The sequence below is a fragment of the Skermania sp. ID1734 genome, assembly GCF_007489285.1.
In the GTDB taxonomy this organism is placed as follows: domain Bacteria; phylum Actinomycetota; class Actinomycetes; order Mycobacteriales; family Mycobacteriaceae; genus ID1734.
This window is the reverse complement of the sequence record NZ_VLIY01000009.1, coordinates 172,535-214,772: the sequence shown is the minus strand read 5'-3', so window position 1 is coordinate 214,772 and position 42,238 is coordinate 172,535. Positions and strand designations below refer to the sequence as shown.

The following is a 42,238-nucleotide window of genomic DNA, read 5'->3' as shown; positions in this document are numbered from 1 at the left end:
GCCGCCGCCCGCACCCTGTCGCCGGGGCCGTTGGGCAGCGAGATCGACGCCATCTTGATGCGCACCGCCCCCGACGAATACGCCGAACTGCGCGCCGACACGAAGATGTTCCGCAAGATCAGCAAACGCGCCCTCGGTGACATGGCCCGGTTGCAGGTGGATCTGGAACCCGACGAAGCCGAAGCCGCCTGGCAGCGGGTGTGCGAGGTCGCCGACACCGTGTGCCGGTATGACCGCCGCGCCCGCCAATACCGCCTCGCCGACGCGTTCACCGCCATCATGCACGGCGAAACCGCCCTGGCCTGTACCTGCGGGCGCGACGATTGCGCGGTGGCCGGCCAACCCGTGCCGAGCCTGCGACGTAAACCCCTGGTGCAGATCAGCATCGACGTGGCCACCCTGCTCGGGCTGCTGTCCAACCCCGCCTACCTACACGGGCACGGACCCATCGACGCCGAGTTGGCCCGCCAACTCGCCAGCGACGGCACCTGGCAGGCCATGCTCACCCAGGCCTACGACCTGGCCACCCAACTCGGCCTCATCAGCACCGACACCGCCGACACCGACGACGAGCGCGACCAGGACGACACCGACACCGACGACACCGCGGGTGTCGAGAACGGTCGCGCTGATTCCGACTATCTTGTCGAACACGCCGATTCCGGTGAGCAGCAGCAGTCTGCGGGTGCCGACGAATCAGCGGCGAACCTCGACGCCGTGCTGGTAGATCCCGAGATCACCGGCCACGACGGTGCGGTCGTCAACCTCGGTGAGGGTGGTGACAACGCTGACGGCGATTCCGGCGCAGGTGACGAGCCGGCAGATTCGGGTGACGAGCCCGAAACGCCGGACACCGACGACCCGCCCGCCGAAGCCCGCCTCGAGGACGCGGTCACCGACTCGGCGCCGCCCGACTCCGCCGCCGCCGACCTGCCCGATCACCCACCGACACCGTCGACGCAGTTGGCCGCGGCGATCAACCGGTTGGCCGGCAGCATCTTCCACGCCCGCGGCACCCGCCACCGCGCCGGCTGGCTGCCCGACCCCGGCACCGTCACCGCGTTCACCACCCCCGCCGCGCCGGTGCTGGGCACCGCCGGGCTCACCGAGCTGATCACCCGCGCCCTGGCCGACAACCCCCACCTGCTCACCACCGCACCCGGCACCGGCGGCGGGCCACCACCCCCACGCGCGTTGATCTACCGGCCCGACGCCGACACCGCCGCCATCGTGCGCGCCCGCGACCGGCACTGCCGCTTCCCCGGCTGCCGCCGCCCCGCCGCGGCCTGTCAACTCGACCACGTCGAGCCCTTCCGCCACGACAACCCCCTAGCCGGTGGGCTGACCACCGTGACCAACCTGCAAGCACTATGCCTGCAGCACCACATGCTCAAAACCATGAAACTCTGGCACGCCCGCATGCTGCCCGGCGCCGTCATCGCCTGGACCAACAGCTACGGCGACACCTACCTCACCCTGCCCGCCGGAGCCGGAATCACCGCTCCACCACAACAACTCACCCCCACCATCGGCAACGGACCACTCAAACAAAAACCCCCACCCGAACCCGACGACGAACCACCACCGTTCTGATTCACGAGCTATAACCCGGGGGCATCAGCACCGACTTCTGCTCACAGAAGGCGTCGAGCCCCTCGGGCCCACTCTCGCGGCCAATGCCGGAATTCTTGTATCCGCCGAACGGCGAACCCGGGTCGAAGGCGTACCAGTTGATCGCCAGAGTCCCGGTACGTACCCGTGCGGCCACGTCCAGGCCGCGCTCGATGTCGGTCGTATACACCGAACCCGCCAGCCCGTAGTCGGAGTCGTTGGCGATCTTGATCGCCTCGTCGACGGAGTCGTAGGGAATGACGCAGATAACCGGCCCAAAGATCTCTTCGCGAGCGATGGTCATCGAATTGTCCACGTCGGCAAAGATTGTCGGCTCCACGAACCAGCCCGTGTCGAGACCCGCCGGCCTGCCACCGCCGAGCACCACCCGAGCTCCCTCCTCGCGGCCCTTTGCGATGTAGCCCTCGACCCGGTCGCGCTGCTTCTCGCTGATCAACGGCCCTAGTTGAGCGGCCGGGTCATCAGGCATGCCCATCGGCATAAAGCCTGCGAACTGCACCATCGCATCCAGAATTTCTTGGTACCGGGACCGCGGCGCGAGCACCCTCGTCTGACCAACGCATGCCTGCCCCGAGTTCATCAGCCCGGACATGATCAGCATCGGCATGGTGGCGGCAACGTCCATGTCCTCCAAGAGAATCGCCGCAGACTTGCCGCCCAACTCGAGCGAGCAACGCTTCAGCTGGCGTCCCGCAATCTCGCCGATCCGCCGGCCCACGGCGGTGCTGCCGGTAAAGGTCACCTTGTCGACACCGGAGTGCGACACCAGGTACTCCCCGGTCTCACTGCCACCGGGCAGTACCGACAGCACGCCCTCCGGCAAACCGGCCTCGGCAAAGATGTCTGCCACCAGATTGGTGATCAGCGGCGTTTCCGGCGCCGGCTTGAGCAACACGGAACACCCGGCCAACAGAGCAGGCGCGAGCTTGTTGACGGCCAGGAACAGCGGCACATTCCAGGCGATGACAGCCGCAACCACCCCGACGGGCTCGCGCGTGACCTTCGACTGCCCGAACGCACCGTGGCGCGTTTCCTCCCACGGGAATCGATCCGCGAGGCCGGCGAAATAGTTCAGCGTTGCCACCGATGGAATCTGCTGCATCATGTTGATTCCCGCTGGCGGGGCACCCATTTCGGCGGACAACACCTGCTGAATCTCGGCGCTGCGCTGCTCCAGCAGACCCGCCACCCGCGTCAGCACCGCGGCCCGATCCGCCACTGCCGTGCGTGGCCACGAACCGGAATCGAATGCATCCCGGGCTATGCGCACGGCCTTATCAATGTCTGCCCGACCGGCGACAGGCACGCTCCCGACCCGCTCCAGTGTGGCGGGTGAAAAGACGTCCAACCGTTCATCACTGGATGGATCGGTCCACTGGCCGCCGATGAAAAGCTTGTCGTAATCGGTCATTTCTCACTTACTCCCTTGGCCGTATCGGTGAAGCTGGTAAATCCGTATCTGTCGTGTGGGCCGATGACACCGACCTCGAAAAGCCCCGTGCCATAAGAAATCCGCCCATCCTCGCGCCACTCGAAATCGGCGAGATGGTCGACCGGGCAAAACAGGCGCAGGCCCGGGTCGATCGACGACACCCGCTTGCGTCGACTCTGCACCACCAGATCGCCCTGCCACATGCCGTGGCGCCAGTCCGGTTCCAGCCCGTATCCGGTGTCTATCCCGATGTAGTTCGCCAACCGCAGACTGCAGCGGACCTCCACATCACCGGAGGGCTTGCGGAAGCACAGGGTCGCGGCGGTCACGTCACGAGTGCCGGGCGCGAATTCGAGCCGATGCTCGGACCGGCCCAGCCATTCCGGTTCCCGGTCTGCGTCCGGCCAAATCCGCACTGCCTCCTCGACAATCCGTCTGCCCCGCTCGTCCTCCTGCATGATCGTGAACACCGAGAAGTCGTCGAACTGCATCACCGCGTAGATCCAGAAGAAGTTCTGCAGGCCCGCGGCTGCCCGTCGCCCCGGCGGTTCGGCCTCACCCACCGGGCGGATACCCCACGATCGGTCGCGGTTGCCACGCCAGCCCGCCACCGCACGCGATTCGCCGTCGATCTCCACAGTGCCCGTCCAGGTTCCGGTCTGGACGAAACGCGTCGTGTCGATGACGACGCGCTCGAGATGACGGCGGTGGTGCCGTGCTTCCTCGTGCGCGGGCATGTTCCCGGTGAAGGTGAGATCAAAAGCCACATCACCATTTCCGGGTTCGAGCACGACCCGCAGCACCCGCAATCCTTCGACCACCTCCACCCGCAGTGGACCAACCGCCGTATCGGCACGGTCGGCGCCGAGCGCCTTGGAGACCCGCACCACGATGTGGTCGTCACCGCGCCGAGCCACCGCAAACCCGTCTGCCACACCCAGATTCGGGTACTGCCCGAGTCCGACTATCAGAAAGAGGTCCGCCTCGGGTGAATAGCAGTTGAAGTAGTACCGGTCATAAAAGTTGCGGTCCGACGTGGCGACCTGTCGGATCGGTTGGGCCACTTGATGGATCGGGTAGTCGTCGAATTGGGACAGCATCTCAGTCCAGCCCGTCCCAGTACTCGCCGGCCAGCATCGATTCCAACGTCGCTCGATGCATGATCATGTCGTCCGGATTATCGGGCGCGCTCGCCTGGCCGAAATGTATTGCCCGGCTTTGCACACGGAACATTACGATCGCGTGGCGCAGCGCCGCATACATCGTGTACCAGTCGAGGTCGCGCACTGCCGCACCGGTGAGCGACTCGTAGGTATCCGCCACCCTCTCGCGACGCAGGAACCCGGGCAATCCCGGCAAGCCCGCCGCGGCGGCAATATCTTCGAAGAACCTGTGCAGGAAGATCATCCAGCCAAGATCCATCTCCCGCGGCGCCTGCGCGGCCATCTCCCAGTCGAGAACCGCCACCGGCGTGAACTCCCGGTAGATGACGTTACCGATCCGCGCGTCGCCCCACGACACCACACAGGGCCGCGCATCGGCGGGTAGGGCTTGTGCCAATGCGTCGAAGCAACGCTCGATAAGCGGGGAACGCGGCGAGGCGGCGACGGTCCACTCGTAGTATGCGCGCTGCTCCGCCACATGGTCCCGCAACGCTTCCTGCGCCGTTCGCGTCGCGTCACCCAGAAACCCGAACCGACTCGTCGGGGCAGCATGCAACTGGGTTAAGACCCGAACGGTGGCGGACTCGAGTACGGCGCGCTCGGCATCGCTGGCCTCGGTCACCCAGGAACCGAAGTTGTACGGCATGACATCGGGCGGGATCTGCCCGTCGACGCGCCGCATGACAAAGAACTCGCCACCCAGTGCAGCCGGGTCGGGTTCGTGCCAATACACCTCGGGCACCGGAACTCTGGTGCACTCAGCCACCGTCCGCATCATGTCGAATTGGGTTCGCATGTTGTAGAACGGAAAGATCGGCATGGCGGCGGAATCCGGTGCCACCCGCACGACCAGCGGATGCGAACTGCGCTGCGCGTCCGTGCACCATGACGCATCGAGCAGAATTGTCTCGCTGGACATCCCGTTTCCGGTCGGCGGATGCACCTCCTCGACCAGCGGTTCGGCGGCGGGATCCAGTCTGGTCTCGAGCCACGCCTGCAGACGGTCGCGCAGCAACTCCGGGTCACGAATCGACTCGCTTGGCCGCGCGACCTGCGCGAGGTGTCGGTCCGGGTCATCGACCGGTGCGGTGCTCAAGCGAACTCCCAACGGATGCGGTTAGCCGTTAGAGTCAACTAAAACACGTTACAGAAATCTAGTCCAGAACTAGTTTTTCCGTGCATCGAGACGATGTAGAACCTGTGTCAATCCCCGCGAGGTCCGGCGTCACAACTCCAAGAATCGCGGTTCGCCAAAATACCCCCACTAAACCCGCGCGTAAAGCGGTAACGTTAATCCATGAAAAAGCCCACAATGACGCAGCGGCTCGCGTACTATGCCGGCCGCACGCTTCCGCCGGATTTGAATGAGTGGGTGCAGTACGACCTTGTTGGCCACGGCGCCAACGAACGGTACCTGGCCCGCTTCGTGTTGCCGATCATTCCGTTCTTCTGCTTGGTCCTGCTCTTTCCTGGGCCGATGATCCTCAAGATCGGCATGATCGTGATGATGATCGTCCCGTTGGTCGTCTTCACGGTGGCGCTCAGCTACGTCTGGCGCCGTTATCGCCTAGCCAGGCACGGCCTAGACCCGCACCTGGCCGACAAACCGAAGTTCTCCTCCCGTGAGCGGGACCTCTACCAATTCAGGTACGGACACCAATAGCGCTCACCGAGTCGGCGATGCGACGACCACGAGGTTGCTGACCAGCAACTCCCGCAGCCCCGGCACGCGTACCAACCACCACGCCCAGCGCGGGTGGTAGCGCGGAAACGTGCCCAGCACGACCGCCCGTTCCGACTCGGAAACACCTCGCGCCCAACGCATTCCGTCCGCCGCACGAACGGCGAACAACGACGTCCCAAACCGGTTCTTCGGCTCGCGACCGTGTTTGCGCCGGTATCGACGGGCAGCCCGCTCACCGCCCAGGTAATGCCACGGCCCGGTTTCATGCCCGCCGAACGGGCCCAGCCACACGGTGTAGGACAAGACCATCAACCCACCCGGGCGGGTGACCCGCAACATCTCCGCGGCCATCAGCCATGGATCGCAGATGTGCTCGGCAACGTTCGACGAGAAACAGACGTCCACCGCGCCGTCCCGAAAAGGTAACGCCATCCCGGAACCCCGTACCGCACCATGGACCTGTAGTCCGGCCGCGTGCATTTCCGACGGATCCGGCTCCACCGGGACATAGCGCGCGCCGCGGTCGGCAAACTCGCGCGCGAAGTAGCCCGGGCCCCCACCCACGTCGAGGACGAGCGCACCGTCCAGGTCCGCCCCGGTGGTACCCGCATACAGATCCGCGACCATTTCCGCGGTGTCGGCGGCGAGACGCCCGTAAAACAGTGCGGGGTTGGACTGCTCGTGGGAGAAGTCCGTCAGCAGTCGCAGCGCACGCCGCAGCGTCGCACGCTTGGCGAAACGGGCAGTCGCGACGGGCACGGATTGCCACCTTAACGGCAGCGTTGCGCAGCGCCGCGGACCGGAGCCGTTAGGGTGGGCACTCAGTTGTGGAGGGAGGTGACGCGTGCGCGAGGTGCTGCTGCTGTGCTGGCGCGACACCGGCCATCCGCAAGGCGGCGGCAGCGAGCGCTACCTCGAGCAGGTGGGCGCGCACCTCGCGGCGCGGGGAGTGCGGGTCACGCTCCGCACGGCCCGCTACGCCGGGGCACCGAAGCGGGAACACTCGGCAGGCGTCGAGATCAGTCGCGGCGGTGGCCGCTACACCGTCTACCCGCGCGCGCTCGCGGCCATCGCGCTCGGCCGGCTCGGGATCGGTCCCCTCGGGCACCTGCGCCCAGATGCGGTCATCGACACGCAGAACGGCATTCCATTCTTCGCGCGCGCCGTCGCGGGCGCACCGGTGACCGTGCTCGTCCATCACGGCCACCGAGAGCAATGGCCGGTCGCGGGCAAGCTGGTGGGACGGATCGGCTGGTGGGTCGAGTCGCGGTTGTCGCCACGGGCACACCGCCGCAACCAATACCTGACGGTGTCGCTGCCGTCGGCCGAGGAACTTGCCGGGCTCGGCGTCGATCGCCATCGAGTCGCAGTGGTTCGCAATGGCGCCCAACCGATTCCGGCCGAAGTAGGCAGTGGTTCGGCGGCCACGCGCACTGCGCATCCGAGCATCGTCGTGCTGTCCCGGCTGGTCCCGCACAAGCAGATCGAGGATGCGCTGGAGGTCCTTGCGGTACTGCGCCGGCGTATTCCGGAGGTCCGCCTCGACGTCGTCGGCGATGGCTGGTGGGCGGAGAATCTTGCCAAACACGCTGCGACCCTGGGCATTGCCGACGCCGTGACCTTCCACGGGCATGTGAGCGAACAGCGTAAGCACGAGTTGCTGGCGCAGTCCTGGGTGCATGTGCTGCCGTCCCGCAAGGAAGGCTGGGGACTCGCCGTCATCGAGGCCGCCCAGCACGGCGTGCCGACGGTCGGCTACCGCAGTTCGCGCGGTCTTACCGATTCGATCATCGACGGAGTCACCGGCGTCCTGGTGGAAGACGTCGACGGACTTGCGGACGCCGTCGAAACGCTGCTGCTCGACCACGAAACGCGGACCGTGCTGGGCGAGAAGGCGCGGGTGCGTTCCAACGAATTCTCCTGGGCGCAATGCGCCGACGGCGTTTACGAGGTTCTCGCGTCGTCAGTCGCGGGCACCTACCGGTCGGGGCTGATCGCGCCGGAGCCCAGCGCTGCCGAGACCGCCGATGACGAGGGCCACCGCGCCGCCAGCTAGCACCGCCACCCAGACCGCGTGCGCGGCGAACCCGAGCCACCGCGGTTTGCCCGGCAAGGCGACCGGATTCGGAACCCGGTACAGCGCAAGGTGATCGTCGGAGTACACGGTCGTGAGTCCGCTCAGGGTCTGCTGGCTGTCGCCGCGCGGGCCGGGGGAGTCACGCTCGACCAGCACCCAACCGACCCCTCGCTGCGCCAGATCGTTCGCCGGACGCCCTTGCAGCAGAGCCGTTTCCACCTGTTCGGCCCGCTCGTTCTCGCCGGCCACGGTGTGCCCGCCGACCGTCAGCGCACCGGTTTGCAAAACGTCGCGGGGCAAGATGCGCGGCGCCGGGTCGAGGACCGCCGCGCCGCCGCTGTACGGAAAGCGGCGGAACATCCCGCCCGGTAGCACCGCGATATCGCCGGGGCCATCGATATCCGCGGCGACAAGCTGCCACGACGCCGGGTAATGCACCGGGCGCAGCGCTCCCGCGACGCCCCAACCAAGATCCGGCAACGCGGCGAACAACACGACTATCGGCACCGCCACACCGACGCGGCCGAGGATGCCCGACAGCCACCTCGCCCCGGCCGCGGCTGCCAACGCGTAGAACGGGACGGCCAGCGCGACCCACTTCTGGGTGTCGCGCAACAGCCCGAAACCCGGCACGTGCGCAACCCCCCACCGCATCACCGCGAGCCCCGGCCCGGTCGCGGCCAATGCCGGCACCACGATCGCCACCGCGGCGAGCACGGCAAGCGCGGAGCCGTTGGGAGCTCTTAGGGCAGCCCGCGCGCCCAGCGCAATCACGGCGAGGAGCAGCACCGTGGAGACGAGCGCGAAGAGACTGGTCCGGGAACTCGGCACCGCGTCGCCGTCCCAGATTCCGCCCAGCCCGGCCAGACTGCCCAGCGTTCCCAACCCCGGTTCGGCGCGCGCGGCAAACGCCCGCACCCCGGCCGGGTCGGAGTAGGAGCCAGCGCCCGACACAGCCGTTGCGACCAACCAGGGCGCGGCGGCGAGGACCGCCAACGCGAGGGCGCCGGCCACAGATTTCGGCGTGCGAAGCGTCACCACCGCAACGATCACCGCCAGCAGCAGACCGGTCGGCGTCAAACCCGCGACGGACAGACACAGCGCGAGCCCGCCCCAGCCAGTCCAGGCGGATCCGTCCCGAATCTGCATTGCGGCGCAAACCGTCCACGGCAGCGCGGCGTACCCAAGCAATAGGCTCCAATGCCCTTGCAGCAGCCGCTCGGCGACGTACGGGTTCCACACGGCCACGGTCGCAGCCACCAACTGCGCGCCCGTACCGGCATTGAGCAGCGCCCGGGCCAGCATGGCCGCACCCCAACCCGCCAACCACAGCGCGCCGAAAAGCAGCACCTTCACCACGAGCCCGCCGTCGACGACCGCGGACAACACGGCCAGCACCGCGTCCTGCGGAACCGCACGCGGGGCGGCATCGGACAGGCCGAGCGCGGCGTCGGTCAGATACGAGCGTGGAGTGCTCACTGCGTCGCGCAGCAGCAGGTAGCCGGGCCCGAACAGCGGTCCCATGATCACCGCGGCCAGCAGCGCGCTGTAGGCGGCCGGTATGGCGGCGGTGAGGCGGGAACGCACGTGGGCACAGTACGCGGGCACCGGGCATCATGGGCGAATGGCCGTATCCGCGGATTCCCGTTCCGCCGTCACCGGGATGACTTGGGTGACGGTCGGGGCGATTACCGCGAATGCGGGCGGCTACCTGCTCTACGTGCTGGCCAGCCGCTGGCTCGGCGTCTCCGGGTACAGCGAATTCGCGAGCCTGCTGGCCGCGCAGCTGGTGCTTTGTGTGCCCGCGCTGGCTTTGCAGACCGTCGTCGCCAGGGAGGTTGTGCGTGGGCAGCAGCTCGAGGCGCTGCGCCGGTTGACGCTGCGGTGTGCGGGACTGGTCGCGGTACTGGCCGCGCTGCTGGTGCCCGTACTGTCGGTGATCCTGCATGCGGGTGTGCTGGCCACCGCCGGCGCGCTGCTGGCCGCGCCGGTTTTGGTGGTGCTCAGCGGCGAGCAGGGCCTGTTGCAGGGCAGCGGACGCTTCCGGGAGCTCGCGGTACTCCTCGCGCTGGCGGGCGTCGGCCGGATCGCACCGGCGGTGGTGGCGCTCGGTCTCGGCGCGGGCTCCGCCGTCGCGCTGATCGCCAGCGCGGTGGGCAGCTTTGCCGTCACCGTCGGCGCCCGCCGCTATGTGGGTTCGCCGGATGCGGTGACGGTCGCAATCACCACGACGGTGCGTTCGGTGCTGATGGCGTCGCAAGTTCAGCTCGCGTTGATCGCCCTGTCCTCGGTAGACGTGATGATCGCGCGGATCGTGCTCGAAGGGGAAAGCGCCAGCCGCTACGCCGCCGGGGCGGTGGTGACCAAAGTCGCGTTCTGGCTGCCCCAAGCGGTAGGCGTGGTGCTGTATCCGCGGATGGCGCATCCGCAGGAATCGGCGCGGGCGTTGAGATCCGCTTTGGCGATTCTGGGTGGCCTCGGCGCGGTGACGGTGGCCGCGGCAGCCGTCGGCGCACCCCTGCTGCCGTTCATCGTCGGTGATGCCTACGCGCCGGTGCAGGGCCTGCTGTGGGCCTTCGCCGCCAACGGTGCGCTGTTGACCATCCTGCAAGGTGCGCTGTTGGCCGCGATCGCGGGGGAGCGGACTCGATTGGCTCTCGTTGCATGGCTGGGGCTCGCGGTGGAGATAGCTGTGATGCTGGCCGTCGCCCGCACCGTGGGCGAGCTGATTGCGACGGCCGTGAGCACCGCGCTGGTCACGACGACGGTTGTCTGTGCGCTCGCGTTGGCCGGTACTCGTAGCGGTGTCGCGCCATCCGGGTCCCGCGGTATCGCCGCGCTGCGTCGAACTTGATGCTTTCGGCGTTCACAGCATCGTCGCGAGAGTCTGGCCCAACAGTGCCGCGGCGACGCCGAGGATGACGCTGCACACGATGTTGGCCGCGGACAGGCCAAGTTGCCGCTCCTCGGCAAGGCGGTGCGATTCCAGCATCCAGGTGGAAAAAGTGGTGTAGGAACCGACGGCCGCGGTGCCGGCGATCAGCGCCGCATTGTGACCCAGCGACAACCCGCTCACGAATCCGAGAATGACGGCGCCGGAGATGTTGACCACGAACGTGCCATACGGGAACGGACGGGCAAAGTATCCGGTCACGGCGCGGTCGACCAGAAAGCGCGCGACTGCTCCCACCCCACCCGCTATGACGACGCCGAGCCATACCAGGGCCGTTGTGATCATGTGCGCACTCGGACGCGTCGCACCATGGCCGGCAGCTCCCGTCGATCGTGCCTGAACACTTGATGTCCCTCCGCCTCGGGTGCGCCAACGAGTCACCCTAACCAGGTTTCGCATGTGTGTATATGCGTGTGGATAGTCGGCGGAGGCCACAGACTACTCCCTGTGTGTACATATGTGTGTATACCCGGTAAGCCGACCGACCTTTCGGTGTGTGTATGCATGTGTGTATGGCCAGATTGAATGTCTATCTCCCGGATGACTTAGCTGCGGACGCGCGCGCTGAAGGACTCAATATCTCGGCGCTCACGCAGCAGGCAATCATCAACTCCCTTGCGCGCCACGCTATGTCGAGATGGCTTGAGCAACTGCCGGACCCGAGCAAGCGCGTCGCTCAAGCGGATCTACTCGCCGCACTCGACGCCGTTCGCGGAGAGCGCTGATCATGGAGAACCGATGATCATGGAGAACATTGTCGTGGTCGACGCGTCCGTAGTGCTCCAGTTGCTCGTAGGAACAGACATCGACTGGGAGACTCTCGATAGGCTGCGCAACGCCCAGCTACACGCACCGGCACACCTCGACGCCGAGGTATTCGCGGCGCTCACCCATCTGAACCGGACGGGTCACCTCAGCACCGACGACGTTGCAGCCGCACTGGTGGCCGCGGCACGATTGCCGATGACCCGTCATGCGATACCCGAGTTGCTGTCCAGCGCATGGGAACAGCAACCAACGGTGCGCGTCAGCGAAGCCTTGTACACAGCGCTCGCCGACCGCCTCGGCGCACCGATAATCAGCGCCTACTGAGGCGGTTCCTCGCGGTGGACCGGGATCTCCTCGGTCTTGTCGGTGGTCCAATCCCGGCTAGTCTGGGGCCGCTCCGCCTGCGGTGCCGCCGGTGCCGGCCGCGGCGGAGTAGCGGTGGACTGCGGAGTTCCGGACGGGGCCGGGCGGCGCCGAGCGGCGGGCCGGTCAGTACTACCACCGCGGAAGCCGAGCAGCACGCCGACGATCAGCAGAATCGCACCGATGATGCCGACCACGATCGGGATGATGCGGCCATACAGCGACAGCTTGTCGATGCCGTCTTTGGCCTTGCTGATCTGCGCTTCGATCGTGTTCTCGTCGTAGGACAGGTTGGCCTTGAACAACGTCACTTCCGGCTTGTCCGCGGTGCGCGCGAAGTACTGATTCTCGTTGTCCGTCTCCTTGACGATGGTGCCGGTCTTCGGCTCCACCCAGAGGTCGCGGTCGTTGGCGTACCAGCGCGTCATCGTCACGATCTGCGGACCGCCCGCGACGCCCCACTTCTCGGCGGGGAGCGCCAGCTTGCCGCCGACGACACCCGGCACCGTGGACATGTCCACCGGGGCGATCTTCTGGGCGAAGTGATAGACGGGCAGACCGTTGATTTCGGCCTTCTCGACAAAGTTGATCGGGAACGACTGGCGGGCATCGACATCGAAGAACGGGTAGCTCTTCTCCTCGGTGCCGAACGGGAAGCGGTACTGCAGCCCGGTGTGCTGCACCTCGGCGCCGGGGGCGTTGCCCTCGGTCTGAATAGTCCCGACCGGGTCGTCGACCGGCATCCCGGTCTTACGGTCAATGGTCACCCGGTCGACCGTGGCGTCGAGCAGGCCGGTGTCACCCTGCTTGTCGGTCCGGCGCGTCGTGGTTCCCGCCTGCAGGGTCATCTTGTTCGCATCGGAGGGGTCTTCGACCGTGATGAACGTCTGCACCACGACGGGGACGTTGTGGTCGACCTGCGCGGCGCCGGTGGGCGAGGTAATCGACTCGGGCACAATCGTGTCCGCCGACTTCGTGGTCGAAACGGTGGTGACTTCCAAGGACAGCGGCGTCTTTTCGAGCCGGGGCTTCATGAAGAAGGCAATCATCAGCGCGGCGGCGATGAGCAATGCGCCGAGCGCAACCAGAACCAAGGCCAGCACCCGTTTGGACCCGGTCTGGGCCAGTGTCCGCTGGGACCCAGAACGCCCGGAGCGCGCTGCCATGAGTTCTCCTTTACTCCCAAGCTCGACCACACATACCGCGTCTGGCAGACAGTAACAGTCTGTCGGGATACCTCTGGTGTACGTGCCCGCGAGGCGCGCGTCGTTGCGGTGCTAGGCACACTGGTTGAGATGGTCAGCACCGCACCGCACGCCGCACCCCCACCTTCTGGTCACTCCGCGGGCTCCGCTCCCGCACCTTCTGGTCACTCCGCAGGCTCCGCTCCCGCCACGCCCACATCACGCGGCTTCGTTCCCGCGCTCGAGGGCATGCGCGGGTTCGCCGCGCTGGGCGTGCTGCTGACGCACGTCGCCTTTCAGACCGGCGCGACCGCGACCCCGGTCATCGGACGCGTCTGGGAACGCTTCGACATGGCTGTCGCCGTCTTCTTCGCCCTGTCGGGATTCCTGCTGTGGCGGGGACACGCACTTGCCGCGCGGCGGCTCAGCGCGCCGCCGTCGCTGTCGCGGTACTGGATCAACCGCGCGGCCCGCATCCTGCCCGCGTACTGGGTGGTCGTGTGCATCGTGCTGGCGCTGCTGCCCGGCGCCGGTTCCGGCTGGCGGGTGTGGGCAGCAAACCTGTCGCTTGTGCAGGTGTTCGTGCCGCTCACCCTCACCAACGGGTTGACGCAGATGTGGAGCCTGTCCGTCGAGGTCGCGTTCTACATAGCGCTGCCGGTGCTTGCGGTGGCGCTGCTGTATCTACGCGACGGACGGGCCCGCTGGCGCATCCCCGCACTCATGGGCCTGGCTGCGGCCAGCCTCGGCTGGGCGTTCATTCCGATCCCCACCCCCGACGCCATCCACTCCGACAACTGGCTGCCCGGCTATCTGCCCTGGTTCATCGCTGGAATGCTGTTGGCCGAATTGGCCGCCACCGACGCGCGCCGCATCAGCCGGATCGCCGGCAACCGGCGATACATGGCAGCGACCGCCGTTGTCGCGTTTCTGCTGTCCGCCACCGACCTGGCCGGCCCGGCCGGGTTGACGCATCCGGAGCCGTGGCAGTTTTCGGTCAAGATCTTGTTGGGCGCAATCCTCGGGTTCGCGCTGCTAGCGCCACTGATTCTCAACGACACTGAAACCCGCCGCACGCATCGCATTCTCGAATCTCCGCTGTGCCTGGCGATCGGCCGGTGGTCCTACGGCATCTTCATTTGGCACCTTGCGGTGCTGGCCGCCGTCTTTCCGGTTTTCGGGATCATCCCGTTCAACGGCTCGTTCGTTTTCGTGCTGGTCGCGACCGTCGCGCTGTCCATCCCGGTGGCTTCGGCCAGCTACGCGTTGGTCGAAGAACCGGTGCGCCGAGCCGTCAAGCGGTGGGAGAGCAACCGACGGATCGGTGGACCCAACCTCGGCAGCACCGACGCTCCCGGAAGTGCGGCGACACCCACCGCCACCACGGCAATCAACGCTGGCAGCTGAGCCCACAGCGAGTGCCCGAGGTAGCCGTCGGGCGCGCGCCAGGGCCCCTTCGACAGCACGGCCGCCGACACCACGACCCCCGCGCCCGCGACCACCGGCAACACCCCCGGGCGCCGCCATACCGCAGCGATAGCGGCAATGAGCACCGCGACAACGAGACCCGCCACCCCGGAAATGATGGTGGCGACACCGCAGATGCCGATCAGGCCGAGCACGCGGCTGCGCCACGGACGCGGACCGGAATCCGCATCAGCACCGCCGGTTGCCCGGACCAGCGCCAGCAGCGCCAACGGCAACAACAGAACGAGACCGCCGAAGATCCCCGCCCGGTACCAGCGATCGAGTGGGTACGTCAGCGTCACCGTGCCCGCCGTCCCGGCTGGCAGCAGCCAGCCCTGCTGCCAGCCGTTGACGACGACAGCTTTCAGCGAACGACCATCCGGACCCACAGCATGCCAGCCCGGGTTCGTGCTCTGCGGCACGGTCAACAGCCGCTCGGTATCGCTGCCGGCAACCGTGAGTTCGCGATGGTCTTCCGACCAGACGCCAACGCCCGGAAAGGTTTTCACCGGTGGCGCCGGGCCGGACTCAGCGCCGAGCCGCAGCGTATCCACGGTGAACAACGGGCCGGGCAGCACCGTTGCATCGACCTGCCCAGCCGGCATCGGGACCGGGGGGGTCTCACAGGCCCGCGCCGGAAGGGGTGCACCGGAACGAAATTGACTGACAGTTCCCGTGACACTTGTGTGCACCTGACGACCGCCGAGCTGCACGACCGGGCCGTGCGCGCAGTCGATGGTCACCGTCCGGTTCGGGTCCGACTGTGTCCCAATTGCTTTCCCGCCCGGTCCGAGCACCTGGACTTCCGCGAGACCGGGCGGGTCGACCTGGGTGAAGCCGAGCAGTGTCTGATCGAGCACGGGCTTCCAACTGACCAGGCTCAACTCGATACGGTCAGTGCGGTGCGGGTGCAGCGTGATTCGTCCAGCGTCGACCTTGCGCAGCTGGGGTCCGTCCCCGAGGTTCACCGAAATTTCGGTCGGGTGCGCCGGCAGCATGCCCTTGCTCGGTGTCACGCGCAGGCCGGTGACGGTGACTGGTTCGGGCAGCTCGATGGTTAGCGTGGGCAGCGCCGCGCCCGGCTTCGTCACCACAGATTGTGGTGCAGTCCAAGAAGTTCGGGGGTCACCGTCGGTGGCGGCCAGCGCCGACCCGCGCGGGTCGCCCACATCCGCCTGCCCGCGGGCGACGGGTTGCCGCGGCTGGGTGAGCAACGCCTCCAGGTCCGGCCCTTGCCGGGGTCGCACCGTCAACTGCGGGGTCACCGATGTCGACGCGGGAACTGACAACGTGCGCTGAAAGGTTCCGATGTCCTCCGGCGCCAACGCCAACCCGTTGTTGCAGCGCACTCGATCAGGGGAGTCGTAACACGCTGGGCGACCGGGCAATTCCTGTGCGAGCAGCCATCCGGCGACGGTGGCGCCCGGCGGGGTCGGCGGCAGCACGGTTCGGAACCGGATCGGGACGGGTGCTGGGTGGTCGCGATGTGAGAAGTCGGTGACTGCTACCTCGCTGATGCCGAATTGGCTGCCTGCAGAGCCGTCTTCGGTTGCCATTGCCACGATGCGCACCCAGCCGGTGCGGCCGCCCGGCAACGCAATCGTGACCGGCTTGCCCGGCTTCGTAATTCGCGCCGCGGCCGAGCCGTTGGCGGTTTCGATCTCCAGCCATTTGACCGGCGTTCCGATCGCTGCCGCGCTCGTGGTCACGGTGACCGTACCGGCGCTGATCGGATGATCGAGATCTATCCGCAGCCATTGCCCCACAGCGCTTTCCAGGCCGTTGCTGAGCCACGCCGTCGCCGGATCACCGTCCACCGCGGCGGCGGCGCTGGCGCCGGGCGCAGTGCCACCGAGCTGCGTCGCGTCGGCCGCCGAACTCGACACGCTGACCCGGCCGCCGCTCCACTGGCCTTCCACGAGGTGCTCGCCGTACACCGGATAGTCGGCCACTAAGTTGTGCGTCCGCCGCGGGTCGCCGGGCGCGCGCAGGGCGGAATTGTGATCGTCGACCTTGCCGAAGTCGGTCTCGCGGTCCATCGGGGTATCGGTGACAGTCAGGTCATGCAGCGGCAAACCCGCATTCGAGGCGTCACCGGAAAGAATCACTGGCCCTTGGGGATCCACCTGAATGAGCGACTCAGGACCGCCCTGAACCACCGGAACGCTCGTCAGCGGCACGGTGTAGGGGTTCGACGGTCGGGCATCTGGGGGACCGACCCGGTAGATCTGAATCGCCGGATACGCGGGGCGCAAATCACTGTCGTAGACGAGCCCGTCACCGCGGCGCGGCCGAATGGGATCACCGAAGGTGGCTACCTGCGCCAAACCTGGTGAGTAGTCCAGTGTTTGATGCACCAGCATCGGTCTAGCGGAGCGGGAAGTCTCGGGGTCCAGGTCGTTGCGCACCACGAGATAACCGATGCCCTGCTGCAGCAGCGTCGAAGCCAGCGCGGCGGACGGACGCCCATCGGCGAACAACCGCTGCACCGAGTCCATCGCCCGGATCGTGCCGGGCGGGTTGAGCGGAATGGCATCACGCACGGCCCACGGCGTCGAAGCCAGCGCCTGCAACGGCTCGTCGCGAGTCAGGCCCCACACCTGGCTGCCGAACGGCGCGCCGGGGACGACCAGCGCGCGTTGCCCGTTGGCGTGCTCGTGCAGCCAGTTCGCCGCGTCCTGCCAGTACTGGGGCACCTGCTTGTACGCGCCGCGGGGTGCGAGCGCCCCGGTCCAGGCCAGCGCGCTCGCCATGGCAAGCGCCACCAGGATGAGGCCGGTGACTGCCACCATCGGGTTGCGCTCCGGATGGGCGAAGGCGCGCCGCCAGGTTCGAAACGGCACCGACGCCGGCAACGGCACCCGCGCGAGAAGGTGCGCCAGACCGAGCACCAACGGCAACCGGATCAAGGGTTCGAGCTTGTGCACGTTGCGCAGCGGGGCCCCGCCCGAGTCGAGGAACAGCCGCACCGAGTCCGCGATCGGGGAGCCCAGTTCGCCGACATACCCGGCGGTGAGCCCGGCCAGACCGATGAACAGGATTGTGGCCAGTCGCCCCTTCGCCGGCATCGCCCGCATGGCCAGTCCCGCGATTCCCGCCCCTGCAAGCACCCCCGTCGCCAGCACGGCCGCCGGTTGAGTGACCAGCACCGCCCCGGCGATGCGTTCCGGGGACACGAACGGCGTCCAACTATCGGTGCCGCGCAACACCTCGATCAGTGACGCCCATTGGGTGGTCACGCCCGAAGATTCGATGTAGTCCAGAAACGGCGGACTGACCTTGCCGAGCAGTAACAGCGGCACCAACCACCACGCGGTCGCGAGCAGAACGCAGGGCGCCCACCAGGCGGTGAACCGCAGCCACCGACGGTTCGGGCGATGCGCCGCCCACCAGATCACCGCCGGCAGGCAGCCCGCCAGGGTGGCGACGGCATTGACGGCGCCCATCAATCCGACCGCAACGGCGCTGCGCGCTGCGTAGACCCGTAGTGGACGCTCCGGCTCCGCGAACGCCCGGATTACCGGCAGCAGCACCCACGGCGCCAGCATCATCGGCAGCGTTTCCGACGAGATCGAGCCCAGCGTCGTCAGCACCCGCGGGGACAGCACAAAGACAACGGCCGCGAGAATCCGCGAACCTCGGCTGCCGATGCTCAGCGCCTCCGCCAGTCGGATGATTCCCCAGAATCCAGCGAACAGCAGCAGCGCCCACCACACTCGCTGGGTGATCCAGGACGGCACTCCCAGCACCTGCCCGAGCGCGAAGAACGCGCCGTGTGGAAAGAAGTAGCCGTAAGCCTGGTTCTGAACCTGGCCAAAGGTCGCCTGGCTGGTCCACAGGTGCGCGGCGCGAGCGAGGAAACCGATCGGGTTTTGGGACAGGTCGTATTTCGTGTCAGCGACGATCAGTCCGGGCGACTGCCCGAAGGCCAGCAGAAAACACGCAGCAAGGCTCGCGTAAAACCAACGTCGACCGAGAGGCGCAGTCGCGAGGACAGGCGCGGGTGCAGCTACCGAAACGACAGGCGCCGGACGATCAGCGACTGCCGTACTCAACCTGCCCCAACAGCGACGACGGCGCGTTGCCGCTGCGGTCGATCTGCGGCCGAGTGTTGTCTTGCAGCGCCGCGGTCACTCCGATGACGATGCCCACTCCCACAATCGCGCCGACGACAGCACTCGCAATACCGGGGGCAAGAAACTTCATCTACGGCTCCAATAGGTCGAGACGGCTGCGGTTCAACGTACCACCGGCGGAAGCGGGGTTCCCCGACTGCACGTCAACGCTAGTAGAGGTCCCCTGCTTCCACGGGGGAGGCGCGCGGCGCTACGCGTGCAGGCCGAATGCGCCGAGCAGTGTTGCGAACTTGGCGGTGGTCTCGTCAAGTTCGCCGACCGGGTCGGATGCGGCCACGATGCCGCCGCCCGCATACGCGGTGGCCGAGCGCCCGCCCGCGGCGATCGTCGCGCAGCGGATGGCGACTATCCAATCGCCGTCGCCCGCGCGATCACACCAGCCGACCGCCCCGCCGTAGAACCCACGGTCGCCCTCGGTGTCGCGAATGGTCTGCAGTGCCAACTCGGTCGGCGTGCCGCAGACAGCGGGGGTGGGTTGCAGCAGGACCGCCAACTCGAGGGCAGTCAGCGCGGGAGCGTCCAAAACGCCGTGAATGGGCGTGGCCAGATGCCACACCTCGGCGGTGCCGGTGAGTTCGGGACGATCCGGCACCGACAGCTCCCGGCACACCGGTGCAAGACGCTCTCGGATCCAGTCGACAACGAAGGCGTGCTCGGCGAGGTTCTTCGACGAGGCGAGCAGTTCTTCGGCCTCGGCGCGGTCGTCCGCCGGGTCCGCGTGGCGCGGCGCGGTGCCCGCCAGCGGACACAGTTGCACCGTGTCGCCCCGACGGCTGACCAGCACCTCCGGACTCGCGCCGACGAGCGTCCCTCCGTCGACCGTCACGGCGAATGTGTTGGCCCGCTGGTGCCGGGCGTTGAGCGCGGCGGCTAACTGCAGCGGTCGGATCGGCTCCGTCGCGGTCACCTGTACAGCTCGCGCGGCCACCACCTTCTGCAGTTTGCCCTCCCCGATCAGCTTGATCAGCTTGGTGACGCGGTCGACGTGTTCGGCTGGCGAAGGGATTTCCGCACCCAGCGTGACCGGGGGAAGCGTGGCCGGCTCGGGACGCCACGGTCCCGCGTGCTGCTGCCAGCGCTCAGGGACGAACAAGGCGGCCGGTGCGGCGGGGTCGAACGGCAGCGCGCCCACGATGACGTCGGCATCCGTTTTCAGCGCGTCGGCCGGGTGGTGAAACTGCGCGCGACGGCCTTGTGCGCGCACCACGCTGTGCGGCCGCGCCAGCAGAAAACCGTCCATATTCTCGAGACTAACGGTCTTCGGACCCGCTAGGCGTTCGCCGCCTCTTTCACCGGCGGCACCAGAAACACCGGCCGGTGGCAGTGCTTGAGCACGTGATCAGCGACGCTGCTGTGTAGCAGCGCACGAATACCGGTGGCGCCACGGGTGCCCGCGACAATGATGTCGACGTTGAGTTCGTCGGCGATGTCGACGATGGTGTTCCAGATTGTGGTGGTGCATTCCTCGCAGCGGCCTTCGACGTTCAGTCCGGCCGCCCGCGCCAACTCGACACCCTCGGCATTGGTCACCTTCGCATCGGACAACGCGACATCTTCGATGTCTTCATCGGGAACCCAATCCGGTTGCATCACACCCGAAAGTCCCGACATCCGGGCGGCCTGGCGGATCATCGGTTCCCAGGCGGTCAGCACGATTGCCCGATCGGCGGCGAGGAACCGCCCGGCGTAGGAGATCGCTCGCTTAGCGCGCTCGGACCCGTCGTAGGCGATCAGCATCAGATCGCACGGCATCTGCAGACCTCCTCGCCAGAATCACCACCGAGGTTACCCGGCGGGTACCGTCGTGCGAAGGTTCGCCGGAAAAGGGAGTGTCACATGCGCAAGCCGTCCGCCCTGCTAGTGCTGCTCAGTGTTGCGGTGGTCGCCGGTTGTTCTTCCACCACCGATCGCTCCGACGAGCGCACCTCCGCGGCGGCACCGGCACCGGTCTCGAATTCGACTGCGCTGCACACCACTCCGGCCGCCGAGTCGTGTGAGGATCATTATCTGAACGCCTTGCAGCCGCGAGACAAGTTGGCGCAGTTGCTGACTGTGGGGGTGACCGGCACCGACGACGCGGTCAACGTGGTGTCGAAGTACCACGTTGGGGGCATTTTCATCGGCGGCTGGACCGATCAGTCCCTAGTCACCGCAGGTGGTTTGGAGAAGGTCAACGCAGCGTTCAACATCCCGCCGATGGTGACCATCGACGAGGAGGGCGGTCGCGTGGAGCGCCTCGGCAACGTCATCGGCGCGCTGCCGGCAGCACGGACGGCCGCGGCCACCATGTCGCCCGAGCAGTACTACAACGTTGCCCTCCAGCACGGCCAAGCGATGCGCAAGCTCGGCATCACCGTCAATTTCGCACCCGATGTGGACGTGAGCGACGAGCCTGCCAACGCCGTGATCGGGGACCGGTCGTTCTCCGACGACCCGGCCAAGGTCACCACCTACGCGACGCAGTTCATCCGTGCCATGCACGACGCCGGTGTGCAGCCGGTGATCAAGCACTTCCCCGGCCACGGCCACGGCTCGGGCGACTCGCACAAGGGCCCGGTGCAGACCCCGCCGCTGGCGCAGCTGATGACCGATGACCTGGTGCCGTTCCGCAACCTCGTCGGCAGCGGCGCCGGCGTGATGGTCGGCCACCTCGACGTGCCCGGTCTCACCAGCCCCGGCGTGCCGGCCAGCATCAGCCCGGCCGCAATGGCGTTGCTGCGCAACGGAGTCGGCTACGGCGCCGCACCGTTCAACGGACCGATCTTCACCGACGACCTCGGCGGCATGGCCGCCATCACCGACCGCATGGGCATCGTGTCGGCCGTGGAAACCGCGCTCGAGGCCGGCGCCGATGTCGCACTGTGGATCACCACCAACGCCGTCCCAGCGGTGCTCGACAACCTGGTCGCGGCCATGTCCTCGGGCAAGCTCAACCCGCAACAGGTCAACCAGTCCGTACTCCGCGTCGCCCGCTTCAAAGGCACGCTGCACTGCTAGGACTCGATCTCCCGCTTGAGGTTGCGCAGCGTCGTCGCAATGTTGCGTCGCTGGAAGTCGGCGAACGATGACCCGCGGGTAGCAACCCGGTCGAACACCGCCGCAACCGCATCCGGCCAGAAGCGCCGATCGTCCGTCCACGTTTCGATGACTTTGGTGCCGCCGGGTACGGGCTCGAAGCGGTATTCCCAGGTGGCGATCGGCGTCGGCAGCCAGGGCCGCAGCACACCGATGGCATGCACGCGGAAGCCGAACCGCACGCCCGGTTCGGCGGCGGTCACCGTGCAGCGTGTGGTCCACCGCGCGGCGCCGCGTTTGTTGCGACCATCAAATGTCGCGCCGACACCGGCATCCGAATTCATGCGAGCCCCAAGGTTTTCCGGGCTCCAGCGACCCATTTGGGTGGGATCGCTGACCCGAGCGTAGATGGTAGCCGGATCGGCGGCGATCACGACGCTGTCGGAAACGGTCAGTTCACGCGTCATAGTTCTCCTCGTATGCACAGTTGCGGCCTGGACTCGCCGCGAATAATCGAGCCATGGCAGACATCGAATCAGCTCAGCGCTTCCTCGACTCCTACGCGGCCACTCCACCGTGGGACATCGGTCGTCCGCAACCCGCTCTGCAGGCGGTGTCCGACCAATTCACGGGCCGCGTCCTCGACGTCGGCTGCGGCACCGGCGAGCATGCACTCTTGGCGGCCTCGCTCGGGCTCGACGCGACGGGGATCGACGCGGCCCCCACCGCAATCGAACGCGCCAAGAAGAAAGCGGGCGAACGCGACCTCAGCGCCCGGTTCATCGTCGGAAACGCCCTAGAACTCGGTTCACTCGACGAGCAATTCGACACAATCGTCGACTCCGGGCTGTTCCACGTGTTCTCCGACGACGAGCGGGCACGCTACGTTGCCAGCCTCGCCGCTGCTCTCGCGCCCGGCGGCAGGTATTTCATGTTGTGCTTCAGCGACAGCCAACCGGGCGATTGGGGTCCACGCCGGGTGACTGAGACCGAGATTCGGGGCAGCTTCGCCGACGGGTGGCGGGTCGATGACATTACCGCGACCCAGTTGGAAATCAATGAGGACCCGGAAGTCCCGGCCGGGCCTGTCGATGCCTGGCGGGTGGCCGCGACGCGGCTATGAGGGTTCCCGCTTCGAACGGTCGAGGCGGGGCAGGAGCGTCTGCTCGGCGAGTAGCAAGAGGGCGGCCGCGATCGGAATGGCCAGCAGCGCCCCGATGATGCCGAGCAGGACGCCACCGATCAGCACCGCCACGACGGTGGCCACGGCGGGGATGTGCACCGTGCGCCCGATGATCTTGGGCACCAGCACGTAGTCCTCGACCAGGCGCATGATGATGAAGAACCCAACCGTTGCGATGCTCACCGGAATTGAAACCGTCAGCGCCACCAGCGCGATGATCAACCCGGCCACCGTCGACCCGATCACCGGAATCAGATCGAGGACGGCGACCATGACCGCCAGCAACAGTGGGTACGGCATGCCGAACGCCATCAGCCAGATGTAGGTGGCGATCGCCGTGATCAACGAAATCAACAGGTTTCCCAGCACGTAGCCGCCCACCTTGGCAAAGATTTCGTCGCCGATCAGGATTGCCCGTGGGCGCCGGGCGGCGGGGAACAGCCGGTACAGCGCCGCCCGCAGACGAGGGAAATTGGCGGAGAAATAAATGGTCAGCACGATTCCGATCACCAGATTGGCCACGTCGCTGAAGATCCGCTGACCGACGCCGATGACGCCACCTGGCAGCCCACCGCCGAATCCATGCCGGAGCTTGTCCTCCAGATGAAACCGATCGCTGAGATTCTTCAGCCAGCTGTTGTGTTGCAAAAGACTCTGCAGCCGATCGGGACCGTGTTGAATCAACTCGCTGGCCTGGTCGATGAGCGGCGGAATTGCCGCGGCCAGGAAGCCGCCGACCGCGGCCAGGAAGATCAGGTAGACCAAACAGATTGCCGCCCAGCGCGGTACGTGGTGTTTGACCAGCCAGGAGACCGCCGGCTCGATCCCCGCGGCGACGAAGAAGGAGACCAGCACCAGTATCAGTACCTGGCGGGCGCTGATGATGATCTGCACCAGCCCGTACGTGACGGCAACCCCTGCTGCGGCGGACATTCCGATGACGAACGGCGACCGGCGGTTGAATCTGGGACCGGGACGGCCTAGCGGATGCTCCGCCGAACTCAGTCGGGCGGCCTCGGCTTCGGCCGCGACGATCTCGGCTGGTTCGTCCCGCGGGTGTGGCTGGCCGACGAGGTCGCGGTGCGCTTCTGCGGCGGCGGTGTCGTCAAACCCGTCGTCGCGCTTGGGGTCCTCGGATGCGCCGCCGCGCGTGGGGTCGTAGTCGTCTCGCGCCGTCGCCATGGCACCTTAGAGGTAGCCATAGTGGCAGGTACGCAAACCGCGCGCCGAAGCGACTGCCGCAGAACTTACCGTGGAGTAAGATAGCGGCGTCCGATCGAGGAGGCGCACCGATGACCAGGGGAACCAAACGGTTACCACGCGCGGTGCGTGAGCAGCAGATGCTCGACGCCGCGGTCGAGGTCTTCTCGGCCAACGGGTTTCACGAAACCTCGATGGATGCTATCGCAACGGCCGCGCAGATCTCCAAACCGATGCTGTATTTGTACTACGGCTCCAAGGACGAGCTGTTCAGCGCGTGTATTCAGCGCGAGGGAATGCGCTTTGCCAAGGCCGTCGCCCCGGCCGGCGACCCATCGCTGACTCCCCGCGAGCAGGTGCGCGTCGCACTGCTCGAGTTTCTCAATTACGTTGACAGCCATCGACAGTCATGGACCGTGCTCTACCGCCAGGCGGTCGGGCAGCAACCGTTCGCGAAGCTGATCCAGACCAACCGCGACCGGTTGGTGGATTTGACGGCCGGCCTGCTCGAATCGAGCACGAAGACCCCCGAGCCGGGCACCAACTTCCGCATCATGGCCGTGGCGCTGATCGGCGCGGGGGAGGCAGTCGCCGACCGAATCGCCGACGGCGAGATCGACGTACACGAGGCCGCCGAGTTGCTCGAGCGGCTGGCGTGGCGCGGTCTGGCCGGCAAGAAGAAGGACTGAGCGGGTGGCCGCTGTGCGCGACTGAGCGGCTCGCCGCTGTGCGCGACTGAGCGGCTCGCCGCTGCGACCACCCGCTCGGCCGTTCAGCTCAGCGTCGCCGTCAGGTGCGGGTAGCCCTTCTTCGGGTGCCGCAGCGCCAGGTCCCAGCCGTTGGCGGTCTGGTCCGCGTACACGTTCACCGTCGACGGAATGAAGACCGGCTTGCCGAACTTCACCTTGTAGGTGACAGCGTCGGGGATCCGGCCCTCGAGCACCTGCAGCGTTGCCGCTGCCGTGTACATGCCGTGCGCAATCGTCCTAGGGAACCCGAAAGCCTTGGCACCCAACGACGAAATGTGGATCGGGTTGCGGTCACCGGACACGGCAGCGTACTTGTCGATAGTCTTCTGATCGATGCGCAGCGTCCGCATCGGCGGTGGCGGAACCTCCTCCGGCTTCTTCTCCGGCTTGGGCCCACCCGACAGCGAGGTCTTCTGCTGGTGCAGGAAGGTCGTCACCTGTCGCCACACCAACTCCCGCCCGACGCTCACCTCGCTGACGGCATCCACCAGCAGACCCTTGGGGTGCTCGCGGAGGTTCTCCGTGTGCGCGACGACGTCGAGCGGTTCGCTCACCGAAATCGGCCGCTTCTGCTCGATGACGTTCTCCGCGTGCACAGCCCCGACCGCCGCGAACGGAAAGTCCCGGGCGACCACGAGCTGCATCACGGCCGGAAACACCAACGTGAACGGATAGGTGATCGGCAGGGAGTCCGAAAACCGCAGCCCGCAGGTCTTGGTGTAGGCGGCGAGGTTGTCCGGATCCACCCGGAGACCCTTGAGTTCGACACTGCGATTGGGCAGTTCGGAGCCCCGCGACGACAATCCCGGCAGCGGGATGGCGCCGAGGGCGGCCTTGAGGTAGAGGTCGCGCGTCTTGGGTTGCCCCTCGAGCTTGATGACTTCCTTCTGTGGGCTCATCAGGCTCCGATCAAGCTCTGGCCGCACACCCGGATGACCTGACCGGTAACGGCGTTGGACGCCGGGCTAGCGAAGTAGGCGATGGTCTCGGCCACGTCGACGGTCTGACCGCCCTGCAGCAGGGAGCTCATCCGGCGGCCGGCCTCGCGGGTCGCGAACGGAATGGCCGCGGTCATTGCAGTCTCGATGAAGCCCGGCGCCACCGCGTTCACAGTGATGTTCTTCTCGGCCAGCTTCGGCGCCTCGGCCTGCACCATGCCGATGACACCGGCCTTCGAGGTGCCGTAGTTCGTCTGGCCGCGGTTACCGGCAATGCCCGCGATAGAGGAAACGTCGATGACCCGCCCACCGTCCTTGAGCGCGCCCTTTTCCACCAGGGCCTCGGTAATGCGGTGCGGGGCAAGCAGGTTCACGCCGATCACGGCATTCCAGCGTCCGGCGTCCATGTTGGCCAGCGTCTTGTCCCGGGTGATGCCGGCGTTGTGCACGATGATGTCCGCGCCGCCGTGCCGGGAGAGCAGGTGCTCGGCGAGCTTGTCGGCCGCGTCGGGCGCGGTGACGTCCAGGGCCAGCGAGGTGCCGCCGACCTTGTTCGCCGTCTCCGACAGCGCCTCACCGGCGGCCGGGATGTCGGCGCAGATCACGTGCGCGCCATCGCGGGAGAGCACCTCGGCGATCGTGGCGCCAATACCGCGCGCGGCACCGGTCACGACGGCGACCTTGCCCTCGAGCGGACGGGTCCAGTCCGGCCTGGCGGCGGCGTCGTCCGCACCCACCCGGAAAACCTGGCCGTCGACGAACGCCGACTTGGCCGACAGCAGGAATCGCAGGGTCGACTCGGCACCGGTTGCTCCGGCGGCGGCGTCGGGCGATACGTATACGAGGTTGCCGGTCGAGCCGTTCTTGATCTCCTTGGCGACGCTGCGGGTGAAGCCCTCGAGTGCGCGCTGCGCGATCTGCGCGTCGACACTGCCCGCTTCCTCCGGCGTGGTGCCGACCACGACAACGCGCGCGCTCGACGCCAGGTTGCGAATCACCGGCTGGAAGAACTCGAACAGTGCGACGAGCTCGTCGGGAGCGGCGATGCCGGTCGCGTCGAAGACGAGTGCACCGAATTTCTGGTCATTGGCGTCGGCAAAGGTGTAGTCCGACAGCATTTCCCGGATCGGTTCCACGAGCCGGCCGTTACCGCCCAGCAGTACCGGGCCGGCCAGCGGCGGCTCACCCGGGGCGTAGCGGCGCAGCTTCGCCGGCTGCGGCAAACCGATCTGCTTGGCGATGAACTGCCCCGCCGAGCTGGACAGGAACGACGAGTACGGGTCCGGAGCTCCCTTACTGGATGCCACTATGTCTACCTTCTCGATCGATGTAACGGGTCACACCCAAAACTAGTGGTGCGGTGTCGACAATGAACTTACTCCGGAGTAAGTTTGTTGTCGAGCAGACCCATCGGATCTTTGGAGACTTCAGTGACGAGCAAAACGCGTCAAACCCGCCCGGTCGCCGTACTTGGTGGCAACCGCATTCCGTTCGCGCGGTCCGACAAGGCCTACGCGCATGCCTCGAACCAGGATATGTTCACGGCCGCTCTCGAGGGCCTGATCAGCCGGTTCAGCCTGCAGGGCGAGCAAATGGGCTTGGTAGTCGGCGGCGCCGTGCTCAAGCACAGCCGCGACTTCAACCTGATCCGCGAGTGCGTGCTCGGCAGCTCGCTGAGCCCCTACACGCCGGCCTTCGACATCCAGCAGGCGTGCGGCACCGGCTTGCAGTCGATCATCGCGGTCGGTGACGCCATCGCGCAGGGCCGCATCGACGCCGGCATCGGCGGTGGCGTGGACACCACCTCGGACGCCCCGATCGGCGTCGGCGACGAGTTGCGGGAATTCCTGCTGTCGCTGAACCGGGCCAAGACGACGGGCGACCGGATCAAGCTGCTCGGTAATGTCCGGCCGTCGATGCTCGGACTCGAGATCCCGCGCAACGGCGAGCCCCGCACCGGTCTGTCCATGGGCGAACACGCCGCCATCACCACCAAGGAATTCGGCATCCGTCGCGAGGACCAGGACGAGCTCGCCGCGGCCAGCCACCGCAACATGGCCGCCGCCTATGACCGTGGCTTCTTCGACGACTTGGTCACCCCGTTCCTGGGCCTGACGCGCGACGACAACCTGCGTCCAGACTCGTCGGCGGAGAAGTTGGCCAAGCTCAAGCCGGTCTTCGGTGTGAAGCTCGGCGACGCCACCATGACGGCCGGTAACTCGACCCCGCTCACCGACGGCGCGTCCGTCGCGCTGCTGTCGACCGATGAGTGGGCACAGGAGCGCAACCTTCCGGTGCTGGCCTACCTGATCGACTCCGAGACCGCCGCGGTCGACTACGTGCACGGTCACGACGGCCTGCTCATGGCGCCGACCTACGCGGTTCCGCGACTGCTGGCCCGCAACGGACTTACGTTGGCCGACTTCGACTTCTACGAGATTCACGAGGCATTCGCCTCGGTCGTGCTGGCGACCTTGCAGGCCTGGGAGAGCGACGCCTACTGCAAGGAGCGTCTGGGTCTCGACGGCGCGCTCGGCTCGATCGACCGGTCCAAGCTGAACGTCAACGGGTCGTCGCTGGCGGCCGGTCACCCGTTCGCCGCGACCGGCGCTCGCATCATCGCTTCGGCGGCGAAGATGTTGGCCGAGAAGGGCTCCGGCCGTGCGCTGGTGTCCATCTGCGCCGCCGGCGGGCAGGGTGTGACAGCGATCCTGGAGCGGTAGTTTCGAGACGTTGAACGGGTGGTTGTCGAGGCACTCATCGAGTGCGTCTCGGAAACCACCCGTTCGCCGTTTAGGGACAGGGGACGCTACTTCTCCAGGTGTACCGTCGATATCCGTCGAACAACCGACGCCAGGCTCAGCGCATCGAACTTCCGACCGCGCGCTCTGCGCCGGCTCCAGCCAAAAGATCCCTCAGCCAGCACATGTAACGCAACCTGACGCATCCCGATGTAAGGGGTGGCCCTGTGCTGCTGCCTGACCCCCGACCCGGCAGCCGCACGGGGCCTTTCAGGTGACCAGCCCACCATTGGGATGGCTCAGCATTGTGGTTCGAGCAAACTTTGAGCCAATCTGCCGCTAATCGGGCCACGGTAGTCTAGCTTCGCTGGCGTGCGCATCAAGTTCCGGCTGCTCGCCATCGCCGCAACAGTGTTCAGCCTCGGTATCGGCGCCGGTCCTGCCGCGCATGCCGACGTGACGATGGGACCCCTGCCGGTGCAGTTCGATCTGGGTGCCGGCATCCGTGCCATGCTGTTTCCCGAGACGCCGCCACCGGGCGCCAACGACCCGACGTGCAAACTCACTCCGCAGCATCCGCGGCCCGTGGTGCTGATCAACTCGTCCCTGTTCACGCAGGCGTCGGCCTACCAGGCCGGCGCCCCGTTCCTGCGGGACAACGGATATTGCGTCTTCACGTTCAACTTCGGCAACCCGGCCTGGATCTCCGAAATACCGATCCAGGCAGTCGGCGACATTCGTCAAGCGGGCCAGGTTCTTTCGGCCGAGGTCGATAGGGTGCTAGCGCAAACGGGCGCCAAGCAGGTCGACCTTGTCGGGCACTCGCAGGGCGGCGGAATTCTGCCGGAGTACTACCTCAACGTGCTCGGCGGTGCCGCCAAGGTGCACAGCCTCGTCGGTATCTCGCCGAGCAACCACGGCACCACGCTCAGCGAAATGGTCTACGCACGCAGCCTACTGCCGCCGATCGGGCGTGCACTGTACGACTTCCTCGGCATGGCCGCCCCCGGGCTCACCCAGCAGGCCGTCGGATCGGACCTGGTTGCGCAGACGTACGGCCAGGGCGACACCCGCCCGGAAGTCACCTACACGACCATCGTTTCCAAATACGACGAGGTGGTGACCCCGTTCGACCATCAGTTCCTGAGCGGTCCGAATGTCACCAATATCCTTTTGCAGAACGGCTGCCCCATCGACTACTCGGAGCACGCGTCGACGCTTTACAGCGAGCGGGCCTGGCGCTATGTGCTCGATGCGCTCGACCCGGCCCATCCGACGCCAGTGCCGTGCATGGAAGTCGACCCGTTCTTCCCGAACGTCAGGTAATCGGACCGGCTTCCAGTACTTCCAAAGCCGCCGATATCTGCGCAGCCGCCTCGGCACCGTACTGATGACTCACCGCGGCGAGGGCACGCGCGAGGTGCGGGCCCACCTCGCCCGCGGCCAGCACCTGCTCCGCAAGCACAATCCCATGTACCACGTGCGCGGCCCGCACCCGACGGTCATCGGTCACCTCGTACCGCCAGTCGGCCAGTTGGAGCCGCTCCGGTTCAGTCCCGAGCCAGCGCCGCCGCGCGGGCGTCCGCACGGCGCCCGGCACGACGGCGAACAGACCCAAAACACCGGCCGGCCCGACTGCGCCCTGAATCGCGGAACCAATCACCGCCGCGGCATGGTCTTGATCGAAACTGTCGGCAAGCATCACTGATCGACCATCGGCAGCGTGAATTGCGGACGGATCGGCTCACCCTCGCCGATGCGGCGAATCGCGGTGCCCGCCGCGTAGAACTCCACGGTGTGGAAGCCCCACACGTAGTTCTGCAACTCGAAGCTCACACCCGTGACGCCATTGGCGCCGTCGCGCTCCGCCTCCGCTTGCATTCGCCCCATCGCCAATTCGCGGGCCTGGTAGTTGCCCTGCGTCCACTGCGGCATCTCCACGTTGTTGCCGATTTGGCGCAGTGTTTGCATGAAACCCTGTGCGGCCACGTGAAATACGCAGTTGCCCATGACGAACGCCACCGGCACATAACCGGTCCGCATGAGGGTGACCATGTCCTGACCGGACAGATGGCTGCTGAAGGCCTGCCCGTTCGGGCGGCGGTACGCACCCGGAGAGGGCGCGTACCGAACTGCCGTGCCTACCGCCATGAACTCCAGGTGTTCGGCCGAACCATGCTCGCGCCAGGCGAGTCGAACCCCGACGACCCCGTCGGCTCCGAGACTGTCGGCCTCGGCCTGCATCCGCGACATGGCGTTCCAGCGGGCCCGATAGGTGGCCTCGGTGAGCACGGTCAATTCGGTCTGCTGCCGGATGCCGCTGGTCTGGTAGCCGACGTGGTAAACGGAAACGCCCATGACCAGGTCGATCGGTTCGAAACCGGCCCCGTGTAGGAGCGCGAACTCGTTGACCGAGAGATCCGAGGTGAATATCCGCCCGGCGTGGGAAAGCCGCTCACTCGCGGTGGGATCGAGTTGACCTCCGGTATTCGGCTGCACGATCGCATCCTTTCCACGAAAGCCAACGAACCCGAACCATCCCGCAGGATAGTCCGGGTTCGTTGGAATCGGTGAATCAGAATGCTGCTTCGTCGAGCTCCATGATGTCGTTGTCGATGTTCGACAGAATGGCGCGGGTGGCGGTCAGCTCCGGCAGGACGTTACGGGCGAAGAACTGCGCGACCGCGACCTTGCCCTCGTAGAAGGCCTGGTCTTTGTCAGCACCCTGGTCCAGCGCCTCGAGCGCAACCTCGGCCTGGCGCAGCAGCTGCCAACCGATGAGCAGGTCACCGACGGCCAGCAGGAAGCGCACCGAACCCAGGCCGACCTTGTACAGCTCGCTCGGCGTCTGCTGGGCGCCCATCAGGTGGCCGGTCAGGGTGGCGGCCATGGCCTGAACGTCCTCGAGCGCGGTAGCCAACAGCGCGCGCTCGCCCTTGAGGCGACCGTTGCCCGCCTCGCTGTCCAGGAATTTCTGGATCTGGCCGGCCACGTGAGCGAGTGCCACGCCGCGGTCGCGGGCGATCTTGCGGAAGAAGAAGTCCTGCGCCTGGATGGCCGTGGTGCCCTCGTACAGCGAGTCGATCTTGGCGTCACGGATGTACTGCTCGACCGGGTAGTCCTGCAAGAAGCCGGAACCACCGAAGGTCTGCAAGGAATCAGTCAGGTACTGGTAGGCCCGTTCCGAGCCGACGCCCTTGACGATCGGCAGCAACAGGTCGTTGACGCGGAATGCCACGTCCTTGTCCGCGCCCGAGACCTTCTCCGCGATGTCCGCGTTCTGGTGCGCGGCGGTGTAGAGGTAAACCGCGCGCAGGCCCTCGGCGTACGCCTTCTGCATCATCAGGCTGCGGCGCACGTCCGGGTGGTGGGTGATGGTGACGCGCGGGGCGGCCTTGTCCGTCATCTGGGTCAGGTCAGCACCCTGCACGCGCTCCTTGGCGTAGGACAAGGCGTTGAGGTAACCGGTGGACAGGGTGGCGATGGCCTTGGTGCCGACCATCATGCGAGCGTGCTCGATGACGTCGAACATCTGCGCGATGCCGTTGTGCACCTCGCCGACCAGCCAGCCCTGCGCGGGAACGCCGTGGCCACCAAAGGTGACCTCACAGGTGGCCGAGACCTTCAGGCCCATCTTGTGCTCGACGTTGGTCACGAAAACGCCGTTGCGCTCGCCGAGCTCGCCGGTCTCTTTGTCGAAGTGGAACTTCGGCACGAAGAACAGGCTCAGGCCCTTGGTGCCCGGGCCAGCGCCCTCGGGACGGGCCAGCACCAGGTGGAAGATGTTCTCGAACATGTCGTCGGAGTCGGCCGACGTGATGAAGCGCTTGACGCCCTCGATGTGCCAGGAGCCGTCCTCCTGCTTGATGGCCTTGGTGCGGCCGGCGCCAACGTCCGAGCCGGCATCCGGCTCGGTCAGCACCATGGTGGCGCCCCAGTTGCGCTCGACGGCGATCTCGGCCCACTTCTTCTGCTCGTCGGTCGCGTTGTTGAAGAAGATGTTGGCGAAGCCCGGGCCGGCGGCGTACATGAACGCGGCGGGCTGCGCACCCAGGATCAGTTCGGCAATGGCCCAGTAGATCGGGCGGGGCATGTTCATGCCACCGAGCTCTTCGGCGATGCCCAGCTTGTCCCAGCCGCCGTCCTGCAGAGCACGGAAGGCCTTCTTGAAGGACTCGGGGATGGAGACGGTGTGCGTCTCGGGATCGAAGACGGGCGGGTTGCGGTCCGCGTCGGCGAACGGCTCGGCCAACGGGCCCTCGGCCAGCCGGCGAACTTCGTTCAGCATTTCGCGAACGGTGTCGGTGTCAAGATCGCCGTACGCGCCCGAGTCGAGGGTGTCGTTCAGTCCCAGCACCTCGAAGAGGTTGAACTCGAGGTCGCGGACGTTGCTCTTGTAGTGGCCCATCTTCATCTCTCCATTGAGTGAGTGTTGTGGTGCGGTCCGGCGATGTCCGGTCCCGCCCAGGTGTTACCGCCGGTAGAGAGGTCACCTACTACTGACGGGTAACTTAACGCCGATGTTACTAGTCGGTACAGGCGCGTCCAAGGCATGTCCGGCGAACTGTGACGTACTCCACATTCGGTCAACTGGAGTGCCCTACAATGCATTTCGCGCAGAATCATGAGGATTCCATCATGTTTGCCCAGGCTGACAGCTGTGGTGTTTCACAGCGGGGAAACGCTAGTTGAAGGTCGAAGTTCCTGCGCTGCTTGTTGATTCGTCGGGCATCGAGAGGGGTGGTCTGTGCAGCCGGGACGGCCAACCACGCGCGACCTTGTCATCGCCACATCTGCCGGCGATGCCGAAGTCGCCTATGACGCGCGCACGCACACCCGTTTCTTGCTGATCTTGACCCATGGCGCCGGTGGCGGCGTCGACGCGCCGGACCTGTTGGCAGCCCGCCGCGTGGCGCTCGAGCTGGGCGGGTCAGTGGCGCGAGTGCTGCAGCCCTACCGGGTCGCCGGTGGCCGCGCGCCCGGGTCGGCGACCAGGCAAGACGCCGCCTGGGTGGAGATTGTCACTGCGCTGCGCCGTCGGGCCCGCGGCGTGCCGATCATTCAGGGCGGCCGCAGCAACGGCGCTCGAGTGGCGTGTCGCACCGCCCTCGACGTGCGCGCAACAGGCGTCGTCGCGTTGGCGTTTCCGTTGCATCCACCCGGAAAACCCCAGCTGAACAGGGCCGACGAGCTGCGCGCGACAGGGGTGGAGGTGGTCGTCCTCAACGGCGACCGAGACCCGTTCGGCATTCCCGAGGCCGCCGACGCCGCCGAGGTTCATGTTCTGCGCGGCCAGACGCATGCACTCAAGTCAGCAGCCGCAGAGATTGCGGCCGTGCTTACGCCGTGGCTACTGCGCTGGAGCGGTCAAGCCTGATTCGGCAGCAGGGCTCGGATCAGCGCAGGCTCGTGCGCATCAACACCACGTTGTACTCGGAGTGAATCGTCGTGACGAAGTACAGGTCCGACCCGGTCTGGTACGGGAAGATCGATGGCGCATATGCCGTCGGCAACTCGCGAGTGTCGATCAACGTGCGTGGCGGGCTCCACGGTCCCTGCGGGGCAGGCGACGTCCGCATCACCACCGAGTTGAACGGGTCCGTGGTGAGCATCACGTACTGCCCCAGGAAGTCGTTGTACTGCACCGACAACTCGCCGACCCCGCCGACGATCGGCGCCGCCGCGTTGACGTCGCCCTTCTTCCACTGCTTGCCGTCCCAATACTCGTACGCGTCCTTGTTCGCGATCTGCGCCTGCGGAACCCGCGCGACGAAACCCGGATTGTTGCGTCCGGACGGCGTGCCGTATTCGTAGACGTAATTAGCGTCCTTGACAAAGGCGTTCATCTGGAAGTTGTGGTCGCCCGCCACGTTCGCGCGACGGGTCTGGGGCAACTCGGCCCAGTTTTCGCCGTTGTCCCCCGAGGCGACAAGACTGGAGAAGTTCGTGGTCCAGTGCCCATCGCTGTCCCAACTCTTCACCGACATCATGCTCATGAACTGGACGCCGCCGACCGAGACGCCGGCCGTGGGAATGCGGCTGATCTCGATGAACGGGATCTTCGGGCTCGGCACAAGCTCCTTCGCTTGACCGAACGGATCACGCACCACACTGTCGTACACGATCCCGTCAGCTGGGTTGTGCGTGTGACTGCGCAGCAGAATGTTGGACTTCCAGGCCCAGATGCTGCCCGCGAGCAGGTTCGGAAAGCCGATGCCCGCAGAGTCGCCGAACGCCGTCATCAGCTCGCCGTTGCCGTTGTCCCACATGATGCCAAGGTCGGTGCCGAGAACGTTGTAGCGCTGGGTAGCGTTCGGGCTCGCCAACCCGGTCACCTGGTAGATCGCCTGCGTGGGCCCAGTGAGGTGCGGCAGGCCGTTGGTGCCGTTCAGCACGGGGAGCGGATTGATCGCGTTGGGATCTGCGCCCGCGGGAGCCGTCACCACGAGCATCGCGGCGGTCGCCCCGGCGAGGGCGGTCAGCATGAGGGATCCGAAACGTTTCACCTTCGCCTGCCCAATTCATTCACAGCTGAGCGAGCACTCAGCAATCGGCGCCAGCGGGGCGTGACAAACACCGTCACCCCGACCGGCCTCAAGCCAGCAACAAAGCTACGGCATCCTAACAAGATCGACGCGATGAGGACACGTCTTAGGGATTCCGGAGCCGCCTCGTCCAGGTCACGCTCGCTACGCGTGCGCGTGCCGGTTAGCGGGAGAATGGCTCAAGCGTCAACGCTTTCCGACGCTGATGAACGGTGAGGTAGCGAAGGCCATTTTGGCCCGCGACGAATGCCCGCTGCGACCGGCGCGGCAGCCAGACCAGTGCGCCCGGGGTCAGGTTGACTGCGCCGGACTCGGTCTCCAAGACTCCGGATCCTTCCAGCACGTGCACGAGAACGTCCAGGTCAGGCCCGTGATGCGCCTCGATCCGGGCGCCTGCGGCGAGCCGGATGATGTTGGAGTCGAGGTCGCGCTGGCGCATCGACAATGTCCACACCGCGCCGGTCGCGTCGGGGTCGGCAGGAGCGGCCGACGTGTCCGCCACGATGCGCGGCAGGGCGGTCGACGCGCTCTTGCCGATCCGGACTCGCCACACCCGCGGACCGTCCTCGACCACGTCCCACTCATAACCGCCGGGATGCTCGACGTCGAACTCGTCCTTCAGATGACGCGGGTAATGGTTGTTCACCAGGATGAACGACTCGCCCACGGCAAGCCCATCGAAACGGGCGAAGATCGCCGGGTGCTTGTCTGGCTTCCGCAGTTCTCGTACGTCGAGCTCAACCGCCGTCATCGACGAGTTCCTTCCTGTGCGCAACGCTGCGAATAAATACGACAGCTCATTGTATAAACTCGCCGCATGCACACGACTGAGCAGGTTCGATTCATGGACTCCGCGTCCGTACCGTTCGCAGCCGTGGGCTCGCTCGCGATCATTGCGGGCGGTCTGGTCGCCGCGGCCACCGCGCACGCACCGACCGAGCACGGCACGTGGGCGGCCGCCTATCTCGTGCTCGTCGTTGGCGTCTGCCAGCTGGCCATCAGCGCGGCTCTCGCGCTGCTGGTTCCCGATCTGCCGATTCGCGGCGTCGCGACGGCGGCGCTGGTGATGTTCAATGCCGCCAACGCCGGCGTGGTTGTCGGCACCACCACGTCATGGAACTGGCTGCTCGCCGCCGGTTCGGTGTTGCTGCTTGCCGCCCTTGCCGCCTTGGCGTTCAGCGTGCGCGGCGCTAATCGTGGGTGGCCACTACATGCGTACTACGCGGTGATCGTGGTACTCGCCGTGTCGGTCCCGATCGGGCTCATCCTGCAGCACTGAGGATCAGCGCAGTTGCCTCCGGAAAGCATCAGCCCCGGCAACACCGGCCAAGTGCGCGAGAAACGGTCGCTGCGGGGTCAACGCCACGCCTCGATGCACGAGCGCGCCGAGCGGGGGAGGCACGTTCAGCAAGCGGCCGGCCATGGCCGACTCGGCGACGATGCGCCGGACCCGCCGGTGCCGGGTCTTGCTGTACACGGCGAAAGCGACTGGCAGGTCGATGCAGTCCTCGACGCAGCGCGCCAGGACACAGGCGTCTTCTACCGATTGGCAGCCACCCTGGCCCAGATGCGGACGCATCGCATGTGCCGCGTCGCCGATGAGCACGACGCGGCCCTCGGCCAGGCGGCGCGGCATGCTGCGGTCGACGATGTCATGACGCATCACATCGGTGGGAGAGGTGGTCGCCAACACATCGGTGATGGGATCGTGCCAGTTCACGAAAGCCCGTCGTAGCCAAGTCAAATCGCCGTCGGCACCCGGAGCACCACCCGCCGGGGCCGCCAGCGTGGCAAACCAGTAGGTGCGTCCGTCGACCAGCGGGATGAAGCCGAATTCTGCACGGTCGCCGAGGGTTTCGTGCGCTTCGCGCCCATCGGTCGACATTTCGGACAGGCCTCGCCATGCCGTGTAGCCCGCGTATCGCTCGGTGGTTTGGGGTTGCATTCGGCGCAGCACTGCGGATCGATAACCGTCCGCGCCGACGAGCGCGGCAGCGGCGAAAGCGGTTCCGTCGCTGAGTTCTACGCTGACGCCGTCGCGACCGGCGCGATATCCGGTGACGGCTACGTCGAACTGAACAACGTCGTCGGGCACCCGTTTGGCCAGCAATTCGATCAGCCGCACACGATGCACGGTGCGTAACGGTTCACCTAACGCGTTCGCAAAGTCGTCCGGCGACACGCTGCGCAAAAAGGAGCCATCGGGTGCGCGCAGGCCACCGGCGCTGATGGCCGTGCCGAGCCCGCGGACGTCATCGCCCAATCCAAGGTAGTCGAGCGCTGCCAATGCATTTGGCCACAGGCTGATGCCGGCGCCGGTCTCGCCGTAGCCCGGCCGCTCCTCGAAGATCTTCACCTGTCGGCCTTGGCGAATAAGGGCGCCGGCCAAGAGCAAACCGGCAATACCGGCGCCCGCGATGGCGATGGTCTCCGATCGGGAATCGGTCATTGCGCGGAACCGTCGCGCCGCCGGATCGGCACCAGCATCATCAGATGTTCGCGGGCGAACCGGCGAGCCTGCTGTTCGTCATCGACGGGGATCAACCCGTCCGGGGTCAACACCAGTGAAAGGGCCAGGCGGGCAGCAATTTCCGCGGATTCGTCGGCGTTGAAATCCGCGAGCTGTCCGGTGGCCTGCAGCCGTCGATAGATCTGCGCGATGTAGGCGCGACCGACACTCAGCAGCGGTCCGGCCCCAGTGGTGAGATAGGGCAGCACCGATTCCGGCTCCGTGATGAGCAGTCGGCGGATGAGCTGATTGCCGCTGAGTTGGCCCATGGTCACCACAAATAATTCGGTGAGCTGGTCCTCGGCCGGCGCCGCAGAATCCACCCGCGCGTCCACGGCAGCAATGAGCCGCTGCGCCTCCCGCATGCCGACGGCCTGCACGACCGCGGCTTTACTGGGAAACCGGCGATACAGGGTGGCCGGGCTGAGGTTGGCCCGCTTGGCGATCTCGCCCATGCTCGCGCGCTTGATGCCGAATTCCAGGAATGCCTCGAGCGCACCGTCCAGAATCGCGGGATCGGCATCGGGAGCCTGGGCGCCGAGCAACTGCTCGACCAGGCCGGGGTCAACAGCCATCGGCAACCTCACTAGGAGACCGCATCCTTGAGCGATGCGATCCACGCATCGGGATCGTGGACGTACCAGACAGCCGAGTCGTCGCCGTCGGCCGTCAGTACCCATACTCGCAGCAACGGCCTATCCAACGCCTTGGTCGTATGCGGACTCACCAACTCCACTCGACGGATGTCGCTGAGCGGGAACCGCAGTGCCGGGCCGGCGACGGTCGGCTTGAACCACAAAACATGCTTGCTGAGCACCAAGGCGCCGTTGCCGTCGAACTTCGAATCGTCGCTCTCATCAGAGGCCAGGCCGAAGAAATAGGCCCGCGAATCCTGTTGCAGCACATCGCTGGGGTCGAACGTGAAGGAAATCGCCTCGGTTGCGGCCGCGCGGCGCCGGTGCAGTATGCGCCAGTAGGTCAGTGCCAGGAAGCTGGTCGCCACCAGCAGGAAGACGACGATCACCAGAACGGCAAGTTCCACAGACGTTAGGCTACCTGCGAATTTTGCCCTGAAGTTTGCGATTGTCCTCGCCGTGCGAGTATGGGTTGCGTGGCTGTGCATCGTCGTATGAAGCTGACCTGCCTCGCCGCCGCCGTAGCGGTCGGCACTGTCCTGGGCGCGAGCGGATGCTCAGGGGATACCAACGCGCCCGCGACATCGACCGCAAGCAGTAGCAGCGCGACTTCGTCTGCGTCCGCGTCGGTCAGTACGCCCGCGTCAGCGCTGCAGACAACCTCGGCTGCCGCCCAACCGCTGCCGGAGCAGCAAATGACTCCTGAAGCGGACTTCCTGCACGCACTGCCGGACGCCGGGATACCGGTGCGCGACAAAGAATCTGTTTTCGGCACCGGCCAGCGCATCTGCGAAGCACTGGCATCCGGCAAGTCGACCGACGAAGCCGCGGCGCTCGGTGTCTCGGAACAGCAGTGGTCGCAGGATCAGGCTCGCAAGGCGGTTTCCATTGCGGCACAAACAATGTGCCGGGATGGCGGAAACTAGTGCCGGTCCCTCTTGTGAATCCGATTCAGCCGGAGAACACTGAGTAACGGCAGGGGGAAATCTCGCCACCTTCGCTAGTCGAGGATTGCTCTCATGAGTCGGAAAATCGCCACCACACTCGCAGCGGTAGCCGTCACTTGCAGCATCGGAGCACTCGCTGCACCCACCGCGTCAGCCGCGACCACAAACGCGCCGGGTCGCACAGATGCGGTCGGCTCCGTTGCGTTGTGCCTGAACATCCCGCTGTGGCCGTCGTCGTTGTCGGTCTCGGTCTGTATCTGAGTTCAGCTATACGGTGACCCGTACGCTACGGCTCGAGCCGCAGCTGGTTGAGGCACGCTGCCCGTCCCGCCGCCGTACAGCAACTCGGTGATTATACGTTTGCCGTCTTCCACGAGTTGGCCCTCGCTAGTGCCGGCCGACGCCACGATTTGGCCGGCGCCATGATTGCGGAAGACGAAGCCGATGTTGTTTGCCGTGAAGAATTTGTATGCGGCAATGGCGCTAAACGGGATGAAAAGCAACACCGCAATGGGCGTCATGGCCACCGCCGCATACAGGGAACCGAACGCCAATAGGACATACAGTGCGCCGGAACTGAGTTTGCTGCCGGACAAGACCTTCCCCGAGTTGAACTCGCTGATCGCCGACAGCGGCGCCGTCTGTTCCACGTACCCGTGCGGGATTATGCCGAAGATCGTGTGCGGCGACCGCACAACCGCCCGCCGATCGGTGACGACGACGGCGTGTGACAAGTGCTTGAGGATGAGGTGCGGGTGAAACTCGGCCGCGAAACGCACGTTCTCTCCGGGCATGATCGCGACATTTTGCAATTCGGGCATCGAACCTCTTCTCCAGCGGTCATGTTTGCCCACGCGCAATGGGCAGCGGGGACCATCGTCTGGAAGGTCGGGTCCGAAGGTCAATCATTCACTCGAATGACTCCGCGAATCAGCCGCGCAGGAAAGGTATCCCGACCTTGCGTCGGGACCGTCGGGCCACGTCCACGGCGACTGGCCGGTCCACGATCTTGTCACGCACCCGCTGCCGCTCGACGCCTCGACGGAGCTCCTCGGCGTCGATCGCCAGCCAGCCCGCGCGATCGATCACCTCGGGCTGGCGACGCTGCACGAGCTTCTTCAGGTCGGATTGCGCCTTGGCCGGAGCCTCTAGTTCGCCGCTGTTGAAATCTGCGATGAGGTGCTCGATGGTTTCGTGCGCGCAGCTCTTGTTGGTCCCGATGAACCCGGTGGGCCCTCGTTTGATCCAACCGGCGACATATACGCCCGGACGTTGCGCTACCCGACCACCGTCGTTGGGCACCGTCCCGGACGCCTCGTCGAACGGAAGGTCGAGCACGGGAACCCCGTGATAGCCGATCGAGGTCAGCACCAGGCCGGCTTCGATGTTGTCCGTATCGGTGCCGTACTCGACCGATCCCTCGGAGGCGAAGCTGCCGCGTGCGAACTCGATCGACTCGACCCGCTCGTCGCCATGGATTGCCAGCGGTGAGCGCAGGTAGCGGAACACGATGCGGCGCCGCCCCGGCTTTGCCGCTGCGGCGTCATCGAGCTCGTCGAGAATCGCCAGCTTCTGGCTGACCGCGTGGCCACGCTCCGAACTGGCAGCCGTACGCGGGTCGAGGATTTCCTCGCTGCGATCCACCAGCACATCGAAGTCGTCGTTGGCAACCAGGCCGCTCAGCTCGGGAACCGTGAAGGCCGACTGCGCCGATCCGCGGCGACCGACAATCACCACTTCTTCGACCTTGCTGGCGCGCAGAACCGCCAGGGCTTCGTCCGAGATGTCGGTGCCGGCCAACCGTTCGGGATCGCTGACCAGGATCCGCGCGACGTCCAAGGCCACGTTGCCGTTTCCGACGATCACCACCCGCTTGTGCGACAGATCGAACTTCCGGTGTGCGTGGTCGGGGTGGCCGTTGTACCAGCCCACGAAGTCGGTAGCGGACGCCACGCCGGGCAGGTCCGCGCCCGGAATGTTCAGCCGCCGGTCCGACGCCGCACCGACCGCATAGACGACGGCGTGGTGGTGAGCCAGCAACTCGTCCAGCGAAACATCCTTGCCCACTTCGACATTGAGGAAGAACTCGAAGCCAGACTCGTGGGTGATCATGTCGTAGAGCTTGGTCACCTGCTTGGTTTTTTGGTGATCCGGCGCCACGCCCGAACGCACCAGCCCGTAGGGCACCGGAAGCCGCTCGAAGACGTTGACCTGTGCGCGCGGCTGCTTGAGCACCTCATCGGCGGCGTACATCGCCGCCGGGCCAGAGCCGACCACCGCGACCCGCAACGGTCCGCTGTCGGTGCGCGCTGCGGTGCTCTCCACCATCGGCGCCAGCAGCGGGTGCTTGCGCGGCTTCTTGTAGAAGTCGGCGTTGATGCTCAGGTACGTGAGCTGGCGTTCCTCGAGCTTGCCGTGCGGGACGATCGCCTCCACCGGGCACGCGGTGACGCAGGCGCCGCAGTCGACGCAGGTGTCCGGGTCGATGTGCAGCATTTCCGCGGTGAGAAAGTCCGGCTCGTCCGGTGTCGGGTGAATGCAGTTGACCGGACACGCATAGACGCAGGACGCGTCGCTGCAGCACGACTGAGTGACAACGTGGGGCATGGGGAAGGGCTCCTTAACGACTCTGTGCGTGATTTTTCACCGTGGGCGGTGAAAAATCACGCACAGAGGTTTTGGGGTTTGGTCAGCTCGCCAGCGCGATCGGCTCGCGCTCCGGCTCGCTACGGAAGCGCGACGGACGACCGTCGATCTTGAGCACCTTCCATACCAGCTTCGAGACGGGGTTCATCAGGCCCAGCTCCTCGGCCAGCATCCGCACGTCGCCGAAGTAGCCCGCGAGCGTCTTCTTCGAGTCCTCGGAGTCCCAGAACAGGTCCTTACGGACCGAATCGGGGATGTCGAACTCCTCGAA

The 42,238-nt window shown here is 66.3% G+C and carries 40 protein-coding genes and 1 pseudogene (1 of these 41 only partly in view); 15 read left to right on the top strand and 26 right to left on the bottom strand.

Annotated elements, in window-relative coordinates:
* Window positions 1-1,593 (top strand): hypothetical protein (locus tag FOS14_RS24750; RefSeq protein ID WP_185981762.1); only part of this gene is annotated, 1,593 nt, incomplete at its 5' end.
* A gap of 1 nt (window position 1,594) precedes the next feature.
* Here the strand turns inward: FOS14_RS24750 and FOS14_RS13485 are convergent.
* From FOS14_RS13485 to FOS14_RS13475, 3 genes are read right to left on the bottom strand one after another with little or no spacing between them, the layout of a single operon-like run.
* Entirely contained in the window at window positions 1,595-3,043 is a 1,449-nt protein-coding gene (locus FOS14_RS13485; protein WP_143771285.1) for an aldehyde dehydrogenase, read from the bottom strand.
* Window positions 3,040-4,164, bottom strand: a complete 1,125-nt coding sequence (locus tag FOS14_RS13480) for a hypothetical protein (protein ID WP_143771284.1) — start codon at window positions 4,162-4,164, stop codon at window positions 3,040-3,042. The genes FOS14_RS13485 and FOS14_RS13480 overlap by 4 nt, the downstream gene beginning before the upstream one ends.
* Window position 4,165: 1 nt before the next feature.
* Window positions 4,166-5,335, bottom strand: a complete 1,170-nt coding sequence (locus tag FOS14_RS13475) for a phosphotransferase family protein (RefSeq protein ID WP_370512229.1) — start codon at window positions 5,333-5,335, stop codon at window positions 4,166-4,168.
* 189 nt (window positions 5,336-5,524) lie between these two features.
* Between FOS14_RS13475 and FOS14_RS13470 the strand changes: the two genes are divergently transcribed.
* Window positions 5,525-5,890: a DUF5313 family protein gene (locus FOS14_RS13470; protein ID WP_143771282.1), complete on the top strand. Its 366-nt coding sequence runs from the start codon at window positions 5,525-5,527 to the stop codon at window positions 5,888-5,890.
* 3 nt (window positions 5,891-5,893) lie between these two features.
* On the opposite strand, the gene FOS14_RS13465 is transcribed toward FOS14_RS13470, so the two are convergent.
* Window positions 5,894-6,670, bottom strand: a complete 777-nt coding sequence (locus tag FOS14_RS13465) for a class I SAM-dependent methyltransferase (protein ID WP_143771281.1) — start codon at window positions 6,668-6,670, stop codon at window positions 5,894-5,896.
* Window positions 6,671-6,755: 85 nt separating this feature from the next.
* Here FOS14_RS13465 and FOS14_RS13460 point away from each other — a divergent pair, with 85 nt between their 5' ends.
* Window positions 6,756-7,967 (top strand): glycosyltransferase family 4 protein, encoded by a 1,212-nt coding sequence (locus FOS14_RS13460; RefSeq protein WP_143771280.1) that lies wholly within the window; start codon window positions 6,756-6,758, stop codon window positions 7,965-7,967.
* Here the strand turns inward: FOS14_RS13460 and FOS14_RS13455 are convergent.
* On the bottom strand, window positions 7,875-9,512 hold the full coding sequence (locus FOS14_RS13455) for a hypothetical protein (protein ID WP_255450318.1): 1,638 nt from the start codon (window positions 9,510-9,512) through the stop codon (window positions 7,875-7,877). The genes FOS14_RS13460 and FOS14_RS13455 overlap by 93 nt on opposite strands.
* 100 nt (window positions 9,513-9,612) lie before the next feature.
* On the opposite strand from FOS14_RS13455, the gene FOS14_RS13450 reads away from it, so the two are divergent.
* Window positions 9,613-10,842 (top strand): polysaccharide biosynthesis protein, encoded by a 1,230-nt coding sequence (locus FOS14_RS13450; RefSeq protein WP_185981761.1) that lies wholly within the window; start codon window positions 9,613-9,615, stop codon window positions 10,840-10,842.
* Window positions 10,843-10,854: 12 nt separating this feature from the next.
* Here FOS14_RS13450 and crcB read toward each other — a convergent pair whose 3' ends face one another.
* Window positions 10,855-11,226, bottom strand: coding sequence for a fluoride efflux transporter CrcB (crcB, locus tag FOS14_RS13445; protein WP_143771279.1), 372 nt, complete (start codon window positions 11,224-11,226; stop codon window positions 10,855-10,857).
* A 227-nt stretch (window positions 11,227-11,453) separates the two neighbouring features.
* On the opposite strand from crcB, the gene FOS14_RS13440 reads away from it, so the two are divergent.
* Together FOS14_RS13440 and FOS14_RS13435 are read left to right on the top strand one after the other, a co-directional pair.
* Complete coding sequence (locus FOS14_RS13440; protein ID WP_143771278.1) at window positions 11,454-11,666, top strand: type II toxin-antitoxin system CcdA family antitoxin; 213 nt, start codon at window positions 11,454-11,456, stop codon at window positions 11,664-11,666.
* 13 nt (window positions 11,667-11,679) lie between these two features.
* The gene (locus FOS14_RS13435; RefSeq protein WP_143771277.1) at window positions 11,680-12,033 is read left to right on the top strand and encodes a type II toxin-antitoxin system VapC family toxin; all 354 of its coding nucleotides are present in this window, start codon (window positions 11,680-11,682) and stop codon (window positions 12,031-12,033) included.
* On the opposite strand, the gene FOS14_RS13430 is transcribed toward FOS14_RS13435, so the two are convergent.
* Entirely contained in the window at window positions 12,027-13,238 is a 1,212-nt protein-coding gene (locus FOS14_RS13430; protein WP_143771276.1) for a DUF3068 domain-containing protein, read from the bottom strand. The two genes, FOS14_RS13435 and FOS14_RS13430, sit on opposite strands and share 7 nt — an antisense overlap.
* Window positions 13,239-13,367: 129 nt before the next feature.
* Between FOS14_RS13430 and FOS14_RS13425 the strand changes: the two are divergent.
* A pseudogene (locus tag FOS14_RS13425) lies at window positions 13,368-14,492 on the top strand (acyltransferase family protein); the annotation flags it as partial.
* Between the two features lie 23 nt (window positions 14,493-14,515).
* Here the strand turns inward: FOS14_RS13425 and FOS14_RS25510 are convergent.
* The 4 genes from FOS14_RS25510 to FOS14_RS13405 form a co-directional block, all read right to left on the bottom strand.
* Window positions 14,516-18,658 carry an alpha-(1->3)-arabinofuranosyltransferase gene (locus FOS14_RS25510; protein ID WP_370512232.1) on the bottom strand — a complete coding sequence of 1,381 codons (4,143 nt, stop codon included), beginning with the start codon at window positions 18,656-18,658 and terminating at the stop codon, window positions 14,516-14,518.
* Window positions 18,659-18,758: 100 nt separating this feature from the next.
* A complete protein-coding gene (locus FOS14_RS13415; protein WP_143771274.1) occupies window positions 18,759-18,929 on the bottom strand; it encodes a DUF2613 domain-containing protein in 171 nt (56 codons plus the stop codon).
* Window positions 18,930-19,049: 120 nt separating this feature from the next.
* Window positions 19,050-20,099 (bottom strand): isochorismate synthase MenF, encoded by a 1,050-nt coding sequence (locus tag FOS14_RS13410; protein WP_143771273.1) that lies wholly within the window; start codon window positions 20,097-20,099, stop codon window positions 19,050-19,052.
* 29 nt (window positions 20,100-20,128) lie between these two features.
* Entirely contained in the window at window positions 20,129-20,611 is a 483-nt protein-coding gene (locus tag FOS14_RS13405; protein WP_143771272.1) for a universal stress protein, read from the bottom strand.
* Between the two features lie 84 nt (window positions 20,612-20,695).
* On the opposite strand from FOS14_RS13405, the gene FOS14_RS13400 reads away from it, so the two are divergent.
* The gene (locus FOS14_RS13400; RefSeq protein WP_143771271.1) at window positions 20,696-21,856 is read left to right on the top strand and encodes a glycoside hydrolase family 3 N-terminal domain-containing protein; all 1,161 of its coding nucleotides are present in this window, start codon (window positions 20,696-20,698) and stop codon (window positions 21,854-21,856) included.
* On the opposite strand, the gene FOS14_RS13395 is transcribed toward FOS14_RS13400, so the two are convergent.
* Window positions 21,853-22,341, bottom strand: coding sequence for an SRPBCC family protein (locus FOS14_RS13395; RefSeq protein WP_143771270.1), 489 nt, complete (start codon window positions 22,339-22,341; stop codon window positions 21,853-21,855). The two genes, FOS14_RS13400 and FOS14_RS13395, sit on opposite strands and share 4 nt — an antisense overlap.
* Window positions 22,342-22,394: 53 nt before the next feature.
* On the opposite strand from FOS14_RS13395, the gene FOS14_RS13390 reads away from it, so the two are divergent.
* Window positions 22,395-22,997 (top strand): class I SAM-dependent methyltransferase, encoded by a 603-nt coding sequence (locus FOS14_RS13390; RefSeq protein WP_143771269.1) that lies wholly within the window; start codon window positions 22,395-22,397, stop codon window positions 22,995-22,997.
* Here the strand turns inward: FOS14_RS13390 and FOS14_RS13385 are convergent.
* Entirely contained in the window at window positions 22,992-24,239 is a 1,248-nt protein-coding gene (locus tag FOS14_RS13385; RefSeq protein WP_143771268.1) for an AI-2E family transporter, read from the bottom strand. The genes FOS14_RS13390 and FOS14_RS13385 overlap by 6 nt on opposite strands.
* Before the next feature lie 110 nt (window positions 24,240-24,349).
* Between FOS14_RS13385 and FOS14_RS13380 the strand changes: the two genes are divergently transcribed.
* The gene (locus tag FOS14_RS13380) at window positions 24,350-24,946 is read left to right on the top strand and encodes a TetR/AcrR family transcriptional regulator (RefSeq protein ID WP_143771267.1); all 597 of its coding nucleotides are present in this window, start codon (window positions 24,350-24,352) and stop codon (window positions 24,944-24,946) included.
* Between the two features lie 83 nt (window positions 24,947-25,029).
* Here FOS14_RS13380 and FOS14_RS13375 read toward each other — a convergent pair whose 3' ends face one another.
* Window positions 25,030-25,905, bottom strand: a complete 876-nt coding sequence (locus FOS14_RS13375; RefSeq protein ID WP_143771266.1) for a MaoC/PaaZ C-terminal domain-containing protein — start codon at window positions 25,903-25,905, stop codon at window positions 25,030-25,032.
* A complete protein-coding gene (locus tag FOS14_RS13370) occupies window positions 25,905-27,251 on the bottom strand; it encodes a 3-oxoacyl-ACP reductase (protein ID WP_143771265.1) in 1,347 nt (448 codons plus the stop codon). Before FOS14_RS13370 ends, FOS14_RS13375 begins: the two co-directional genes overlap by 1 nt.
* 123 nt (window positions 27,252-27,374) lie before the next feature.
* On the opposite strand from FOS14_RS13370, the gene FOS14_RS13365 reads away from it, so the two are divergent.
* Both FOS14_RS13365 and FOS14_RS13360 read left to right on the top strand, forming a co-directional pair.
* Entirely contained in the window at window positions 27,375-28,667 is a 1,293-nt protein-coding gene (locus FOS14_RS13365; protein WP_143771264.1) for an acetyl-CoA C-acetyltransferase, read from the top strand.
* Between the two features lie 390 nt (window positions 28,668-29,057).
* On the top strand, window positions 29,058-30,011 hold the full coding sequence (locus FOS14_RS13360; RefSeq protein ID WP_255450314.1) for a triacylglycerol lipase: 954 nt from the start codon (window positions 29,058-29,060) through the stop codon (window positions 30,009-30,011).
* Here the strand turns inward: FOS14_RS13360 and FOS14_RS13355 are convergent.
* From FOS14_RS13355 to FOS14_RS13345, 3 genes are all read right to left on the bottom strand, one after another.
* Window positions 30,004-30,387, bottom strand: a complete 384-nt coding sequence (locus FOS14_RS13355; RefSeq protein ID WP_143771311.1) for a DUF5073 family protein — start codon at window positions 30,385-30,387, stop codon at window positions 30,004-30,006. The genes FOS14_RS13360 and FOS14_RS13355 overlap by 8 nt on opposite strands.
* Window positions 30,387-31,184 (bottom strand): heavy metal-binding domain-containing protein, encoded by a 798-nt coding sequence (locus FOS14_RS13350; RefSeq protein WP_143771263.1) that lies wholly within the window; start codon window positions 31,182-31,184, stop codon window positions 30,387-30,389. The genes FOS14_RS13355 and FOS14_RS13350 overlap by 1 nt, the downstream gene beginning before the upstream one ends.
* A gap of 76 nt (window positions 31,185-31,260) precedes the next feature.
* Complete coding sequence (locus FOS14_RS13345) at window positions 31,261-33,093, bottom strand: acyl-CoA dehydrogenase (protein ID WP_143771262.1); 1,833 nt, start codon at window positions 33,091-33,093, stop codon at window positions 31,261-31,263.
* Window positions 33,094-33,432: 339 nt separating this feature from the next.
* Here FOS14_RS13345 and FOS14_RS13340 point away from each other — a divergent pair, with 339 nt between their 5' ends.
* On the top strand, window positions 33,433-34,062 hold the full coding sequence (locus tag FOS14_RS13340) for an alpha/beta family hydrolase (RefSeq protein ID WP_221936708.1): 630 nt from the start codon (window positions 33,433-33,435) through the stop codon (window positions 34,060-34,062).
* Window positions 34,063-34,081: 19 nt separating this feature from the next.
* On the opposite strand, the gene FOS14_RS13335 is transcribed toward FOS14_RS13340, so the two are convergent.
* Together FOS14_RS13335 and FOS14_RS13330 are read right to left on the bottom strand one after the other, a co-directional pair.
* A complete protein-coding gene (locus tag FOS14_RS13335; protein ID WP_143771261.1) occupies window positions 34,082-35,170 on the bottom strand; it encodes a DUF4185 domain-containing protein in 1,089 nt (362 codons plus the stop codon).
* Between the two features lie 223 nt (window positions 35,171-35,393).
* Window positions 35,394-35,981, bottom strand: coding sequence for a DUF2249 domain-containing protein (locus FOS14_RS13330; RefSeq protein ID WP_143771260.1), 588 nt, complete (start codon window positions 35,979-35,981; stop codon window positions 35,394-35,396).
* Window positions 35,982-36,047: 66 nt separating this feature from the next.
* Here FOS14_RS13330 and FOS14_RS13325 point away from each other — a divergent pair, with 66 nt between their 5' ends.
* Window positions 36,048-36,509 carry a hypothetical protein gene (locus FOS14_RS13325; RefSeq protein ID WP_143771259.1) on the top strand — a complete coding sequence of 154 codons (462 nt, stop codon included), beginning with the start codon at window positions 36,048-36,050 and terminating at the stop codon, window positions 36,507-36,509.
* A gap of 3 nt (window positions 36,510-36,512) precedes the next feature.
* On the opposite strand, the gene FOS14_RS13320 is transcribed toward FOS14_RS13325, so the two are convergent.
* From FOS14_RS13320 to FOS14_RS13310, 3 genes are read right to left on the bottom strand one after another with little or no spacing between them, the layout of a single operon-like run.
* Entirely contained in the window at window positions 36,513-37,679 is a 1,167-nt protein-coding gene (locus tag FOS14_RS13320) for an FAD-dependent monooxygenase (RefSeq protein ID WP_143771258.1), read from the bottom strand.
* A complete protein-coding gene (locus tag FOS14_RS13315; RefSeq protein WP_143771257.1) occupies window positions 37,676-38,314 on the bottom strand; it encodes a TetR/AcrR family transcriptional regulator in 639 nt (212 codons plus the stop codon). The genes FOS14_RS13320 and FOS14_RS13315 overlap by 4 nt, the downstream gene beginning before the upstream one ends.
* A gap of 11 nt (window positions 38,315-38,325) precedes the next feature.
* Entirely contained in the window at window positions 38,326-38,781 is a 456-nt protein-coding gene (locus FOS14_RS13310) for a hypothetical protein (protein ID WP_143771256.1), read from the bottom strand.
* 288 nt (window positions 38,782-39,069) lie between these two features.
* Here FOS14_RS13310 and FOS14_RS24990 point away from each other — a divergent pair, with 288 nt between their 5' ends.
* On the top strand, window positions 39,070-39,300 hold the full coding sequence (locus tag FOS14_RS24990) for a DUF732 domain-containing protein (RefSeq protein WP_221936707.1): 231 nt from the start codon (window positions 39,070-39,072) through the stop codon (window positions 39,298-39,300).
* A 284-nt stretch (window positions 39,301-39,584) separates the two neighbouring features.
* On the opposite strand, the gene FOS14_RS13295 is transcribed toward FOS14_RS24990, so the two are convergent.
* The 3 genes from FOS14_RS13295 to FOS14_RS13285 form a co-directional block, all read right to left on the bottom strand.
* Window positions 39,585-40,142: a hypothetical protein gene (locus tag FOS14_RS13295; protein ID WP_143771253.1), complete on the bottom strand. Its 558-nt coding sequence runs from the start codon at window positions 40,140-40,142 to the stop codon at window positions 39,585-39,587.
* A 109-nt stretch (window positions 40,143-40,251) separates the two neighbouring features.
* Window positions 40,252-41,928 carry an FAD-dependent oxidoreductase gene (locus FOS14_RS13290; RefSeq protein WP_143771252.1) on the bottom strand — a complete coding sequence of 559 codons (1,677 nt, stop codon included), beginning with the start codon at window positions 41,926-41,928 and terminating at the stop codon, window positions 40,252-40,254.
* A gap of 82 nt (window positions 41,929-42,010) precedes the next feature.
* Window positions 42,011-42,238, bottom strand: the end of a protein-coding gene (locus FOS14_RS13285; RefSeq protein ID WP_370512228.1) for a diiron oxygenase. It continues 786 nt past the right edge of the window; the window shows 228 of its 1,014 coding nt (coding positions 787-1,014); its start codon lies beyond the right edge, outside the window; its stop codon occupies window positions 42,011-42,013.

What these genes read in the sequence shown, in the direction of transcription:
- FOS14_RS13470 (WP_143771282.1), top strand. Translation starts at nt 5,525, where the DNA reads ATGAAAAAGCCCACAATGACGCAGCGGCTCGCGTACTATGCCGGCCGC.
- FOS14_RS13395 (WP_143771270.1), bottom strand. Translation starts at nt 22,341, where the DNA reads ATGACGCGTGAACTGACCGTTTCCGACAGCGTCGTGATCGCCGCCGAT.
- FOS14_RS13380 (WP_143771267.1), top strand. Translation starts at nt 24,350, where the DNA reads ATGACCAGGGGAACCAAACGGTTACCACGCGCGGTGCGTGAGCAGCAG.
- FOS14_RS13410 (WP_143771273.1), bottom strand. Translation starts at nt 20,099, where the DNA reads ATGGACGGTTTTCTGCTGGCGCGGCCGCACAGCGTGGTGCGCGCACAA.
- FOS14_RS13455 (WP_255450318.1), bottom strand. Translation starts at nt 9,512, where the DNA reads ATGGGACCGCTGTTCGGGCCCGGCTACCTGCTGCTGCGCGACGCAGTG.
- FOS14_RS13390 (WP_143771269.1), top strand. Translation starts at nt 22,395, where the DNA reads ATGGCAGACATCGAATCAGCTCAGCGCTTCCTCGACTCCTACGCGGCC.
- FOS14_RS13400 (WP_143771271.1), top strand. Translation starts at nt 20,696, where the DNA reads ATGCGCAAGCCGTCCGCCCTGCTAGTGCTGCTCAGTGTTGCGGTGGTC.
- FOS14_RS13355 (WP_143771311.1), bottom strand. Translation starts at nt 30,387, where the DNA reads ATGCTTGCCGACAGTTTCGATCAAGACCATGCCGCGGCGGTGATTGGT.
- FOS14_RS13450 (WP_185981761.1), top strand. Translation starts at nt 9,613, where the DNA reads ATGGCCGTATCCGCGGATTCCCGTTCCGCCGTCACCGGGATGACTTGG.
- FOS14_RS13290 (WP_143771252.1), bottom strand. Translation starts at nt 41,928, where the DNA reads ATGCCCCACGTTGTCACTCAGTCGTGCTGCAGCGACGCGTCCTGCGTC.
- FOS14_RS13405 (WP_143771272.1), bottom strand. Translation starts at nt 20,611, where the DNA reads ATGCCGTGCGATCTGATGCTGATCGCCTACGACGGGTCCGAGCGCGCT.
- FOS14_RS13415 (WP_143771274.1), bottom strand. Translation starts at nt 18,929, where the DNA reads ATGAAGTTTCTTGCCCCCGGTATTGCGAGTGCTGTCGTCGGCGCGATT.
- FOS14_RS13335 (WP_143771261.1), bottom strand. Translation starts at nt 35,170, where the DNA reads ATGCTGACCGCCCTCGCCGGGGCGACCGCCGCGATGCTCGTGGTGACG.
- FOS14_RS13485 (WP_143771285.1), bottom strand. Translation starts at nt 3,043, where the DNA reads ATGACCGATTACGACAAGCTTTTCATCGGCGGCCAGTGGACCGATCCA.
- FOS14_RS13375 (WP_143771266.1), bottom strand. Translation starts at nt 25,905, where the DNA reads ATGAGCCCACAGAAGGAAGTCATCAAGCTCGAGGGGCAACCCAAGACG.
- FOS14_RS13320 (WP_143771258.1), bottom strand. Translation starts at nt 37,679, where the DNA reads ATGACCGATTCCCGATCGGAGACCATCGCCATCGCGGGCGCCGGTATT.
- FOS14_RS13430 (WP_143771276.1), bottom strand. Translation starts at nt 13,238, where the DNA reads ATGGCAGCGCGCTCCGGGCGTTCTGGGTCCCAGCGGACACTGGCCCAG.
- FOS14_RS24990 (WP_221936707.1), top strand. Translation starts at nt 39,070, where the DNA reads ATGACTCCTGAAGCGGACTTCCTGCACGCACTGCCGGACGCCGGGATA.
- FOS14_RS13325 (WP_143771259.1), top strand. Translation starts at nt 36,048, where the DNA reads ATGCACACGACTGAGCAGGTTCGATTCATGGACTCCGCGTCCGTACCG.
- FOS14_RS13435 (WP_143771277.1), top strand. Translation starts at nt 11,680, where the DNA reads ATGATCATGGAGAACATTGTCGTGGTCGACGCGTCCGTAGTGCTCCAG.
- FOS14_RS13440 (WP_143771278.1), top strand. Translation starts at nt 11,454, where the DNA reads ATGGCCAGATTGAATGTCTATCTCCCGGATGACTTAGCTGCGGACGCG.
- FOS14_RS13295 (WP_143771253.1), bottom strand. Translation starts at nt 40,142, where the DNA reads ATGCCCGAATTGCAAAATGTCGCGATCATGCCCGGAGAGAACGTGCGT.
- FOS14_RS13480 (WP_143771284.1), bottom strand. Translation starts at nt 4,164, where the DNA reads ATGCTGTCCCAATTCGACGACTACCCGATCCATCAAGTGGCCCAACCG.
- FOS14_RS13345 (WP_143771262.1), bottom strand. Translation starts at nt 33,093, where the DNA reads ATGGGCCACTACAAGAGCAACGTCCGCGACCTCGAGTTCAACCTCTTC.
- FOS14_RS13385 (WP_143771268.1), bottom strand. Translation starts at nt 24,239, where the DNA reads ATGGCGACGGCGCGAGACGACTACGACCCCACGCGCGGCGGCGCATCC.
- crcB (WP_143771279.1), bottom strand. Translation starts at nt 11,226, where the DNA reads ATGATCACAACGGCCCTGGTATGGCTCGGCGTCGTCATAGCGGGTGGG.
- FOS14_RS13330 (WP_143771260.1), bottom strand. Translation starts at nt 35,981, where the DNA reads ATGACGGCGGTTGAGCTCGACGTACGAGAACTGCGGAAGCCAGACAAG.
- FOS14_RS13315 (WP_143771257.1), bottom strand. Translation starts at nt 38,314, where the DNA reads ATGGCTGTTGACCCCGGCCTGGTCGAGCAGTTGCTCGGCGCCCAGGCT.